Source organism: Stutzerimonas stutzeri SDM-LAC, from assembly GCF_000235745.1.
In the GTDB taxonomy this organism is placed as follows: domain Bacteria; phylum Pseudomonadota; class Gammaproteobacteria; order Pseudomonadales; family Pseudomonadaceae; genus Stutzerimonas; species Stutzerimonas stutzeri_H.
This window is the reverse complement of record NZ_AGSX01000030.1, coordinates 1-47,792: the sequence shown is the minus strand read 5'-3', so window position 1 is coordinate 47,792 and position 47,792 is coordinate 1. Positions and strand designations below refer to the sequence as shown.

Annotated in this window: 38 protein-coding genes and 1 pseudogene; 15 read left to right on the top strand and 24 right to left on the bottom strand. The window is 61.0% G+C overall.

The window, feature by feature from the left end:
- The first annotated feature begins 50 nt into the window (after positions 1-50).
- The 5 genes from PSTU_RS0103390 (at position 51) to PSTU_RS0103370 (ending at position 5,718) form a co-directional block, all read left to right on the top strand.
- Positions 51-446 carry a MerR family transcriptional regulator gene (locus PSTU_RS0103390; protein WP_019339634.1) on the top strand — a complete coding sequence of 132 codons (396 nt, stop codon included), beginning with the start codon at positions 51-53 and terminating at the stop codon, positions 444-446.
- A 405-nt stretch (positions 447-851) separates the two neighbouring features.
- On the top strand, positions 852-1,937 hold the full coding sequence (locus PSTU_RS0103385; RefSeq protein WP_019339633.1) for a TRAP transporter substrate-binding protein: 1,086 nt from the start codon (positions 852-854) through the stop codon (positions 1,935-1,937).
- 197 nt (positions 1,938-2,134) lie between these two features.
- Entirely contained in the window at positions 2,135-2,749 is a 615-nt protein-coding gene (locus PSTU_RS0103380; protein WP_029404596.1) for a TRAP transporter small permease subunit, read from the top strand.
- Between the two features lie 16 nt (positions 2,750-2,765).
- Positions 2,766-4,133, top strand: coding sequence for a TRAP transporter large permease (locus PSTU_RS0103375; RefSeq protein ID WP_019339631.1), 1,368 nt, complete (start codon positions 2,766-2,768; stop codon positions 4,131-4,133).
- A gap of 94 nt (positions 4,134-4,227) precedes the next feature.
- Entirely contained in the window at positions 4,228-5,718 is a 1,491-nt protein-coding gene (locus PSTU_RS0103370; protein ID WP_029404595.1) for a sigma-54 interaction domain-containing protein, read from the top strand.
- 214 nt (positions 5,719-5,932) lie between these two features.
- Here PSTU_RS0103370 and PSTU_RS0103365 read toward each other — a convergent pair whose 3' ends face one another.
- Complete coding sequence (locus PSTU_RS0103365) at positions 5,933-6,703, bottom strand: 3-hydroxybutyrate dehydrogenase (RefSeq protein WP_019339629.1); 771 nt, start codon at positions 6,701-6,703, stop codon at positions 5,933-5,935.
- Between the two features lie 693 nt (positions 6,704-7,396).
- Here PSTU_RS0103365 and PSTU_RS0103360 point away from each other — a divergent pair.
- Positions 7,397-8,005, top strand: coding sequence for a glutathione S-transferase N-terminal domain-containing protein (locus PSTU_RS0103360; RefSeq protein ID WP_019339628.1), 609 nt, complete (start codon positions 7,397-7,399; stop codon positions 8,003-8,005).
- A gap of 152 nt (positions 8,006-8,157) precedes the next feature.
- On the opposite strand, the gene PSTU_RS0103355 is transcribed toward PSTU_RS0103360, so the two are convergent.
- A complete protein-coding gene (locus PSTU_RS0103355; RefSeq protein ID WP_019339627.1) occupies positions 8,158-9,075 on the bottom strand; it encodes a LysR family transcriptional regulator in 918 nt (305 codons plus the stop codon).
- Positions 9,076-9,212: 137 nt separating this feature from the next.
- Between PSTU_RS0103355 and PSTU_RS0103350 the strand changes: the two genes are divergently transcribed.
- Entirely contained in the window at positions 9,213-9,617 is a 405-nt protein-coding gene (locus PSTU_RS0103350; RefSeq protein WP_019339626.1) for a RidA family protein, read from the top strand.
- A 63-nt stretch (positions 9,618-9,680) separates the two neighbouring features.
- Here the strand turns inward: PSTU_RS0103350 and pgm are convergent, their stop codons facing one another.
- The 3 genes and pseudogenes from pgm to PSTU_RS0103335 all read right to left on the bottom strand — a co-directional run bounded on the left by pgm (position 9,681) and on the right by PSTU_RS0103335 (position 13,115).
- The gene (gene pgm / locus PSTU_RS0103345; protein ID WP_019339625.1) at positions 9,681-11,345 is read right to left on the bottom strand and encodes a phosphoglucomutase (alpha-D-glucose-1,6-bisphosphate-dependent); all 1,665 of its coding nucleotides are present in this window, start codon (positions 11,343-11,345) and stop codon (positions 9,681-9,683) included.
- Positions 11,346-11,581: 236 nt separating this feature from the next.
- Positions 11,582-12,174, bottom strand: a pseudogene (locus PSTU_RS20395) (LysE family translocator).
- A 101-nt stretch (positions 12,175-12,275) separates the two neighbouring features.
- Positions 12,276-13,115 carry an AraC family transcriptional regulator gene (locus PSTU_RS0103335; RefSeq protein ID WP_019339622.1) on the bottom strand — a complete coding sequence of 280 codons (840 nt, stop codon included), beginning with the start codon at positions 13,113-13,115 and terminating at the stop codon, positions 12,276-12,278.
- A 212-nt stretch (positions 13,116-13,327) separates the two neighbouring features.
- Between PSTU_RS0103335 and PSTU_RS0103330 the strand changes: the two genes are divergently transcribed.
- Complete coding sequence (locus tag PSTU_RS0103330) at positions 13,328-15,934, top strand: EAL domain-containing protein (protein WP_019339621.1); 2,607 nt, start codon at positions 13,328-13,330, stop codon at positions 15,932-15,934.
- Here PSTU_RS0103330 and PSTU_RS0103325 read toward each other — a convergent pair.
- Positions 15,912-18,497, bottom strand: a complete 2,586-nt coding sequence (locus tag PSTU_RS0103325) for an EAL domain-containing protein (RefSeq protein ID WP_019339620.1) — start codon at positions 18,495-18,497, stop codon at positions 15,912-15,914. The two genes, PSTU_RS0103330 and PSTU_RS0103325, sit on opposite strands and share 23 nt — an antisense overlap.
- A 528-nt stretch (positions 18,498-19,025) precedes the next feature.
- On the opposite strand from PSTU_RS0103325, the gene PSTU_RS0103315 reads away from it, so the two are divergent.
- Both PSTU_RS0103315 and PSTU_RS0103310 read left to right on the top strand, forming a co-directional pair.
- A complete protein-coding gene (locus PSTU_RS0103315) occupies positions 19,026-19,451 on the top strand; it encodes a VOC family protein (protein WP_019339618.1) in 426 nt (141 codons plus the stop codon).
- A 232-nt stretch (positions 19,452-19,683) separates the two neighbouring features.
- Positions 19,684-20,100 carry a hypothetical protein gene (locus PSTU_RS0103310; protein WP_019339617.1) on the top strand — a complete coding sequence of 139 codons (417 nt, stop codon included), beginning with the start codon at positions 19,684-19,686 and terminating at the stop codon, positions 20,098-20,100.
- Here PSTU_RS0103310 and PSTU_RS0103305 read toward each other — a convergent pair.
- Positions 20,097-21,737, bottom strand: a complete 1,641-nt coding sequence (locus PSTU_RS0103305; protein WP_019339616.1) for a Na+/H+ antiporter — start codon at positions 21,735-21,737, stop codon at positions 20,097-20,099. The two genes, PSTU_RS0103310 and PSTU_RS0103305, sit on opposite strands and share 4 nt — an antisense overlap.
- 517 nt (positions 21,738-22,254) lie before the next feature.
- On the opposite strand from PSTU_RS0103305, the gene PSTU_RS0103300 reads away from it, so the two are divergent.
- Together PSTU_RS0103300 and PSTU_RS0103295 are read left to right on the top strand one after the other, a co-directional pair.
- On the top strand, positions 22,255-23,982 hold the full coding sequence (locus tag PSTU_RS0103300; RefSeq protein ID WP_019339615.1) for a tannase/feruloyl esterase family alpha/beta hydrolase: 1,728 nt from the start codon (positions 22,255-22,257) through the stop codon (positions 23,980-23,982).
- Between the two features lie 285 nt (positions 23,983-24,267).
- Positions 24,268-26,265, top strand: a complete 1,998-nt coding sequence (locus PSTU_RS0103295; RefSeq protein ID WP_019339614.1) for a methyl-accepting chemotaxis protein — start codon at positions 24,268-24,270, stop codon at positions 26,263-26,265.
- 61 nt (positions 26,266-26,326) lie between these two features.
- Here PSTU_RS0103295 and pcaD read toward each other — a convergent pair whose 3' ends face one another.
- The 17 genes from pcaD to PSTU_RS0103210 all read right to left on the bottom strand — a co-directional run bounded on the left by pcaD (position 26,327) and on the right by PSTU_RS0103210 (position 44,965).
- Positions 26,327-27,115: a 3-oxoadipate enol-lactonase gene (pcaD, locus tag PSTU_RS0103290; RefSeq protein ID WP_019339613.1), complete on the bottom strand. Its 789-nt coding sequence runs from the start codon at positions 27,113-27,115 to the stop codon at positions 26,327-26,329.
- 130 nt (positions 27,116-27,245) lie between these two features.
- Positions 27,246-28,451, bottom strand: coding sequence for a 3-oxoadipyl-CoA thiolase (pcaF, locus tag PSTU_RS0103285; RefSeq protein WP_019339612.1), 1,206 nt, complete (start codon positions 28,449-28,451; stop codon positions 27,246-27,248).
- Entirely contained in the window at positions 28,448-29,242 is a 795-nt protein-coding gene (locus PSTU_RS0103280; RefSeq protein ID WP_019339611.1) for a CoA-transferase subunit beta, read from the bottom strand. The genes pcaF and PSTU_RS0103280 overlap by 4 nt, the downstream gene beginning before the upstream one ends.
- Positions 29,242-30,099, bottom strand: a complete 858-nt coding sequence (locus PSTU_RS0103275; RefSeq protein WP_019339610.1) for a CoA transferase subunit A — start codon at positions 30,097-30,099, stop codon at positions 29,242-29,244. Before PSTU_RS0103275 ends, PSTU_RS0103280 begins: the two co-directional genes overlap by 1 nt.
- Positions 30,100-30,301: 202 nt before the next feature.
- A complete protein-coding gene (locus tag PSTU_RS0103270; RefSeq protein WP_019339609.1) occupies positions 30,302-31,144 on the bottom strand; it encodes an IclR family transcriptional regulator C-terminal domain-containing protein in 843 nt (280 codons plus the stop codon).
- Between the two features lie 145 nt (positions 31,145-31,289).
- Positions 31,290-32,516, bottom strand: coding sequence for a benzoate/H(+) symporter BenE family transporter (locus PSTU_RS0103265; protein WP_019339608.1), 1,227 nt, complete (start codon positions 32,514-32,516; stop codon positions 31,290-31,292).
- A 308-nt stretch (positions 32,517-32,824) separates the two neighbouring features.
- Positions 32,825-33,763, bottom strand: a complete 939-nt coding sequence (gene catA, locus PSTU_RS0103260; RefSeq protein ID WP_019339607.1) for a catechol 1,2-dioxygenase — start codon at positions 33,761-33,763, stop codon at positions 32,825-32,827.
- 71 nt (positions 33,764-33,834) lie between these two features.
- On the bottom strand, positions 33,835-34,125 hold the full coding sequence (gene catC, locus PSTU_RS0103255; protein ID WP_019339606.1) for a muconolactone Delta-isomerase: 291 nt from the start codon (positions 34,123-34,125) through the stop codon (positions 33,835-33,837).
- A 15-nt stretch (positions 34,126-34,140) separates the two neighbouring features.
- Positions 34,141-35,262, bottom strand: a complete 1,122-nt coding sequence (locus PSTU_RS0103250) for a muconate cycloisomerase family protein (protein WP_019339605.1) — start codon at positions 35,260-35,262, stop codon at positions 34,141-34,143.
- A 36-nt stretch (positions 35,263-35,298) separates the two neighbouring features.
- Complete coding sequence (locus PSTU_RS0103245) at positions 35,299-36,642, bottom strand: MFS transporter (RefSeq protein ID WP_019339604.1); 1,344 nt, start codon at positions 36,640-36,642, stop codon at positions 35,299-35,301.
- A gap of 121 nt (positions 36,643-36,763) precedes the next feature.
- Positions 36,764-37,540, bottom strand: coding sequence for a 1,6-dihydroxycyclohexa-2,4-diene-1-carboxylate dehydrogenase (locus PSTU_RS0103240; protein WP_019339603.1), 777 nt, complete (start codon positions 37,538-37,540; stop codon positions 36,764-36,766).
- Positions 37,541-37,659: 119 nt separating this feature from the next.
- The gene (benC, locus tag PSTU_RS0103235; protein ID WP_019339602.1) at positions 37,660-38,670 is read right to left on the bottom strand and encodes a benzoate 1,2-dioxygenase electron transfer component BenC; all 1,011 of its coding nucleotides are present in this window, start codon (positions 38,668-38,670) and stop codon (positions 37,660-37,662) included.
- 10 nt (positions 38,671-38,680) lie between these two features.
- Positions 38,681-39,169, bottom strand: a complete 489-nt coding sequence (gene benB, locus PSTU_RS0103230) for a benzoate 1,2-dioxygenase small subunit (protein ID WP_019339601.1) — start codon at positions 39,167-39,169, stop codon at positions 38,681-38,683.
- The gene (gene benA, locus PSTU_RS0103225; RefSeq protein WP_019339600.1) at positions 39,169-40,530 is read right to left on the bottom strand and encodes a benzoate 1,2-dioxygenase large subunit; all 1,362 of its coding nucleotides are present in this window, start codon (positions 40,528-40,530) and stop codon (positions 39,169-39,171) included. Before benA ends, benB begins: the two co-directional genes overlap by 1 nt.
- A 228-nt stretch (positions 40,531-40,758) precedes the next feature.
- Positions 40,759-42,687, bottom strand: a complete 1,929-nt coding sequence (locus PSTU_RS0103220) for a PAS domain-containing sensor histidine kinase (RefSeq protein ID WP_019339599.1) — start codon at positions 42,685-42,687, stop codon at positions 40,759-40,761.
- 194 nt (positions 42,688-42,881) lie between these two features.
- Positions 42,882-43,835, bottom strand: coding sequence for an AraC family transcriptional regulator (locus PSTU_RS0103215; RefSeq protein WP_019339598.1), 954 nt, complete (start codon positions 43,833-43,835; stop codon positions 42,882-42,884).
- Positions 43,836-44,065: 230 nt separating this feature from the next.
- Positions 44,066-44,965 carry a LysR family transcriptional regulator gene (locus PSTU_RS0103210; RefSeq protein ID WP_019339597.1) on the bottom strand — a complete coding sequence of 300 codons (900 nt, stop codon included), beginning with the start codon at positions 44,963-44,965 and terminating at the stop codon, positions 44,066-44,068.
- Between the two features lie 154 nt (positions 44,966-45,119).
- On the opposite strand from PSTU_RS0103210, the gene PSTU_RS0103205 reads away from it, so the two are divergent.
- The 3 genes from PSTU_RS0103205 (at position 45,120) to PSTU_RS0103195 (ending at position 47,761) form a co-directional block, all read left to right on the top strand.
- Positions 45,120-45,818: a CoA transferase subunit A gene (locus PSTU_RS0103205; protein ID WP_019339596.1), complete on the top strand. Its 699-nt coding sequence runs from the start codon at positions 45,120-45,122 to the stop codon at positions 45,816-45,818.
- A gap of 26 nt (positions 45,819-45,844) precedes the next feature.
- Positions 45,845-46,504: a CoA transferase subunit B gene (locus PSTU_RS0103200; RefSeq protein ID WP_019339595.1), complete on the top strand. Its 660-nt coding sequence runs from the start codon at positions 45,845-45,847 to the stop codon at positions 46,502-46,504.
- A 75-nt stretch (positions 46,505-46,579) separates the two neighbouring features.
- Entirely contained in the window at positions 46,580-47,761 is a 1,182-nt protein-coding gene (locus PSTU_RS0103195; protein ID WP_019339594.1) for an acetyl-CoA C-acetyltransferase, read from the top strand.
- The last annotated feature ends 31 nt before the right edge of the window (positions 47,762-47,792 follow it).

Sequence of the window (47,792 nt, the reverse complement as noted above, 5' to 3'; positions counted from 1 at the left end):
ACCCGGCTCGTCGCGAGCCGCGGGTGGACAGGCAGGACTGGATACCTTTCATGGCAAAGCAGACGTACAGCATTTCCGATCTGGCTAACGAGCTCGATATCACCACCCGCGCGATACGCTTCTACGAAGAACAAGGCATGCTCTCGCCGAAGCGGCGCGGTCAGGAGCGTATCTATACGCCCAAAGATCGTGTTGCCCTGAAGCTCATCCTGCGCGGCAAGCGCATCGGCTTTTCGCTCGCCGAGTGCAAAACCCTGATCGAGCTGTACGATCCCAAGGCCGGCAATCAGAAACAGCTGAACATCATGCTTGGCATGATTGCCGAACGTCGCCAGCAGCTCGCACAGCAGTTGCTCGATATTCAGCAGATGCAGCTGGAACTCGACACCGCCGAAGAACGCTGTTTCACGGCGCTGAAGGCGACGATGAACAAGGACGCGAGCTAACCAGCCAACGCATCCACCACCAGCCCTCTGTGGCAAACCACCGAACCGGCACCGGTTTGAAGAACGCATTGCAGCGCCAATAGCGTCGCGATTGCTGCTGGCTCATCGGTTGTCAGTCCAGATAAACAGACACTCGTCCAACAGACTGGACATCCTTTCGACAGCCTCCCATGAGTGTCCAGCCAGTTGGACACGCGCAGACCGAGCCAAACCCCGCGGAGCCTCTAGCGAGCGAGTTATCGGCCGATCCAGCAGTCAGGCACAGAACCTGCAAAGTGATATTCGCAAGACGCCAGAACACCTGGCGGGACGATAAAGCAGTGCTGCCTCGTCCCGCTTTCCGGCCTTACGGAACGCCGGCCTGCACCTCTGGTTACCAAAACAAAAAAAAGAAGGAAAGCTGCAATGTCGATAAGCAAAAAGCTGTCCCGTCTCGCCTGCGCCATCGGCGCTACCACTCTTCTCAGTGCCAGCCTGATCAGCGCTGACGCCATAGCCGCCGAGAAGATCCGCTGGCAAGTGCCGCTGGCCTTCCCCTCCCACTTGATCGGCCTGACCACACCCATCAAGCATCTGTCCGAGTCGCTCAAGGCCATTTCCGGCGGTGATATCCAGCTGCGCTACTACGAGCCCGGCGAACTGGTGCCACCCTTCGAGATCATGGATGCGGTCAGCAACGGCAAGTACCCGGCTGGCTATACCTGGATCGGCTACGATCAGGGCACCATCGCCTCGCTTCCCCTGTATTCCGGCGCGCCGTTCAACATGGAGCCCCCCGCCTATCTGGCCTGGTATTACGAGGGTGACGGCAAGAAGCTACTGGAAGAGATCTATGCCGAGCGCAACATCCACCCAATGCTCTGCAGCATCATCGGCCCGGAAGGTGCCGGCTGGTTTGCCAAACCAATCGAGAAGCTCGAAGACATCGATGGCCTGCGCATCCGCTTTGCCGGCATCGGCGGCAAGGTGCTGGAAAAACTCGGCGCCTCGGTCACCATGATCCCCGGCGGCGAGATCTATCAGGCGCTGGAGCGCAAGACCATCGACGCCACCGAGTTCTCACAGCCGGCGATCGACAAGATGTTGGGCCTGGATCAGATCATCAAGAACTACATCATGCCGGGCTGGCACCAGACGCTGACCACCTCACACCTGCTGGTCAACAAGGGCGTCTGGGACAAGTTGGAGCCGCAAAGCCGTGCCCTGATCGAGATGGGTTGCGAGTCGGCCACGCTCAAAGGTTTCGCCGAGAGCGAGTGGGCCCAGCCGACCGCCTTGCGCGAGTACGAAAAGCAGGGTGTGAAAGCCCAGGTGCTGCCTGAAGAAGTGCTGCGTGAACTGGAACGTGTGACCAACGAAGTGCTGGATGAAATCGCCGCCAAGGACGAAATGTTCAACCGCGTCCTGAGCAGTCAGCGCGACTTCATGAAGCATCACTCGATCTGGCACGGCAAAGGCTACTTGCCGCGCGATTACTACAAGTACGAGTGATCCACTCAGCAAAGCCTAGTACCCGTGTCATCTAGGTTTGGATCCTGCCGTGCTGAGGTCTCTGCGGTCGGTCGGCAACTGCCGAAGCGCAGTAACGAAGTCTTAGCACAGCAGGTGAAGAATCTTGCCGACCTGACAGGTCTCTAGCGCACGGTTCGCACCGTGCTTTCTCCTGGTTTCGGATCTCCGAGGTGACCGTGTCTGCTCATCCCGTTTCCCCTGATGACGCAGTGCCTGCCGCTCAATCGGATGCATTGCCTCACAACAAACTGTCCTGGCGGCTGGACAAGGCGCTGGTCGCCATAGGCGAAGCCAGCGCATGGATCTGGCTTTTGGTGCTGGCGGTGGTGTTGACCAACGTGTTCAGCCGCTTCGTTCTTGCCCGCGGCTCGATTGCGCTGGAAGAGTTGTCCTGGCACCTGTTCGGTGCCGCTTTGATGCTCGCGCTGGCCTATGCAGTGGTGCGTGACGACCATGTCCGCGTCGATGTGCTGCGTGAGAAATTCACGCTGCGCAGCCAGGCCATTATCGAGCTACTGGCGATTGTGTTCCTGGCGTTGCCAATCGTGCTGCTGATGGTCGACGCACTGGTGCCCTTCGCCTACCAGGCCTTCATCTATGACGAGCGCTCGCAGGCGCCTAGCGGCCTGCCGCACCGTTACATCTTCAAGAGCGTATTGCCCATCGGGCTGACGCTGGTGGCGCTGGCCTTGCTGTCACGGGCCACACGCTGCAGCACGCTGCTATTCAACTTTCCGCGGGCCTCTGTAGCCCCGACGCATGACCGCGACCGCGGCCATTCGCAGCCCTGATGGAGTAGCCGTAATCATGGGTCTGGAAGAAATTCTCGTCATCAGCATGTTCGCCACCTTTATGGGGCTGCTGCTGCTTGGCTTCCCGGTAGCCTGGTCACTGGCCGGCATCGGGCTGCTGTTCGCCGTGCTCGGCCATGTCATGGTCGAACACTTCGATGCCGATCTCTGGTTTACCTGGGACGGCACCATCGGCGTGCTCGATGCACGTATCTACGGCATCGTCGCTAACGAACTGATGGTCGCCCTGCCCCTGTTTATCTTCATGGGCCTCATGCTTGACCGCTCGGGCATTGCCGAACGGTTGATGCACAGCCTTGTTCGGGTGCTCGGTCCGTTACGCGGTGGTTACGCCGTCACCGTCGTGCTGGTCGGCATCCTGCTGGCCGCCTCCACCGGTATCGTCGGCGCCTCGGTGGCCCTGCTCGGTATGCTCTCGATCGGGCCGATGCTGCAGGCCAAATACAACAAGAGTCTAGCCGTCGGCACCGCCTGTTCGGTCGGCACACTGGGCATCCTGATCCCGCCCAGTATCATGCTGGTCTTGATGGCCGACCGACTCGGCACGTCCGAAGCCTCGGTGGGCAAGCTGTTCATGGGTGCGCTGATACCCGGAATGATGCTGGCACTGATGTACATCCTCTACATCGTTGTGGTGTCGTGGCTGAAGAAAGACTTTGCGCCTGCTCCGGCCAACCGCCAGAAGCTTGATGCAAAGGCGCTGATCGATGTGTTCTGGGCGGTGGTGCCACCCTTCGTCCTGATCCTGGCCGTACTGGGCTCGATCTTCTTCGGTATCGCTACGACGACGGAAGCTTCGGCGGTCGGTGCGTTTGGCGCTGTGCTGATGGCGGCCTTCAGCCGCAAGCTGAACATGGCGGTGCTGAAAGAAGCGCTCTACCAGACCAGCCGTACCTCGGCATTCATCTTTGGAATCTTCATCGGCGCCACGGTGTTCGCCGCGGTGCTGCGCGGCCTAGGCGGCGATGACGTGATCCGTGCGGCGCTCACCGGCTTGCCGTTCGGCCAGACTGGAGTATTGCTGACCGTACTGTTCATCACCTTCCTGCTCGGCTTCTTCCTCGACTGGGTCGAGATCACCCTGATCATCCTGCCGCTGGTTGCACCGGTGCTGTTTTCCATGGGCGTCGATCCACTGTGGTTCGCGATCCTCTTCGCGCTGTGCCTGCAGACCTCGTTTCTTACCCCGCCGGTGGGCTTTGCGCTGTTCTACATCAAGGGCGTCTGCCCTCCGGAAGTCACGACGCGGGACGTTTATCTCGGCGTCATGCCTTACATCCTGATTCAGTTGCTCGGCCTGGCCCTGGTGTTTCTCTTTGCCCCGTTGGCCACGTGGCTGCCCAACGAGGTGTATGCCCAGTAACTTCCTTCAGCCCTGTTGCGGCGTACCGGCTACCTTGCTCATGGCGGCCGGCGCCTTCCATAATCGGCCGAACCTCACCGGACAGCTCGAACCCATGGCAATCGCCCGCAACGACCTTGACCACAACGGCCTGACCATCGGCGTCTCACCCGAACGCTTCCGGGCGGTGGCCATGCCGCTGCTGTTCGACCATCTCAACGCTCAGTGCGAAGGCACCATCGCGGTCAATCGACAGGCGCGCATCGTCTGGATCAATGACAAGTACGCCGAAAAGATCGGCATCAGCGATCCACGCAGCGTACTGGGCAAGGAAATCGAAGAGGTGTTGCCCGCCAGCCGCTTGCGCGAGGTGATGGAAAGCGGCCAGCCGAGCATGCTCGACCTGATGGCCTTTGGTGGCGAACATTTCGTCGTCACCCGCATTCCGCTTCGCGACGAGGACGGCACCCTGGTTGGCGCACTGGGTTTCGTGCTGTTTGACCGGGCCCGGCACCTCAAGCCGCTGATGGCCAAGTTCACCACGCTGCAAACGCAGCTGGTAGCGACCCAGAACGAACTGGCCAAGGCCCGCCGGGCCCGTTACACCATCGCCGGCTTCATCGGCACCAGCCCAGCCGCCAGTGAAGTGAAGCGCCAGGCAAGGCGCGCCGCGCAGTTGGATGCCACGGTGCTGATTCGCGGCGAGACCGGCACCGGCAAGGAGTTGCTGGCCCAGGGCATCCATAATCTGTCACCGCGCGCCAATGGGCCTTTCGTTGCCGTCAACGTCGCGGCGATTCCAGAGACGCTGGTTGAAGCCGAGCTGTTTGGCACTGCGCCCGGCGCTTTTACCGGCGCTGATCGCAAAGCGCGCATCGGCAAGTTTGAGGTCGCCAATGGCGGCACGCTTTTTCTCGATGAAATCGGCGACTTGCCGTTGGCCCTGCAGGCCAAGTTGTTGCGCGTGCTGCAGGAGCAGGAAATCGAGCCGCTGGGCTCCAATCAGGTCAAGCCGCTTAACGTACGGGTGATCGCTGCCACGCATATCGATCTGGAAGCCAAGGTCGCGGCTGGCGAGTTTCGTGATGATCTTTACTATCGACTCAACGTGCTGGCGTTACAGGTGCCGCCATTGCGCGAGCGCGCTACTGACATACCGGCCGTGATCGAACATCTGCTCGATGACATCGCCAACCGCTCCGGACAAGCTCCGATGGAACTTGCACCAAGCGCCATTGCATTGCTCTGCAAGCAGCCCTGGCGCGGCAATGTACGCGAGTTGGGCAACCTGCTGGAACGCGCGCAGCTGAGTGCGGATGGAACATCGCTGGACGCGCGCCATTTCCTGCCGCTGTTGGACGCGAAAACTGCCGCCGCGCCGCAAACGGTCGTCACGCCCAGCGAGCCGATGCTTGCTGAGCCGACACCAGAATCCGGCGCCCCACTGCAACCCCTCGCCGAAAGCATCGCCCAGGCCGAACGCCGCGCCTTGCAGACGGCCCTGCTCGCCTGCAAAGGCAACCGCCGCCGCGCAGCAACGGAGCTGGGCATTTCCCGCGCCAGTTTGTATTCGAAGCTGCAGTTACATGGGCTGAGCGAGCGCTAGCACGCAAAAGCTTTCGAAGAAGGCATAGTTGCTTACAAATCAAGTGTGAGCGTTCGAGTCTCTCCGTCAGCAGAATGCTTAACAGGACAGATCCGACGCCACAGCCCGCAGGGTCGGCTTTAGCCCACCGGCCGCTGTTGATCGTCCGGCAAACACCCGGACCGATGCCTTCAATCATCATTGCCTTGGTGGGCCGAAGCCCACCCTGCTGTCTTTATTGAGCCAGCCAACCGCCGTCGACATTCCAGGCGACACCACGGACCTGGCGGGCCGCATCGCTGCACAGGAAGACGGCCAACTCACCCAGCTGTTCCGGCGTGACAAAGTCCAGCGATGGTTGTTTTTCCATCAGCAACTCACGGGTCGCCCGGCTCGGGTCACCATGGGCCTGAGCTTTGTTATCGATCTGCTGTTGCACCAGCGGTGTCAGCACCCAGCCGGGACAGAGCGCGTTGCAGGTAACGCCTGTGGTGGCCGTTTCCAACGCGACGGTCTTGGTCAGGCCGACAAGGCCGTGCTTGGCCGCCACGTACGCCGCCTTTTGCGCCGAGGCCACTAATCCATGAACCGAAGCGACATTGATGATCCGCCCCCAGTTGCGTTCCCGCATGCCCGGCAAAGCCAGGCGCATGGTGTGAAACGCCGAAGACAAGTTGATGGCGATGATGCTGTCCCAACGTTCGACCGGAAACGACTCGATGGGCGCGACATGCTGGATGCCTGCATTGTTGACCAGTACATCCACCGAACCGAGGTCGCGCTCCGTCCGGCTGACCAGATCGGTAATCTGAACCGCATCGGACACATCTGCAGCATGGTGCAGCACGCGTGTGCCATATGCCGAGACTTGCGCGATGGCGGCATCCACATCGCCAAAGCCATTGAGCATCACGTTCGCTCCCGCCTCGGCCAGCTTGCAAGCGATACCCAGGCCAATACCGCTGGTCGAGCCGGTGATTAGCGCGGTCTTGCCTTTCAGCATCATGACGGCCTCCGGTGGCTACGAAGCGCTACCAAGCCTGCGGTAGGGACCGCACCTGGCTGTTCTTCAGCATAGCGGCAGGTAAGACGGTTGACGGTCACTGAGGCGGCGAAAAGTGAAGGACGATGATTCGCGCTGGACCGATTGAACGGTTCGGGTAAGACAGTCATGCGGTTTTCCTTGTTGTTCTGATCACGCCCGGTTTAGGCAACCCCGTCTCGATGGACATGGAGCTAGCAAGCGAGACAGTTGACTCAGCGAAAGCCGTGCCAGACTCCAGCGAAACCCCGAACGCACAGCAAAACCGTCTCTCCACCACATCAGACCGCGCCCGCTGCAGTGAACCGCCCAACCTCGCATGTCTAGCTGACTGGACATGCCTGCCTGGCCACACATTCCAACGCATGGTTTGTCCCGCAGGCTGGACAGCACGCATTAGCATCGACAATCAGTGGCGGCCGCTTGCTCCGTTATCGAATGCCTCCTCCTCAAAGGGTAGCTCTAGACCGCACGCGCGCAGAGCAGCAAGTAATTTTGCGGGGGGAGGATCGTGTCGATCCGCATCAGAACCGGTCAGCGTTGCGCAAGCCAGGTAAACCAAGCGGCCCTATGCGGGTTTTTGTCTATGCTCAATGCCACCGCCGAGGTCGGTTCGCTGCCACCTCTCCCTCCGCCTCCCTACCCATCGAGCACACCATGCAACTGATCTACGCACCTACCTCGCCCTTTTCCCGCAAAGTCCGTGTGCTAGCCAGCGAAACCGGGCTGCTGCCTCGCCTGCAACTGATCGAAACCGCAGTGCTTCCAATCACCCTCAATGAGCGCGTAAATACACTCAACCCGTTGGGCAAAATCCCAGTGCTGATGCTCGATGGTGGCGAGGTGCTGTACGACAGTAGAGTGATCTGTGAATACCTAGACGGCCTGCACGATCGGCCGAAGCTGTTCCCTGTTGAGCCAACCGGGCGCTGGAAAACGCTGCGTCTCGCAGCGCTGGCCGATGGGGTGATGGAAGCGGCGGTGATCACCCGTTACGAGCGCGCTGCACGGCCGGTGGAGCGGCAGTGCAATGACTGGATCGATGGACAGATCGGCAAGGTTCGCCGTGGCCTCAGAGCGATGAACGACGACAGCGAAGCGCTACGAGGCCCGCTGGACATCGCTCAAATTGGGATTGCCTGCGCCCTGGGTTATCTGGATTTTCGCTTCCCCGAGCTGAACTGGCGAAACGAGTTTCCTGCCCTGGTGACCTTTCAGGACGCACTCCTACAACGCGAGTCAATGCAGCTCAGCGAGCCTGTTTAAACGGCTCTCGAGGCCGATGATGCCGGGGCCGCGTACCCACACCATCGTAGTGGGAGCGGTCTCGACTGCAGCCTTGGCCGCACACTTTCGCGGCCAAGGTCGCTCCCACGAAAGCCCAACCCCAGCGGCGCGCCAATCCTCAGATGACGGTGTCACCGCTTCGCGACCCGTGCTCGCTGAGCCATCAACTCGACGATCCAGTCGATGAATACCCGCAGCTTGGCGCTTACATGCCGGTTTGGTGGGAAGGCAACATACATGGGCATCGGTTCGAGCCGCCAATCCTCAAACAACGGCACCAGTTCGCCACTCTCCAGGTGAGCGTCGGACATGTAGTCCGGCAGCCATAGCACCCCCAAGCCCGCCAGGCCGGCTGCCAAATAAGCATTGCCGTCATCCACCGAAAGTACGTAACGACCCATGACGCTGACGCGTTCGCCGTGGCGATGCATTGCGTAGGGAAAAACCTTCCCGGTGCGCGCCCACAAAAAGCCCACGATGCGGTGATGCGTGTCCTCCAGCTCACGTGGATGGGACGGCGTTCCTGCTCGCTCGAGGTAGCTGGGTGCGGCATAGACCCCCAGCTGGAGGTCGCCAATGTGCCGCGCCATGAGAGACAGATCGGTCAGCTCGCCGCCACGCACCACGCAATCGATGTTCTCGTCGATCAGATCCACCATCCGGTCGCTGACACCCAGGTCCAGCTGAATTTCCGGATACCTCGCATGAAAGGTGGGAAGCGCCGGTATCAGAATGGACCGCGCAAACGGGCTGGGCACGTCCACCCTGAGGCGTCCACGCGGCGATGTCGACGCGTTGGACAGACTGGTTTCGGCATCGTCCAGATCCGCCAATAACCGCACCACCCGCTCGTAATACGCGGCGCCATCCGCCGTAACATTGACCTTGCGTGTCGTTCGGTTGAGCAACTTCACACGCAATCGCGCTTCGAGCTGTTGCACCAGCTGCGTCACGCTGGTTTTGCTCAGGTGCATGGTGTTGGCGGCTTTGGTGAAGCTGCCGGTTTCGACCACTCGGGCAAAGGCCTGCATTGCGACAAAGCGGTCCATGTCGGCTCCGGGTGCTGGGATTGTTTGGAATTTGAGAACAGTGCTGATCAGCCTTGCGAGTTTATCCCTCCAACGGGCAGCCCTACAGTCTCTTCGTCAATTACCTACTCGATAACGACTGACGCAAGAGGCGCCTTATGAACACACGTGACGTGGTTTTCCCTGCTGGGCGACGAGCACTTTATGAACGGAACCGCTACTCGCCGGCCGTTCGAGCCAATGGGATGCTGTTCGTATCCGGACAGGTCGGCAGCCGCGCAGACGGATCGCCGGAGCCTGAGCTCGAAGCTCAGGTGAGGCTCGCCTTCGAGAATCTGAACGCGGTGCTCAAGGCTGCGGAATGTACCTTCGATGACGTAATCGACGTGACCGTTTTCATGGTCGATCCGCAGAGCAACTTCGAGCGAGTCTGGAGCGTCGTGCAGGAATACTGGGGCAGCGCACCGCACCCTACTGTGACGGCTGTTGGCGTGACCTGGCTGTATGGGTTCCAGTTCGAGATCAAAGTGATCGCAAAACTGCGCGGACCATCGGCCAACTGACCCCGCCGTTGCGCACCCAAAGCCGCCCCGATATCCCGTGGCGGCTTGTCCCTGTGCCGCGCGTCAGCTATTCAACACGCCATCGACCAGCGCCTTGGCCTCTTCCTGGATGCGCGTGAGGTGCGCCTCGCCCTCGAAGCTTTCCGCGTAGATCTTGTAGACGTCTTCGGTACCGGACGGGCGCGCGGCGAACCAACCATTGTCGGTCACGACCTTCAGCCCGCCGATTGCAGCACCGTTGCCTGGCGCCTCGGTAAGAATCTGGGTGATGGGCTGACCCGCCAGTTCGCCAGCCGTGACCTGGGACGCCGAGAGCTTGCCGAGCTTGGCTTTCTGCTCACGGTTGGCCGGGGCATCGATACGCTGATAGACCGGCGCGCCGAAACGCTCGGTCAGCGCCTGGTAGCGCTCGCCCGGGTCCTTGCCGGTCACGGCGGTAATTTCCGCGGCCAGCAGGCCCAGAATCAGGCCATCCTTGTCGGTCGACCAGGCACCGCCGTGCTTGCGCAGGAAAGAAGCTCCCGCAGACTCTTCACCGCCGAAGCCGAGGCTGCCGTCCATCAGTCCATCGACGAACCATTTGAAGCCCACCGGCACCTCCACGACCTTGCGATCAATGCCCTTGGCGACGCGATCGATCATAGAGGACGACACCAGCGTCTTGCCGATGCCTGCATGCGCGCTCCACTCAGGCCGGTGGGTGAACAGGTATTCGATGGCCACGGCCAGGTAGTGATTGGGGTTCAGCAGACCCACCGAGCGCGCGACGATGCCATGTCGGTCGTGGTCGGTGTCACAGGCAAAGGAGACGTCGAAGCGGTCCTTGTTCTCGATCAGGCCCGCCATGGCGTGCGGCGAACTGCAATCCATACGGATCTTGCCGTCCCAGTCCAGACGCATGAAGCGGAAGGTTGGATCGACGCGGGTGGAAAGCACGTCAAGCGGCAGGCCGTAGCGCTCGGCGATGCGCGTCCAGTAATGCACGCCAGCGCCGCCCAGCGGGTCGACGCCGAACTTCAGGCCGGAGTTGCGGATCGCCTGGAGATCGATCACCTGCTCCAGGCCGCCAACATAGCTGTCGATGAAATCGAAGCGCTGGGTAGTCGAAGCCTTGAGCGCCTGAGTGTAATCCATTCGCTGGACGCCCTTGAGCCCGGCATTCAGCAGCGCATTGGCGCGCTCCTGAATCCACTTGGTCACACCCGTATCAGCCGGGCCGCCATTGGTGGGGTTGTACTTGAACCCGCCATCGGCGGGTGGATTGTGCGACGGCGTAATGACGATGCCGTCCGCCAGGCCGCTGTTGCGGCCTGCGTTGTATTCGAGGATGGCGTTGGAGATCGCAGGCGTCGGCGTATAGCCCGGCTCGCCATTGGTTTCGCTGCAGCCAGCGTCAATCCGTGTCTCGATGCCATTGGCCGCGAGCACTTCCAGAGCTGAAACGAATGCCGGCTCGGACAACGCATGGGTGTCCATGCCAACGAAGATTGGCCCGTCGATGCCCTGCTCGCGACGGTAGTCGCAGATCGCCTGGGTAGTCGCCAGGATGTGCCACTCGTTGAAGCTGTTTTTCAGTGACGAGCCACGGTGGCCGGAGGTGCCGAACGCCACTTGCTGCGCCGGATCGGATGGATCAGGGCGCTCGCTGTAATACCGCGAAATCAGACGCGGAATGTTGGTCAGGGTGTGTTCATCAGGGAGGCGTCCTGCGTTGAGGTCGAGGCTCATCAGTCGTTCCTTTGGAGGGTCAGGAGGGCTATTCAGGCAGAACCTTGGGTTCCGCCGAGGCTGTCGAAAGCGAAATCAGGCGGCGATCGGCATTTATCTACGCGCTTCGACCATGCACCCTCGGGCTTTGGTTCCCCACGAAAGCGCATCCGCAGCAATCGCGCATGATAGAGCCCGCCGATGCTTCCGCGAAGAGGCAGCGATGATGCCGCATTGATACTTGCAACCAACCGAGATCAGATCAGCAAGCTGGTCCAGGCAGAGGCCAGCAACAGCAGAGCCATGCACTGGTTGAAACGCTTGAGCGATTGCGCGGACTTCAGCAGCCATGCCGCACCCTGCCCCAATGCCGCCCACGCACACAGACAGGGAACTGCAACGAGAAAGAACAGCAATGCGTAGATTCCGTAATGCGACCAACTGGCATCGGCGCCCGCAAACACGCTGACCACCGCAAGCGCCATCATCCAGGTTTTCGGATTGACCAACTGCAGCCCGGCACCGCCCCATGCGCCGACCCGATCCTGCTGGTCATGCGTATCAATTTCAGCCGCCGCACTGCGAAACAGCTGCCAGGCGAGCAGGCTGATCCAGCCCACGCCCAGCCACGCCATGGCCTGTTGCAACCGGGGTAACTCCAGCACCAGTTCGCCAAGCCCAGGCCAACCAGAAACACAATGGTTGCCGCCGCAACGCACGCGCCGAATACGATCAATAGCGCTGCTCGCCAGCCATACCGTGTGCTGCTACTGAGCACGAGGATGTTGGTTGGCCCAGGCGTGATCGATGCGACGAAGGCAAACAGGATATACGGCAGGAACTGGCTCATCGGCAAAGCTCCCGGCATGGGCGCCCTGCTTCGCAGTAAACAAACATGATCATGGCGGATACTCCAATCAGGAATTTCCACCCATGTTCAGGCCAGCCGTTTCAGTAATCTGGAAGGTTCGTGCAGCGTTTGCGGTAGGCGGCCGGGCTGAGGCCATAGGCACGACGAAACCAGCGTCCAAGATGGCTCTGATCGGCAAAGCCCAACTCCACCGCGACGCTTGCCGGCATCAACCCCTGGCGCAGCAGTTTGCGCGCCAGGCTCAGCCGTAGCTGAACCAGATACGCATGCGGCGCGAGGCCGAACGAGGCTTTGAATGCGCGCGAAAGCCTGAAGCGATCGGCGCCAGCCGCACGCGCCAGCTCATCAAGCCCGATGTCCTGGTCCAGATTCGCATGCAGATAATCCCTGGCCCTGATCGCAACAGCCGGCAACCGCGGATTGGTTTCCAGGCGCTGACGCCAACGCATTCGACCAGACAGCTTTTCCAAAAGCCCATCGAGCGCCGCGTGACGGACGATGCGCAACTCCTCGCCATGCAGTGCGCGGAACGCATAAGCGATGTGACTCACCAGATCGGGCTCATCGGCCAGCGTCTCGGCAAAACTCGGCAGACAGCTTTCGGGTACGTTATCGAACAGCTCGTGCAGCTGGGCTTCGAGCCAATGCGGCTGCAGGTAGAGCATGGAATAGGTAAAGCCGCCCGGTGTCGGCGCATGGCCGTCATGGATTTCACCGGGTTCGAGCAGGAAAGCCTGCCCTGCCACGCTGCTGTGCAACGTCTTGCGGCAGTTGAATTGCTGCACGCCCTGTTCGGTAAACCCGACGAGGTAACTGTCATGCCAATGCGGGTCGTAGGCGTGCCCCTCGAAGTGCGCACGAATGATCTCGATGCCGGTTTCTGCATCCAGCTTCAGGTCGACCCAACTGCCATCATTCATGTCGCCCTCCGCTTTTGCTCAATTGCCTATCCGACCAGCATTATCGATTCACCGGTGCCCAGACGGGCTAGAACGTTTGTGCAGCGACCACTAACAGTACCGCACGCCGCCTGTCGGATCCCGCCAAGCAAAACAGTATCAATGCCAGCTTCAGCCGATACACAGCGTGCAAGCAATCACTTAGTGCAATCTGTCGAGCCTGGCCTTATCCGATGACCTCTACCCTCGCATCCAGCATCCCCGACAAAGCGGCTGGCTACACCGCCATGGCCCGTAGGGCGTCACTGGGCTTCATCTGTGTCGTCGCTGCACTGTTCATCACGGTCGCCCTGGCGCTGGTCTATCTGTGCATCGCGCTGGACGAACAACATGTGCGGCACAGCGAAACAGACGCAGCCAAGGCAATGGATAGTCGGCGAGACAAGATTGGCACGGCGCTGGCCGACTACGCTTTCTGGAACGATGCCTACAAGCACATGAATGGCAAGGTCGATGCTGCCTGGGCCTTCGACGGCGACAACATCGGTCCTTCACTGTTTGCGACGTATGGCCTTGATGGGGTGTTCGTTCTGGGTCCAGACGCGTCGACCCGCTACGCCATCATCGATGGCGAGTTGAGCAACATGGACGCCAGCGACTGGATAGACGGTGACCTGCCTGCCCTTCTGGCCAGTGCACGCAGCAAGTCTGCAGAAGACGCCGTCACGCAGGTCTATTTCTCCGTCATGGGTCTGCCCGCTGTGGTGTCGGCGGCGGTGATACGTCCGGACAACTCCTACGATGACTTCGAAAACCTGTCCTATCTGGTCTACATCGATGTGCTGACCGCGCCGAAGCTGAAGGTGCTGGAAGAAGCATTCGATCTGATCGGGCTCACCGCTACCGTCAGCTCCGTTGCCGACGGCCCGAGGCCAAAGCTGACAATCCAGGAGGAGATCGGTGTTGCCATCAGCTTGCAATGGCAGAGCGAGGCGCATGGCCGGTCGTTGCTGAAGACAATCCTGCCGATGCTGGCCCTGCTCGGCGCACTCGTCGCTGCACTGGTGTTTTGGTTGCGCAGGCGCGTCATTCACGCAGCAGACATGATCGATGCAGCTCAGCAGGCGCTGCGGGTGAGCGAGCAGCGCTTCAAGAACATTTCGGAGGCCTCGTCGGACTGGATCTGGGAAACCGATTCAGAGCAAAGGCTGACCTACCTGTCCGAGCGCTTTACCCAGATAACGGGCTTGCCTTGCAACGCCTGGATCGGGCGTCCGCTCACCGACCTGCTGACCTATGACAAACGGCTGATGGCTGCCATCGCCAGCGGCGACAACGTTGCCGGGCGTAAACCGATTCCCTGCGAAATGCGCGACGACCACGCGCGCCTGCGTTATTGCCAGCTTTCAGCCCGTGCTGTGGGAATTGCTGACCATTTACAGGGCTATCAGGGCACCGTCTGCGATATCACCGAGGAGATCGAGGCCAAGGCCCGCATCGAGCACATCAGCCAGCACGATGCGCTGACCGGGCTGGCTAATCGTCACCGCTTGAACCATTTCCTCAATAGACGCCTCAGCGAAGGCCTGAGCGGTGACAATCCGGTGTTTCTCCTGGCGCTGGACCTGGATCGCTTCAAGCCCATTAACGATACCTTTGGTCACGCTGCGGGCGATGTAGTGCTACGCGAGGTGGCCAATGCGCTCACCGGTGGCACACGAGAGACGGATCTCGTAGCAAGGCTTGGCGGCGACGAATTCATCGTTGTGGCAACGGACTGTCGAACCCACGAACAGGCGGAACGGCTGTGCCAACGCCTGATCGAACAGATCAACCAACCCATTCGAATCGGTGCAAATGAGGTCAACGTGGGTGCCAGCATCGGTATCGTCTCGGCGCCCTATGACGGGCTGACTGCAGAGGACCTGCTGCGCTACGCAGACATTGCGCTCTACGAGGCCAAATCCAGCGGGCGTAACCTGTTCCGGTTCTATGAGCCGTCGATGAACGAGCGAATCATGGAGCGCAGGCAACTCGAAATGGACATGCGTCAGGCCCTGCGTCGGCATGAGTTTCGTCTCGATTTCCAGCCACGCTACGATGCCTCTTCGCAAACCATCGTCGGCGCCGAGGCGCTGGTGCGTTGGCAGCATCCGCTCCGTGACTTGCTCAGCCCCGCCAGTTTCATACCACTGGCAGAGGAAACCGGTCTGATCGTGGAGCTCAGCGACTGGGTAGTGCGCGAGGCCTGTCTGAACGCGCTGAGCTGGGGCAATGAGCTGATGGTGTCGGTGAACCTGTCACCGATCGAGTTCCAGCGCAGCGATCTGGTCGACCGTATCGCCAAGGTGCTTCAGGACACCGGCATCGCGCCGCAACGCCTGGAACTGGAGATTACCGAAAGCGTCATGCTCGAAGATGCCGCTGCGGCTCTGACGACCATGAACGCGCTCAAGGCGCTAGGGGTCCGCCTCTCCATGGATGACTTCGGCACGGGTTACTCTTCGCTGAGCTACCTTCGCAGCTATCCGTTCGACGGAATCAAGATCGACCGCAGCTTCGTCTCGGAGCTCGATCAGTCAGAAAGTAGTGAAGCTATCGTGAATGCCATCGTCAGCATGGGCCACGCCCTCTCGCTGACCGTGACCGCCGAAGGCATCGAGACCGCCGCCCAGCTTGGGAAGCTGACCGAGCTCGCTTGTGATCAGGCTCAGGGTTTCTACCTCGGCCGGCCCATGTCACCACTGCGGTTCCAGCAGCTCCTGGCGGATGCGCCGGAGGAGCCTGTCCTCGTGACCAGTTCAAACGGCGAGAAGCTCAACTCGCGCGGCGGTCGATGATGAAGTCACCCAGCCTGTCCAACGGCATAGGCTTAGCGAACAGATAGCCCTGCGCTTCATCGCACGTTGACCGCATCAACTGCCTCAGCATGTCGGCATCCTCCACGCCTTCGGCCACGACGCGCATGCCAAGCGAGTGGCACATTTCGGTCACCGCCTTGATGAAATCAAGACAGTTATCGCTTTTGGCGGTCGGGCAAAGGAAGGTCCGATCAAGCTTCACCACGTCGATCGGATATTGGCGCAAGTAGGCGATGCCGGCGTACCCCGTGCCGAAGTCATCAATTGCAAGCCTCACGCCGATGGCGCCGAGGCTTCTCAAGAGCTGATGCGAAGTGTCGGTGTCTTCGATCAGGCCGGACTCGGTCAGCTCCAGTTCGAGACGGTGCGTATCCAACCCGGCCGCCTGCAGTGCCCGGCTGACTTCGCTGCACAGCATTGGGGACTTCAGCTGCACCGGTGACACGTTCACCGACAGTGTCAGTTCGGTGCCGATGCGTGCGGTCAATCGCTGGATGTCCTGGCACGCCTGGTGCAGCACCCAGTTACCGATCTTGCAGATCAGCCCGGTGGCTTCGGCGATGGGTATGAATTCCGCTGGTGACACCAGCCCCTTGGTTGGGTGGTTCCAGCGAATCAGCGCCTCCACACCGCACGGGATGTCATCGTCCAGACAGATGCGCGGCTGGTAATGCAGCACAAATTCATCACGTTCCAGTGCTTCGCGCAGATCGAGTTCGAGGGCCATGCGGTTCTTGCTCTCGATGCTCATCTCAGCCGAGAAGAACTGCATTCCGGTGCCGCCCGCGTACTTGGCGCGGTACATGGCGATATCGGCATGCTGCAGCAGCTCATCAATGCTGGTATCGGGGTCCGGATACAGACACATGCCCATCGACGCCGAAGGGTAATAGCGTGTGCCGAGCACATCGCAGGGCACCTGGATCGCCCGCAGCAGATCGCTAGCCAGCCGCTCGGCCGAGCGCACCCCATCAGGCAGATGGGCCACCACGACAAACTCGTCTCCGCCCAGGCGTGCCACCAGATCACCGGATGGCAGCGCCTCGCGCAGGCGATGAGCGATCTGCACCAGGAGCACGTCACCATAGCCATGGCCCATCGAATCGTTCACTTCCTTGAAGCGATCGAGGTCGATGAGCATGATCATCAACTGCTGGTTTTCCGGAATGAAATTGACCAGTTCGCGCAGGTGCTCGTTGAGATAGGTTCGGTTCGGCAGCCCCGTCAACGAGTCATGCGTGGCCATATGGTGCAGTCGGTGCTCGACCTGCTTGCGGTCGGTAATATCGGTCAACCCGCCGGACCACTCTTGCATGTTGCCGTCGTCATCGAAGATGGGCACCGCGTGACCTGACATATGCCGGTACTGGCCGTCAGCCTGACGGACGCGGTACTCGGCGCGCCTGTTTACAAAGACCGAACGCATTTCCTCGACGAGAGTTTCCAGTTCAGGGCGATCTTCGGGATGCACAGCTTCGAGCCAGCCCTTGCCGCGCGATTGCTCGAACGTCTGGCCGGTGAACTCGATCCAGTCCGGCTGCGGCTCGACGATATCCACCTGCGGGCTGGTCGACCAGACGAGGCTGTTGGTGGCCTTTACCAGCCCCTTGAAGCGACGCTCGTCGGCCACCATTTTCTGCTCGACCTTGACCCGTGCCCGGTTGGCACGATCGCGCTGCACCACCAGCGCCGCCGTATTGGCGAGCAGCGTGATGCCTTCCTGTTCCAGAGATGACGGCGCTGCGCACACGCTGCTGTAACAGGCAATGGTGCCCATCACTTCACCGCTGTCCGAAAGAATTGGCGTGGACCAGCAGGCGCGCAAGCCATGCTCGAGCGCCTTGTCTCGGTGCCCGGCCCAGGTCGGATCGCGACCGATATCCACGGCAACGCTTGGCTTGCGCGTCCGTACCGCCACGCTGCAGCTCGTTTCATCGGCGCGAACAATCATCTCATCGAGCGCCGCGACGAAATCTGGCGGGAGACTGGAGGCTTCGACGAATCGCAGCTTGCCATCCTCATCCAGGCGCATGATCGCTGCGCTAATAGTCCCAGCCGACTGCTTTTGGGCCGAGCGGGTCAGTTCGACCAGTACCTTCGTCAAGGGCGCGCCGGCCACCGCCAGCTCGAGTGCGCGCATCTGCCCTTCGGCAATCGCCTCGGAACGACGGCAGTCGGTCACGTCCTGACTGATGAAGTGCAGCGCTCGCAGCTCAGGGTGGGCGGTGGAACGACCGGTCACGCTGACCATCTGCACACCGCTCTCGCCTACCAGCACGCGGCATTCGAAGCGCACCTCGTCGCCGGTCGAGAGCGCGATAGCAACGTGCTCGGCGACCGAATCGCGGTCGTCCGGGTGGACATGCTCCAGAAATTCGGTGAGCGAGATACTGCCCAATGCACAGGCATCGAGCGCATGGGTGACGGCCTCGACGGTTGCCTGGGCATCGCTCAGCGAATCGTCCAGTTCGACGTACCACTCCAGCAATCCAGCCGATTGCAGCGTGAAAGCAAGTCGGGAATGCAGATCTGGTTGGGCCATGCAGATATCCACACGTGGTATGGCGGGTTCAGGTTGGACTCGTAGAGTCGGCGACCGTTCTGAGCTCAATTCAGCTACGCAACTATCCGTGTGCTCCTTGCACTGATAAGCGTAGTGCAAGAGCCGAAAATGCCGCGGTAGAGCCTTCCGTAGCCGACGTTTGGTGTGGCTGCTGCGATCTATCTCACCGCCTCGCTAAGCCGTTGCCGGACGTTGATGTTCCGCCAGGACGTCCCGCACACAACGGCGAAACAGCTGCTGCAGCGGCAACTGTTGGGCGCTGTGCCGGCCGATCAATACCAGGTCCCGATAGAACGTCGCGCCACCCAGTAGCAGAACACGAACCGTCGGCGTGCGTTCGAGCCATGACCCGGCCTACGAGTACCAGCGAGACACCCAGGCAATAGGCGATCATCTTCGCAATGGCATCCAGCTCGTCGAGCGCCAGACCAGAACGTACGTCCAGGTGATGTTTGCGCTACAAATCGGCAAGATGGCAATCGCGACCCACAACAACAGGAAGCCTTGATGAGCCTTTCCCCGTTTCACCTTGCGATTCCGGTATACGACTTACCCGCCGCGCGCCGTTTCTATGGCGAAGTCTTCGGTCTGACCGAAGGCCGCTCCTCCGAGCACTGGGTTGATTACGATTTCTATGGCCATCAACTGGTCATCCATGAACATCCGCAGACGCCGTCGCAGGAAGCCGCACACACCAATGCCGTAGACGGCCACGACGTTCCGGTACCGCATTTCGGCATCATCCTCAGCTGGCCCGAGTGGGAGGCATTGGCCGAGCGCCTGCGCGCCCGCGACACCCGGTTCGTGATCGAACCTTATGTGCGCTTCCAGGGCCAGGTCGGTGAACAGGCGACCATGTTTCTCTTCGACCCCTGCGGTAATGCGTTGGAATTCAAGGCATTCAAAGACATGGGTCAGCTGTTCGCCAAGTGAGCCGAGCCCCTGCCCTGTCAGGACCGAGTGGCTTGACGTTGTTCACCGGTAAAGCGGAACTGTAATCCCGACATTTGCCCGCTAAACAAAAGCGACGATCTACCGATAACCCGGTATGCCAGACGCGACACCCTCCGGTGTCGCGCAGGGTATCTGTCAGCCGGTTTATGCACCTCGTTGGTTGCAGCGAGTGCCGAGGCCGGTATCGTCCATCTACAAGCGGAGCCCCACCGTGCAACTCATCGATAACCGAGCGCTGATCAACGATGCCTTGAGCCAGTCTGCGGAGCTGACAGGGGGGCGCTTCGATCATCGCTACTGGTTGAGCAAAGTAGCAGACGTAAAGCTGCTGATCATCTCCAAGCCCGAAGTGCTTTTCGACCTTTCGGTGAAGGTGTACATCCCTTTGCCAACAGGGCAGCAAACGCCGCTGACCTACGGCGACGGCTGGTTCAATTGGCACTTTCTCGGCAGCAAGAGCGCGGTCGTCACCATTGCTCGCGAGATCCTGTCGATTACGATGCGCAACCAGAAGGTGCAGTCGCCGGTGCTCCAGGCCTGGCTGACACAGCTGGTGTCCTTCAAGCACAGCGACCACACCATCGCTGTACTTGAACCCGAACAACAACAGGACCTTGTAGGCCGTTAGGCGGTGTCACCGGCCCCCAGCGCGGCCTCTTCATAATCGAGTTCGCGTAGCAGGGTCTGCAGCATCTGCTCGTCTATCTCGTGCCGTTTCCTCATCCGATACATTTCCTTGCGCTGCACTCGGATGGCGTTGAGGCGGATATCGCGCTCCAGAGCCATGGTTTCACGCGCCTGGCTTGCCCGACCCTGGTGGTCCATCAAGGCTTCAATGTCCTTGCGGTAGGATTCGGTCACCCGTGCTGTCACCTCGCTACGTAGCAGCATCTGGTCCGGATCGTCGACCGGGTTGGCCTGCTTCCAGTTTTCCAGCCAGCTGACCGCCGCCTGGGCCGCGTTCCGGCGGGCCTTTTTCAGTTCTTCACGATGCTCTTCAAAATCGTTGTTGGGCAGCTGCTTGAGGAAATACGGAATGCCCAGCGCACCGATCAGCAGCGACAGGATGATCACCGCGGCAGCGAGGAAGATCATCAGATCGCGGCCCGGAAACGGCGTATCGCCAATCATCAGCGGAATCGAGAGCACACCCGCCAGCGTGATCGCCCCGCGAACGCCGGCTACGGCGCTTAGGGCAGAGAACAAGCGAAGCGGTTTGGGTTGGACCGTCTTGCCGAGCAGGCGGCGCACCCTAGCCTCGCCCCAGTGATAGGCAAACACGAACCCGAAGCGCACTACCAGCAGCAGCGCCATGATCGCCAGTGCACTGAACACCAGCATCGGCATGCTGTAGGTCCCTTGCCCGGCGGCTTCCCAGACGCGCTCGACAATCCGCGGGAACTGCAGACCCAGCAGCAGGAACACCAGCCCATTGAAGCTGAAATCGAGCATTTCCCAGATGCTGCGATTGAGGATGCGGGTGCTGGTCTTGACCGGAAGCATGTCGATCCGGCTCTGCACCATGCCTGCCGCCACCGCCGAAAGAATACCGGACATACCGGCATGCTCAGCCAGGAAGAAGGCAGCAAAAGGCAGCAGCAGGATCATCACCACGTAGGTCGACGGATCGAATAGATCGCGCGCCGTCATCCACTGTTTGCCCTTACCCACCAACCAGCTAAGCCCTGCCCCGATCAGTAACCCCCCAAGCGCAATGATGAAGAATTCGCCGGTCACCGTGACCAGCGAAAAACTACCCGTGATGGCCGCAGCCAAGGCGAACTTGAACGAGACCAGGCCGGTGGCGTCGTTCATCATCGCCTCACCTTCCAACTGGTGAGACATGTGTCGCGGCAGACGGCCCTGGGCAATGGCGATCACCGCCAGCGCGTCGGTCGGCGAAAGGATCGCCGCCAGCGCAAAACTTGCGCCCAGCGGAATGGCGGGTAGCAGCCAGTGAATGAAATAACCCACCACCACCAGAATGATCAGCACAAGCACCAGCGACATGGCGGTCATTTCCGCGCCGTGCTCGGTAAATTCGCGCTTGGGTATCTTCCAACCGTCGTAGAACAACAGCGGTGGAATGAACAACAGCATGAAAATCTCGGGCCGCAGCTCCACACCCATGCCAAAGGGCGGCAACGCCAGCACGCTGCCCATGATGATCTGCATGATCGGCAGTGGTAGCGGAACGACATTAGCCAGGACGCGGCTTGCACCTACTGCGAGCAGCAGCAGGAAGATGAGGTAAAGCGTTTCCATGGGGCGGGCTGATCTCTACAAAAAATAGGCGGGGCATGCGACGTTTGCGCGCATGCGACAAAAGTATAGTCGGGAGGTTTTGGAATATCCGCTTCGCGGATCAGATCCGCCCGGACTAGCCCGCAGCAACCGCGACGCCTCGTGCGCTGCAAGCACAGACGTCATGGCCCAGGCGTCCCGTCACGCCTGAAGCCCGCTTTTCTGCGACAAGGACCGTACCGCCTGTCGAAAAATCCGAGTCGCCGTACAGAGTGTCCAGCTGGGATGACATTGCGCCGATCAATGTCCGACGTTCTGGACAAATTCCTCCGCGCTGCAGCAGCCCGGCCAACCTGTCGCTCGTCGTGTTAGAGCGGTCCGGCTGCGATTTCGTGACCGATCATCGGCGGCTGCGCCTTCTTGCGTTCCGCTGGCACAGCTTTGGCTCACCCAACATGCCCGGTTGCAGCGCAGTCTTCTCGGGTACCCACCCCGTCGCGCAGCGGCGGGGCATGACAACAATAACAAGGAAACCCCGATGAAAGCATCCCGTGCACCCCGCTTTCGCTACGCATTACCCCAGCGTCTGCGGCTGGCCTTCCCCACCCTGGTCGCATTGGTGGTCGCCCAGCCCACCCTCGCGGCCAGTTGCACAGAGCTGGTCGGTACGCAGATTCCTGCCACTGCGATTGCCCTGCCAACTTCCGGTGCCAGGGTCACCGCTGCGACGCCGGTGCCCGGCGGTGGCAGCGCACCGCAGACGTTCGGCCCACACTGCGATCTGAGCGTGGAAATCGCACCGGCCGACCCAAGCGCGCCCAGCATCAAGATGCGCATCGTTCTGCCTGAACAGTGGAACAGCAAGGCGATGATGTATGGCGGTGGTGGCTATAACGGCACCGTGCCGAACGTGGCCGGCAACGTTCCGGCGGGGCCGATCGACCAACCGACGCCGCTGGGCCGTGGTTATGCGGTGTTCGCCAGCGACTCGGGCCACGTTGCCAACCCGGTGCATCCGGGTGATTTCGCGTGGAACGAAGAGGCCTTGGCCAACTACGGTCACGATGCCTTGAAGAAGACCCGTGATGCGGCGATGTACCTGATCGAGCAACGCTACGGCCAGCCGCCGATCCGCAGCTACTTTGCCGGTGGCTCCACGGGTGGTCGAGAGGCACTTGCGGTCGTGCAGCAATGGCCGAAGGATTTTCACGGTGCCATCGTCCTTTATCCGGCTTACAACGCTGCCGCACTCGATTTGCAGTTCGGCCGCATTACCCGCGCGCTGGCCGCGCCGGGCGCCTATCCCAACCTGGAAAAGCGTGCCGCTCTGCTGGAAGCCTCGATGCAGGCTTGTGACGGGCTCGATGGCGTGCGTGACCGGGTGATCAGCCATCAAGCGGCGTGCAATGCCCAATTCGATCCGGCAACCGCCAAGCTCAACGGTCGCCCTCTGCGCTGCCGTGACGGCGCTGATACGGGAAGCAACTGCCTGTCCGATGCACAGATCAGCGCGCTCAAGGTGTTCGACACGCCGATCCGTTTCGGCCAGCCTTTGGCCAGCGGTGAACGCGGCTATCCCGGTTTCAATACCTGGGGCACCGATCTGGGCCGGCCGGGCGAAGGCTTGCAACTGGTGGTCAATCGGCTGGGGCTCAACACCCTGCAACCTGACTACCCCATGCCCGTGCACGGCACCGGCTTTGCCGAAGGCGCGCCCTATCACTCAGGGTTCTGGGACGAGTGGGTGCGCTACTTCGTGACCCGAAATCCGGCGTTCAATTCGCTGACGCTGGACCCGGCCAACCTAGGGCCGTGGCAGGCACGCGTCGACGTGCTGTCGTTGCGTCAGGACGTCAACCAGACCGATTTATCGGCGTTCGTTGCCAACGGTGGCAAGATCCTAATGGCTCACGGCACCTCGGATCAGCTGGTCAGCACCCGCGCCACGGCTGAGTATTACCGGCGCGTACAACAGGACATGGGCATTGGGCAGACCCGTCGGTTCATGCGCTATTACGAAATCCCCGGCTACGCCCACGCCGCCAGCACGGTGTTCAATGCCGCCTGGGATTCACTGACAGCGCTGGAGAACTGGGTCGAGCGCGGTGTCGCACCCAGGCGGCAGATTGTCACTGACACCGTCGCGGTGCCGGGTCGCACCCGGCCACTCTGCGAATACCCTGGCTGGCCGATGTACAAGAGACGCGGTGATGTGAACGACGCCTCCAGCTTTGTCTGCGTGAGAAGTCGCATTCATCGGAAGTAGGCAATACCGGGCGGAGCGCCTCGGTCTTTCGGCCGTGCGCTCCGGTCCGCCTGCGCAAAACCGCAGGGTGATCTGAACGCGGTTTTAAGCGCTGATCGCCACGCTCGAACGTCGTTTCAATGGCGGTCCTTATCGCATCTGGCGAAGCTTTGACCCGATGTTCGCAGCGGCAGCCGCGATCACGACCGCTTATCCGCAAGATCTCAAGCTCCTCGAGGCAGAGCCGATAGCTCCGTCTTGCCGCGTCCTCATTCGACGGCCGGCTGGACGAGAGGTTGCTCATTCATGTTTTCGCTTCAAACCATCAAGGCTCGCTATACGGTTGCATTCGTCGGCTTTGTGCTCGTGGTCGTTCTGTTTACCGTTCTGGGTATCAAGCGCTTCGTCACACCCCAGCTGATTGAGACCGGAGAGTCCATCGTGCTCTCTAAGGTCAACGAAATCGGTCAGAGCATCTCGATTCAACTGGCGCAGGTCGCGGCTCAGGCAAGGAGCATCACGCAGACCGTTCCCATGCTCGACAGCGATGAGATCGACCGCGTCCTGCCGGGGCTGGTTGACCAGTATGGTGACGTGAAGGTCTTTGGCGGCGGCATCTGGCCCCTTCCCGAAAAGCGCACACCCGGACGTGCCAAGCACAGCACCTTCTATCACCGCGACCCGTCCGGAAAGCTGGTGGTGAACACCCACTGGAACTCCCCCGAATCGCTGAATTATTTCGAGCAGCCCTGGCACCGCGGCGGCTTGCAGGCACCGCGTGGCCAGTGCGTATGGGCTGCCGCGTACAAGGACGATGCCAGCGCCGAACCGCGCACCAACTGCGCCATGACCATCTACAAGGACGGCGCGGCTTGGGGCGTGTCAACGATCGACCTGACCCTGGGCTTCTTCAACCGCCTGGTGGCGGAAAAGCAGGACGAGATCAGTGGCGAAGTCATGATCGTCGAGGCCGACGGCAAGATTCTCAGTAACCAGCCGCAGCTGAGTGGCGACATGGTGCTGCGCAACGTGTCCGAACTGTCCAGCCAGTCGCCTTTCATCGCCACCATCCAGAAGGTGCTGGCAGGCAATTCACAACAGCTTCAGCGGGAAACCTACAGCAGCAAAACCGGAGAGGAGTTCAGCTTCTTCCTGACACCGATCGAGGGAACGCCCTGGCTGTTGGCCGCAGCATTGCCCACCGCCCATCTCGAGGCGAAGAGCGACGCGATGCTCAAGGCACTGGCGTCTCTACAGATCCCCATGGTGCTGATCCTCATGGTGCTGATGATCGTTGCGCTGAACCAACTGATGAAACGCCTCAACGTGCTGCGCTCGAATATCGATGCGCTGTCGGCTGGCGATGCTGATCTGACCAAGCGAATCGATATCAAAGGCAAGGACGAGGTCGATCAGGTCGGGCGCTCGGTCAATGGCTTCATTGGTTATCTGCAGAACATGATGATCGATGTGAGCGACGCGACGACCCAGATCCACACTGAAATCGGGCAGCTCAAACAGCTGTCACGCACGACCAACGATGCGCTGGCCCGGCATGCATCAGAAACCGATCAGGCGGTCACCGCGATCAATGAAATGAGTTCGACGGCCGAGTCCGTCGCGCAAAGCGCCAGCGATACCGCCGCCTACACGCAAACTGCCAACCACAACGCGCTGTCGTCGAAACTGGTCGTGGACGACGCCTCCACCAGCGTGCGCGCACTGGTCAGCGAAGTCGAAAGTGCCACCGCCAAAGTGCAGGCGATGGAAGCCGACGCCAAGCGCATCAACGACGTGCTAGGCGTCATCGGCGACATCGCCGGGCAGACCAATCTGCTCGCATTGAACGCTGCAATCGAAGCCGCACGTGCTGGTGAGCAAGGTCGGGGCTTCGCAGTGGTCGCCGACGAGGTTCGCGCCCTGGCGGCACGCACCCAGCAGAGCACGTCCGAGATCAACGAGATGCTGCACCGCTTGCAGCAGGCAGTCGGTTCCGCCGTACAAGCCATGGAGCAGACCAAGGTCAGTTGCCAGACGACTGCCGACAAGACCGCGCAGGTCACGGTCGGCCTCGATGAGATGACCAACTCGGTCGTTCACATCAACGATCTGAGCACCCAGATCGCCACTGCCGCCGAAGAACAAAGCGCAGTGGCCGAGGAGATCAATCGGAATATGGTTGCCGTCCGCCACGTGGTCGACGAACTGGTGGAAAGCGGTGTGAGTGTGGACCGCAGCACCGAGTCGCTACTCAACACCAACGGACGCCTTACCGCCGTGGTGAATCGATTCAAAGTGCGCTAACGCGAGGCACCGGTAAAAAGAAAAGGCCCTACGGGGCCTTGTTCTCTTGCATCGCCCAATCTCAGCCGCGAAGAAAATCCAGTACAGGACGGGTGAAACCCTCGCCCGCTTCGACGTTGGACAGGTGCGCAGCGTGGAGCTCTACAAGCTCGGCGGTGGCGACCCGTTGCTCAATGAAACGGCCATGTTCGGTCGTGGTCACCGGGTCCTCGCTGCCGCAGACGACCAGCGTCGGCACCTTGATCGCCCCGAGCTGCTCACGGTAGTCGGCATCGCGCACGGCGGCGCAGTTGGCGGCGTAGCCGGCCGGCGAGGTGCTGGCGATCATCTGGGTGACGCGGTTGACCTGCTCGGGTTGCTGCGCGGCGAAGGTTGGCGTGAACCAGCGTGATACGGACGCATCGCGCATGTCACGCATCGCCTGTTCGCCCCCTTTGAGCACGGTGTCGATGCGCTCGTTCCACACCTCTTCGGTGCCGATCTTCGCGGCGGTATTGCAGATCACCAGCCGCGTCAATCGCTCACCGGCGTTGATCCCCAGCCATTGGCCGATCAGGCCGCCCATGGACAGGCCACAGAACGCAAAACGATCGATTCCCAGCGCGTCCACCAGACCCAGCACATCGCATCCGAGTTGTTCGATGCTGTACGGACCGGGTGGAACGGAGGAACCACCGTGGCCGCGCGTGTCGTACCGCAGCACGTGGAAATGCTCGCTCAAGGCGGGGATCTGCGGGTCCCACATTTCAAGCGTGGTCCCGAGCGAGTTGGAAAGCACCAGTACCGGCGCATCGACCGGGCCATCAAAACGGTGATTCAGCTCAGCATCGGCGAGTTTGACGGAGGGCATGGGAAACTCTCTTGAAGATTGATTAAAAGGTCGTCGTAAAGGCAAGAAAAAGGGCTTGCGGTGTGGCATGTCCCGCGTTACGGCGGGCTTCAGCCCGCCCTCTTTCGCCCACCATTTATCCCGCCAAGGCTCAGACCCGCTCGACCGCCAGCGCCAGGCCCTGGCCAACGCCGACACACATGGTCGCCAGGCCGAGCTTGCCACCCGATTTTTCCAGCGCATGCACGGTCGTGAGCACCAGACGCGCGCCGCTCATGCCCAGCGGATGGCCAAGGGCGATCGCGCCGCCTTGCGGATTGACCTTGGCGCTGTCGTCTTCCAGACCTAGATCACGAGTCACCGCCAGCGCTTGAGCAGCGAAGGCTTCGTTCAGTTCGATCACGTCGAAGTCGCTGACGGCGACGTTCAGCCGTTCACACAATTTGCGTACCGCTGGTACCGGCCCATAACCCATGACCCGCGGCGCAACGCCGGCGCTGGCCATGCCGAGTACCTTGGCGCGCGGTTTGAGACCGTACTTCTGTACCGCTTCGGCGCTGGCGAGAATCATCGCCGCCGCACCGTCGTTGACACCCGAGGCATTGCCCGCGGTGACTGTCTTGTCCGGGCCGTTGATCGGCTTGAGTTTAGCCAAGGCCTCAAGGGTGGTGTCCGCTCGTGGGTGCTCATCGGTATCCACTACGGTGTCGCCCTTGCGACCCCTGATCACCACCGGAACGATCTCCTCGGCGAAGAACCCGGCTGCCTGCGCCTTGCCAGTACGTTGCTGGCTGCGCAAGGCAAAGGCGTCTTGGTCCTCGCGACTGATCTGGTGTTCTTCTGCAACGTTGTCGGCGGTCTGCGGCATGGCATCAACGCCGTACATGTCCTTCATCTTCGGGTTGATGAAGCGCCAGCCGATGGTGGTGTCCTCGATCTTTTGTGTGCGACCGAACGCCATATCGGCTTTACCCATCACATAAGGCGCACGGGTCATGGACTCCACGCCGCCAGCGATGGCCAGTTCCATCTCGCCGCAGGCGATGGCCCGAAAGGCGCTGCCCACTGCGTCCATGCCCGACGCACAGAGGCGATTGAGCGTCACGCCCGGTACGGTTTCCGGCAGCCCGGCCAGCAATGCGGCCATGCGCGCCACGTTGCGGTTATCTTCGCCGGCCTGATTCGCACTGCCCATGAACACCTCTTCAATGGCCGCCGGATCGAGCTTAGGGTTGCGCTCCAGCAGCGCCTTGATCGGGGTTGCAGCCAGATCGTCGGCACGCACCGCGGCCAGGGCGCCGCCAAAGCGGCCGATAGGCGTACGTACGGCGTCGCAGATAAAGACTTCGCGTGTCACTCGTCACCTCCAGATTGTCCATGGGCTGCGGCCGTACGGGCCTCCAGGGCGCGCAGAGCCTCCAGTTCGTTCTCGGTCGGTGCTGCAGTCTCGCTCAACTCATCAGCGAAACGAATCGCCCAGCCGGTGTTCTCGATCACCTGCTCGCGAGTCACACCCGGATGCAGCGAGGTCACCACGAATTCGTTGGACCCCGCTTCGGGCTCCATGATGCACAGGTCGGTGATGATTCCCACCGGCCCATTGCCTGGCAGACCGAGCTGCTTGCGATGCTCCCCGCCTTCACCAAAACCGACCGACGTGATGAACGCCAGCTTGTCGACGAACGTGCGATGCGATTGCTTGAGGATAATCAGCACCTGTTTGGCCGACCCGGCAATTTCGGGCGCACCGCCCGCTCCTGGCAAGCGGACTTTCGGTTGGTGATAGTCACCAATCACCGTGGTGTTGATGTTGCCGTATTTGTCCACCTGCGCAGCACCAAGGAAACCAACATCAATACGGCCACCCTGTAGCCAGTAGCGGAAGATCTCGCCAGTCGGCACGACCGTGTCGGCGGTCTCGGCCAGTTCGCCATCACCAATGGACAGCGGCAGCACCGACGGCTTCGCGCCAATCGGGCCGGATTCATAGATCAGCACGACTTCCGGTGCGTGGGTCAGGCGTGCCAGGTTGGCCGCCTTGGACGGCAGGCCTATGCCGACAAAGCAGACGCTGCCATTGCCCAGCCGACGGGAGGCAGCGACGGTCATCATTTCATTGGTGCTGTAGTTATTGGCGTGAGCGCTCATCACTTGGCCTCCTGCTGCGCGGCCAGTTTGGCCTGAAACGCACTGAAATCGGGGGTGTCGCGGATGAAATCATCAATCCACGCGGTGAAGCTTTCACGGTCGCGGGCAATCGGATCCCACTGCTGATAGAACCGGTTGTCGCGCTCGTAATAGCCATGGGCATAGGACGGATGCGCGCCGCCCGGCACCAGGCAGACGGCGCTCAGCGCCCAGGTCGGCAGGACGCAGGCATTCATGGGCGCCTGCAGGTCGTCGACGATTTCCTCAACGGTGACAATGCAGCGTTTGGCGGCCAACGCGGCTTCCTTCTGGACGCCTAGAATCCCCGCAATCAATACGTTTCCCTTGCGGTCGGCCTTCTGCGCGTGGATCACGGTAACGTCCGGGCGCACGCTGGGAACAGCCGCCAGCGTTTCGCCGGTGAAGGGGCAATCGATGAACTTGATCATCGGGTTGACCTTCGGCAGATCGGAACCGAGATAGGCACGTAGCACGGCGAACGGCAGACCTGACGCACCGGCGACATAGGCATTGGCCAGGTCGGCATGGCTGTGTTCTTCGATTTCCAGCGGCTGCGGCCACTGTTTTTCCACGGCGTCACGCAGGCGGTGCAGCGAGCCGACACCGGGATTGCCGCCCCAGGAGAAGATCAACTTCTTCGCGCAACCGGCACCGATCAGCAGGTCGTAGACCAGATCAGGCGTCATGCGCACCAGTGTCAGGTCTTTCTTGTCCTGACGGATGATTTCGTGAGCGGCAGCGGTGGGTATCAGATGGGTGAAGCCTTCAAGAGCGACGGTGTCGCCGTTGCTGACGAAGCGATCAATTGCCTCGTTTAGAGAAAGAAGCTCGGCCATAGGTCATGTCTCGTGTTGGTGTCCGGGTGCGCGAACAAACTCGCGCTTGAGACAAACACTAAACATCATGCCGTGGCAGAACAATCCGATAATCGAATCATCGTGCGATTATCGAACACAACCTCGAATTACCTACGGGGTGCGCTGCCCCACCTTTACGTTGATCACCTCGCCGTCAACACCGTTGTTTCCAGGCCTGCAATCAATGGAACAGGCGAGTGCTCAGCTCCTTGCTGGCCTCCAGCAACACCGGCAAAAAGCGCGTTTCCAGCTCCTGCTTGGTCACCCGGCTGGCATGGGTGCCGACGTTGAGGGCAGCCAATACCTGGCCGGCGGAATCTTTCAGCGGTACGGCTAGCGATCGCAGCCCAACCTCAAGCTCTTGATCGATGATCACCCAGCCCTGCTGGCGAATTTCCGCAATCGAAGCACGAATGGCCTCCGGCGTATGCAGGGTACGGCTGGTCTTTATCTGCAGCTCGGCGTGTGCCAGATAATCGTCCAATGCAGCATCATCCAGCGCCGCCAGCAGGATCCGCCCCATGGAAGTGCAATACGCCGGCAATCGGCTGCCGACGCTCAGATCGACCGAAATCAACCGTTGTGGCGTAGCCGAGCGAGCGACGTAGAGCACCTCGTCACCTTCCAGTGTGGCCATGGAACAGGCTTCGTGGAGCTGGTCGCTGAGGCGATCGAGGATCGGCTGCGCGGTGACCGCCAGCGGAGTCGATGATAGATAAGCGTGGCCGAGGGTCAGCACCTTCGGCAGCAGCGAATAAGTGCGCCCATCGGTGGTGGCGTAACCAAGTTTGATCAGCGTGTGCAGGCAGCGGCGCACCGCCGCCCGCGGAATCTCGGTGCGGTGGCTGATTTGCGCGATGGTCAGATGACGCTTGCGCTCTTGAAACGCATGAATCACTGCCAGGCCGCGTGCCAGTGAAGTCATGAAGTTCGGATCGCCCGTCAACGCCTCGATGCGTTTGGCTGGCGAGGCGATGATGGCCGGCGCCATCGGAGCAGTACGGGAACGGGACTCGTCGTTCATGGCAGACAGCCTTGTCGGAATGCGATGTGCGATTATCGTGCTGCTGCCCGATAATCGCAAAGCTCCAGTTGGGAACGACGCTCCGCCGCAACGAGCCGGCAGGAACGACGAAAGGCTTGCGAAAATGAACCGCTGCCGCGAGGAATCAGCCGGCGGGTTGCTCCTCTTCCAAGCGTGGGGGCGGACTGGCGGGCAAGGGTGCCGGCGCCCGTTTCAGCGTCAGCAGCAGGTGCGCGGCGATACCGAAGATCAGTCCCCAGAAGGCTGCGGACAAACTGAGAAACGACATTCCCGAAGCGGTGACGAGAAAGGTGATCAGTGCCGCTTCACGGTCTTCCGGCACCGACATGGCCGCGCTCAGCGCACCACCGATGGCCGCCAACAGCGCCAGGCCAGCCAGCGCCGCGATGAGCGCGGCGGGAAAAGCCGTGAAAATGGAAACCAGCGTGGCGCCAAATACCCCCAGCAGCAGGTAGAACACCCCACCGGAAACACCGGCGACATAACGTTTGCTGGGGTCCTCGTGGGATTCCTTGCCGGTGCAGATCGCCGCGGTGATGGCTGCCAGGTTCAACCCATGGCAACCGAAGGGTGCGAGCAGCAAGGTACCCAGCGCGCTACTGCTGATCAGCGGGCTCGCCGGGGTCTGGTAGCCGTCGTTGCGCAGCACGGCCATGCCAGGCACGAACTGCCCGGTCAGTGCCACCATCACCAGTGGAAACGCCACGCCGAGGATGACCTGCCAGCTGAACTCAGGCGTTATCCACACCGGCATGGCTAGGCCGACTACCAATGCCTCGCTGCGCAGTTCGCCACTGCCAATGGCAATCGCAACGCCGACTACCAACACCGCCATTACCGCGTAACGCGGCATCAGCCGCTTGAACAGCAGATAGGTGCCGAACATCGCCAGCACCAGCCAGGGTTGCTCCTTCACCGAAACGAACAGGCCAGTGCCGAAGCGAAACAGGATGCCGGCCAGCATCCCGGCGGAAATCGCTGCGGGCAACTTTCGGATGATCATGTCAAACGCGCCGGATAGGCCCACTAGCAGGATGATCAGACTGGATACCAGATAGGCACCAACCGCCTGATTCATGCTGATGTCCGGCAACATGGTCACCAGCAATGCCGATCCCGGTGCGGACCAGGCAATGATGATCGGTACCTTGTAGCGAAGACTAAGGACGATACCGAGTACGCCGCTGCCGATGGAAATGGTCCAGACCCAGGATGAGAGCACGTCGTGTGGCAAGCCGCCCGCTTTCGCCGCCTGAAAGATGATTACCAACGGGCCGGCGTAGGAAATCACCGTCGCGATGAAACCTGCAACCACAGCGGAGAGGGAGACATCTCTTAGTAGCGTATTCATGAAGCCTCGCAAGTCAGGCCCGGCTATCCGTGACAGAGTCCGGATCGCTCCTGTTGTGGGTCGTAGCGTTTGAATCGTAAGCGTAGGGTGGATGACGCTTCATCCATCCACCACCGGCGCTCCGCAGAAAGCCGGTGGATGAAAAGAGCGTCATCCACCCTACGTTGGTTTGACCGTGAAGGTTTCGGCCCGCGCGGCTGACGTAGGGTGGATGGCGCTTCACCCATCCACCACCGGCGCCCCGCAAAAAGCGGCTGGATGAAAAGAGCATCATCCACCCTGCGCCAACGACCGGCAATTCGCGCCGATCAGGCTTTCTGCAAAGCTCGCGGACGGTTGCTACGCTGCTCTGCCTGCGGTGCCGGTGCTTGCTGCAGCTGGAAGTCGAACTCGACATCGGCGAACCGTCCTTGCACGCCGCGAGCATGTGCCGCTTCCGGATCGGCGTTGAAGTGGATGTCACCGACCAGGCCATCACGAGTCGCGTAGGCGAAGTCGTCCCACAGGTACTTGTCACCGGACAGGTTGATCTGGGTGGTCAGGTGACGATGACCTGGCGCCGAGAGGAAGAAATGGATGTGTGCCGGGCGCTGACCATGCCGGCCCAACTGGTTCAGCACTTCCTGGGTCGGGCCATCTGGCGAGCAGCCGTAGCCAGACGGCACGATGCTGCGGGCACGGTAACGACCCTCGGCATCGGTGACGATGCGACGACGCAGGTTGTAGTCCGACTGGCTCTTGTCGAAATACGAGTAGTTGCCCTGGGTGTTGGCATGCCACACGTCCACGGTGGCGCCTGCCAAAGGTTTGCCATCCGGGCCGGTAACCTGGCCGTGAAGGAACATCACGGTGGCGACGCCGTCCTCGCTGCCGTCGTCCATCCGCGCGTCGCCTTCAGTGATCGGCGCGCCGGCCACATAGAGCGGACCTTCGATGGTACGCGGCGTACCGCCGGTCAAGCCGACCTCAGCGTCCTTGGCGTCTTCGAGCAAGTCAAGAAAATGCTCCAGGCCAAGCCCGGCCACCAGCAGGCCCGCTTCATTGCGCCCACCGAGGCGGTTGATGTAGTCGACGGCTTTCCAGAACTCGTCCTGGGTAATTTCCAGGTCTTCGATGATCTTCGCCGCGTCGATCAGGATGCGATTGGTCACAGTCTTCATCCGGGTGCTGCCCTGGTCGTTCTGAAAGCCGCTGGCTTCCTTGAAGAATTGCTGAATTTCCGGGGAGTGGGAGATTTTCACAGTCATGGCTCAGGCCTCATCTTGTAGTTGTGGTGACGCGGGTTAACTTGCCGGCACACCGGCCTCTTGAAAGTCGATCAGCTGTCGTTGTCACGAATCGAGGACGGATGCCGGCACAGCGGGTTGACCTCGATCTCCATGTAAGGGAACAGCGGCAGCTGCATCAGGGTGTCGTGCAGCTCCTGCACGCTGGCCACATCGAACACGCTGTAGTTGGCGTACTGGCCGGCGATGCGCCACAGGTGGCGCCACTTGCCCTCGCGCATCAGCCGCTGGGCCAGATCCTTCTCGTCGGCCTTGAGCTTGAAGGCGTTGGCAGGGTCCATGTCCACCGGCAGTTTTACGATCATCTTTACGTGGAACAGCATCTTTTCAGCCTCCGGTTACTTGCGACTGAAGAACGCCAGGCGCTCTTCATCCAGGGTCAGGCCGAGACCCGGCGTGCGCGGCACTTCCAGTTGGAAGTCGCGGTAGACAGGCGCCTCGGTGACGATTTCTTCGGTGAGCAGCAGCGGGCCGAACAGCTCGGTTGCCCAGGTGAGCTTGTTGATGGTGACGAACGCATGCGCCGAGGCCAGGGTGCCGATGGCGCCTTCGAGCATGGTGCCGCCATACAGCGCAATGCCCGCAGCCTCGGCGATCTGCCCGGTGCGTAGTACGGCACGCGGACCGCCGTTCTTGGCGATCTTCAGGGCGAAGATGCTGGCCGCGCCGTCGGCCGCCAAGCTGAAGGCGTCCTCGACGCTTTCGATGGACTCGTCAGCCATGATTGGCGCGGGGCTGCGCTGGTTGAGACGGATCTGTCCACCACGGTTGATCCGCGAGATCGGCTGTTCGATCAGGTCGATGCCGTTGTCGCCGAGAATCTGGCAGGCGCGGATGGCCTGGGATTCGTTCCAGTACTGGTTCACATCGACCCGCACGCTGGCGCGCTCGCCCAAGGCCCGCTTGATGGCGATGACGTGCTTGAGATCGGCGTTCACCTCATTGGCGCCGATCTTCAGCTTGAATATGCGATGGCGACGGATGTCGAGCATGTGCTCGGCTTCCTCGATGTCCTTGGCGGTATTACCACTGGCCAGGGTCCAGGCCACTTCCAGGCTATCGCGAACGCGGCCACCGAGCAGCTCGCTGACCGGTAATTCGAGGCGCTTGCCCTGGGCGTCGAGCAGCGCGCTTTCCAGACCGGACTTGGCGAAGGTATTGCCCTTCGCCGCCTTGTCCAGGCGCAGCATGGCTGCGTTGATATTCGCCGCATCCTGACCCACCAGCAGCGGGCCGAGATGGCTGTCGATGTTCTGCTTGATGCTTTCCGGGCTCTCGTTGCCGTAGGCCAGCCCACCGATGGTGGTGGATTCGCCGATACCTTCGATACCGTCGCTGCAGCGGACACGGATCACCACAAGCGTCTGCTTCTGCATGGTGTGCATGGCCAGCTTGTGCGGGCGAATGGTCGGCAGGTCGACGACGATCGCCTGGATGCTTTCAATCAGGATGGGGCTCATATCGGTTTCCGATTTTCAGTTTTTCGAGATCAAGGATCAGGCCTTGGCCGCCGACATCATCACCGGTGCGGCCGCACTGCTGCGCCTGCCGGAAATGGCGAAGACAGTCATGGCCAGGGCCGCGATGACACCTGGTACGGCGAACGCCATGAAGTTCAGCTGCAACGGCAGGTTGATACCCAACAGCGCACCACCTAGCAGCGGACCGACGATCGCGCCGTTGCGGCCGATGCCCGATGCCCAGCCAAGACCGGTGGAGCGGATCGACAGGCCGTAGAACTGCGCAGCGGCTGCGTACAGCAGAATTTGGGTGCCGATTACGGTGGCGCCGGCGATGAAAATCAGGGTGTAGAGCACCGGCATGGGTGTCTTGAAGCCCAGCAGACTGATGGAAACCACGGACACCGCGAAGAACGCCACCACCACTTTGGACAGATTGAAGCGATCACCCAACCAGCCGCCAAAAATCGCGCCGGCCATGCCGCCAAAGTTCAGTGCAAGCAGGAAGGACAGGCTCGAACCCAGGCTGTAACCGGCATTGGCCATCAGCTTCGGCAGCCAGGAACCCAGCGCGTAGACCATCAGCAGACAGCAGAAGAACGCCACCCAGATCGATACCGTTCGCACGCCACGGCCATCGCGAAACAGCGCCAACACCGAGGCGCTCTTGCCCTTGACGTCTGCCATCACCAGTTCGTCGGCCGCGGTCAGTTGGCGACTCGGATCGACCTTGTTGAGCAGCGCGCGCGCCTGATCGGTACGCCCCTGACGAACCAGGAAGCCTACGGATTCCGGCAGGCGCCAGATGATCACCGGCAACAGCAGCAGCGGCACCGCCGCGGCGAAGAACATGGCTTCCCAGCCGAAACGCGGCAGCATGTAGATACCCAGTCCCGCGGAGAGCATCCCGCCCAACGAATAGCCACTGAACATCACCGCCACCAGGGTGCTACGCAGTTTCTTTGGCGCGTACTCGTTCATCAGCGCGACGACATTGGGCATCAAGCCACCGCAGCCGAGACCAGCGAGGAAGCGAAAGATGCCGAACTCGGTTGGCGTACTGGCGAAGCCATTGAGCACCGTCGCGCCGCTGAACAGCACGAAGCAGATGGCGATGCCCATCCGGCGACCGATGCGGTCGGCCAGGGTGCCGAATACCAGGGCGCCGAACATCATGCCGAACAGCGCGTAGCTGCCCAGAGCGCCGGCTTCCAGCGGCGTCAGCCCCCACTCTTTCATGATCATCGGCAGTACCACGCCATAGATGAACAGGTCATAGCCGTCGAATATCAACAGCAATGCGCATAGGCTCACGACCAACCAGTGAAACCCGCTGAAACGGGCGTTATCGATGACTTCGTGTACGTCTATCTTTCGCATGGCATGACTCTCTATTGTTTTTGTTGTGGAAAAGCTGGTTGAAGCAGCTAGCGGTGCGATTTGTAGCGGCGATGCTTCGGCTGATCGCGAGCAAGCTCGCTCCTACAAAAGCAATGACTGGCTAGCCCAGATCGCCGCCACCGACCGGCAGCGTCACGCCGGTGATGTAAGAGGCGTCATCGGAGGCGAGGAAGAGGATCGCGCCAGCCTGCTCATCGATGGTTCCGTAGCGTTTCATCAGGGTTGAATCGACGGTCTGGTCGACGATCTGCTGGTACCAGACTTTTTCGTCCGCACTCTGCTCGGCGCTGTTGCGCGGGATGCGTCGTGGCGGCGCTTCGGTACCGCCCGGTGCGGTGGCGTTAACGCGAATACCGCGCTGGGCGTTCTCGAAGGCGAGGCAGGCCGTCAGTGCGTTCACGCCGCCCTTGGCCGCGCCATAAGGCACGCGGTTCACGCTGCGGGTAGCGATGGAGGAAACGTTGACGATGGCGCCGGCGCCCTGCGCCAGCATGTGCGGCAAGGCGGCGTGACAGCACCACAGCGTCGGGAACAGCGAGCGGCGGACTTCCGCTTCGATCTCGTGCTCCTGGTAATGCTCGAACGGCTTGGCCCAGATGGTGCCGCCAACATTGTTGATCAGGATGTCGAGGCGTCCGAAACGCTCTTTAGCCGCATCCATCACGCGATGGCAGTCGGCGAACTGCTCGAGGTCGGCGGTCAGGGTCAGCACCTCGGCACCCTGCCCCAACTGGTCGACGAGTTCGTGCACCAGCTCGGAGCGATCCACTGCCACCAACCGTCCGCCTTCAGCGACGAAGCGCTCGGCCACGCGGCGGCCGATGCCTTGGGCGGCGCCAGTGATGACCGCAACTTTGTTTTCGAAACGCCTGTTCATCTTCCCAACCTCATGGAGTGGGTGGAGGTTCGTGCCCATTCGCCGCGAGGGCGCGCCTCCCACAGGTGTCGTGTGCACCTGCTGCTCTTGTGGGAGTCCCGCCCTCGGGACGAAGCTTTTCAGGCGCTGGCCGCGAATTTCTCGTAGTAGAAGTTCGCCGGTTGCAGGCCCTGTTCACGAATGAACTGGCTGACTGCCTCGACCATCGGCGGCGGGCCGCAGAGGTAGATGTCCACCTCGCCATCGTTGAGGTGTTGGGGCTCGATGTGCTGAGTCACATAGCCTTTTTGCGGGTAGGCACTCTCTGGGCTGGCGACGCAGGCGCTGTAGGTGAAATTGGGTATGCGCGCGGCGAAGGCCTCGAGCTTGTCCATTTCCACCAGGTCGTGGTCGTGGGTGACGCCGTAGATCAGATGCAGCGGGTGGTCACTGCCCTGCTCGGCAATCTTCTCCAGCATCGCGGTGAATGGCGCGAGGCCCGTGCCGCCAGCCAGCAGCAACAGCGGTCGCTTGATCTCGCGCAGGTAGAAAGCGCCCAATGGCCCGGCCAGATTGACGCTGTCACCCGCCTTGGCAAGCCCGGTCAGGAAACTGCTCATCAGCCCACCCGGTACGTTGCGGATAAGGAAGCTGACCTCGCCGTCCTTCTGCAGCGAGCTGAAGGAGTAGGCGCGGGTCTGGTCACTGCCCGGCACCTGCAGATTGACGTACTGCCCCGGCAGGAACGCCAGCTGATTCAGCGACTCGCCCCGGATGGACAGCGCGATGGTACTTTCGGATAGCTGGCGCACATTGCTGATCGAGGCTTCGTAGCTGGCCTGCTGGGTCTTGCAGATATCCGAGGCGGCCGGCACGCGAATCACACAGTCGCTCTCGGCACGCATCTGGCAGGTCAGTACGTAGCCCTGTTCGGCTTCGTCTTCGCTCAGCGCATCCTCGATGTATTCCTCACCAAGGTCGTAGCTGCCGCTTTCAGCGAAGCACTTGCAGGCGCCGCACGCGCCGTCACGGCAGTCCAGCGGCACATTGATGCCCTGACGATAAGCCGCATCAGCTACGGTTTCGCCGATATTGGCGTCGATGAAACGAGTGACGCCGTCTTCGAAGTTCAATGCAATCTTGTGGGTCATAGCGGCGCCCTCAGAGGTGGTACACGTCGATCATCTGGCGGATGTAGTCATTCTTCAGCACGACCTTCTTGGCCTTGATCAGCGGGTTCTCGCCGCGTGTATCGAGGGTGTAGAAGCTGGTGCCGTAGAAGTGATCTACGGTCTTGTAGCGAAAGCTCATCGTGTGCCAGTTGAAGCGCAGCTTGCAGACGCCGTCGGCCTGCTCGAGCAGCTCGAGGTTGCTGATGTTGTGGTTGGTGCGAGTGTCCGGAATGGTCGCGCTGGAGCGCTCGGTGCGGATGCGGAACACGCGGTCTTCCAGGCCGCTGCGGTTGCCGTACCAGATCAGCGAGATTTCACTCATCGGGTCCTGGGTCAGCTGGTCGCGGTCATCCCAGGCCGGCATCCAGAAGGTGGCGTCCGGCGCGTAGAGTTCCAGCCAGGCATCCCACTCCTTGTCATCCAGGTAGCGCGCTTCGCGGTAGAGGAGGTCACGCGCGGCTTCGTAGGAAAGCGTCATCACGCGCCCTCCACGTGGATCAATTGGTCCTGCTCTTCCTTGAGCCCCTTGATCATCTGCTGCTGCCAGTACTGATGCTGCAGCACGAACAGGCCTTCATCCTCCGTGCGCATGCCGCTCATCTGCGGGTGCAGGTCGATCTCCTGCGCACCTTCATCGGCGCCGTCGATCCAGTGCTTGGCCCCGCGGGACATGTCGTTCCATTCCATCGCCCGGCCGGCGAAGCCCTGCTGGCAAGCGCGGAATTCTTCCAGGTCATCCGGCGTGGCCATGCCGCTGACGTTGAAGAAGTCTTCGTACTGGCGAATGCGGCGGGCACGCGCCTCGGCGCTCTCGCCCTTGGGCGCGATGCAGTAGATGGTGACTTCGGTCTTGTCTACGGAGATTGGCTTGGCGATGCGCAGCTGCGAGCCGAACTGGTCCATCAGGTACAGATTCGGGTAGAGGCAGAGGTTGCGGGAGTTCTCGATCATCCAGTCGGTCCGCGCCTGGCCGACCTCGGCGATCATCTCGTCGCGGCGGGCGTACAGCGGACGGTCTTCGGGATTGTCCCAGCGAGTCCAGAGCAACAGATGGCCGTTCTCGAACGAGTAGAAACCACCGCCTTTCTTGCCCCAGCCGCCAGCACTCATGGCGCGGATATCGTCGCCCGCTTCCTTGAGCTTGCGCTGCTGTTGGGTGGCCGCGTAGTTCCAGTGCACCGCGGTAACGTGATAGCCGTCGGCGCCGTTCTCGGCCTGCAGCTTCCAATTGCCTTCGTAGACGTAGGTGGACGACCCACGCAGGACTTCGATGCCTTCGGGCGACTGGTCGACGACCATGTCGATGATCTTCTTCGACTCGCCGAGAAAATCCTCCAGCAGCGCCACGTCTTCACGCAGGCTGCCGAAGAGGAAGCCGCGGTAGGACTCGAAACGGGCGATCTTCTTCAGATCATGAGAGCCGTCGCAGTTGAAGCTGTCCGGGTAGCCGGCTTCCTTCGGATCCTTGACCTTCAGCAGCTTGCCCGAGTTATTGAACGTCCAGCCATGGAATGGACAGGTATAGGTCGCCTTGTTGCCGCTCTTGAAACGGCACAGCATGGCGCCACGATGGCTGCAGGCGTTGATGAAGGCGTTGAGTTCGCCTTCCTTGTTGCGTGCAATGAAGATCGGCTGACGACCCATCTGGGTGGTGTAGTAGTCGTTCTTTTCGGGAATCTGGCTCTCGTGAGCGAGATACAGCCAGTTGCCCTCGAAGATGTGTTTCATCTCCAGTTCGAACAACCGAGGGTCGGTGAACATCTCGCGCTTGCAGCGAAAGATGCCCTTCTCTTTGTCGTCTTCAACAAGCGAATCAAGGTAGTCGAATCCCAGGGACATGGCCGGGGCCTCCATTGTTATTGTGTCTACGTGATGAAGGCTACGGCGCGGGAGACGGCATCAATATCCGTTTCCTGCAGCACCTTTATCCGTTTTCTGCAAAACAATGTGCGAGGTGGCCCTGCGCCCTCGGTGGGCCTTGCAGGCGCAGCACCGACGATGAAGCCGGGCGCCCGGAAATTGCGTCAGCTGTGGGTTGTGATCAGGATTCGCCAGATGTGCTAGCCGTCAGGCCTGGCTCATGACCGCGATGATTTTTTCGGCCAAGGCGTTCATATCAAAAGGCTTGCCAAGCCTGGGAAGACTGCCGGCCTGTCCACCAAGCTTATCGGCGTAGCCGGTGGCGAGAATAACCGGCAGTTGTGGATAGCGGCTTCGAATGCAGTCAGCGAGTTGCGCACCGGTCATATGCGGCATGGCCTGGTCGGTCACCACCAGATCGACCGGGTGTTGCGTTAGCGCCTTCAAGGCCTGCTCGCCAGAGCCTGCCTCGATCACCTCGCAGCCCAGCTCTTCGAGCATCGCAGCGGTCGTCATCAGCACCAGCGGGTCATCGTCCACCGCCAGTACCTTCAAGGCCATGAGGCATTGCGGTTGAGGCAGCTGGGTGCTTTCAGCTTCTGTCGGCGCAGGCACATCTACCGCAAGGGGCAGCCAAAGCTCGGCAGTCGTGCCATGCCCCTTCGTGCTCTTGAGCAGCAGTCGCCCGCCTGACTGCGCGGCCAGACCGTGAACCATCGAGAGCCCAAGGCCGGTGCCCTTGCCAACACCCTTGGTGGTGAAGAACGGTTCCATGGCTTGTGCAAGCGTCGCCTCGTCCATCCCCAAGCCATCATCGGTCAGCGCCAGGCACACATAGTCGCCCGGCTCAAAAAGCCCATCATCCTTATCGAACCGATGTTCACGTGCCGAGATGGTGACGGTGCCGCCGTTGGGCATTGCGTCCCGTGCATTGACCGCCAGATTCAGTAGCGCCAGCTCGACCTGATTGGCGTCCGCCAGGACAGGCTTGAGCGAAAGCGGAAAGCGTGTGTCGATTTCGATCCTTGGGCCAAGCGACTGCCGGAGCAGATCCGCCATGCCGCGCACCAGCGCCGAGAGATCAACCAGCTCGAGGTGCAGCTCCTGCCGCCGCGCGTAGGCCAGCATGCGCTGAGACAGCGATATGCCGCGCTGCGCTCCCTGGATGGCGTTATCCAGCAAAGGGACGACTCTTGGGTCATCGTCCACACGCCGGCGCACGATCTCCAGCCCGCCCACCACCGCCATCAGCAAATTGTTGAAGTCGTGAGCGATACCGCCAGTCAGTCGGCCGAGCGATTCCATTTTCTGGGCCTGGAACAACGCTTCACGCGCTTTCTCCAGTGCACGCTGCGCCTCGATACTTTCGGTGATGTCGCGAGTGACCTTGGCGAATCCGACTAACGCGCCGGTGTCGCTGCGGATCGGGTCGACCACCACGTTCGCCCAGAATCGCGAACCATCCTTGCGGATTCGCCAACCCTGGCTTTCGAACCGACCATCGCGCAATGCCGTGGCGAGGCCGCGTTGCGGCGTGCCGTTCTGGCGGTCCTCCTCGCTGAAGAACAACGAATAATGCTGACCGATGATCTCCTCTGGCCGATAACCCTTGATGCGTTGCGCGCCGGCGTTCCAATTGGTGACGATGCCGGTCGGGTCCAGCATGTAGATGGCGTAATCAGTGACGCTCTGCACCAGCAGGCGAAACTGCTGCTCGCTCTGTTTCAGCGATTCCTCGGCCAGCTTGCGCTCGGTGAGGTCGCGAGTGATCTTGGCAAAACCAATCAGCTTGCCTTCCGGCGAGCGGATCGGGTCGACCACCACATGACACCAGAAGCGCGAACCGTCCTTGCGCACCCGCCAGCCCTCGCCTTCGAATCGTCCACCGGCTGCCTGGTCCAGGGTCCGCTGCGGCATGCCGGCTGCGCGGTCTTCAGCGGTGTAAAAACGGGAGAAGTGCTCGCCGATGATTTCAGCTTCTTCGTAACCCTTGAAACGCTTGGCGCCGGCGTTCCAACTGGCGATGCGGCCATCGACATCGAGCATGTAGATCGCATAATCGGTCACCGCATCAATCAGCAGGCGATATCGATCATCGACTCCCAGCGGTGCGTTCGATGAGGCCATCCCCGGCATGCAGTATCTCTCTGAGTGGTTTGGTCGGGATTATGACCAGCCCTGGCCGCAAAATGAACTGTGCGGCTGGCCGACACCCCACCAGCATAGGCACTCAGGCAACGCGAGAGTTCGGCAGCACACCGTGAAATCAAATCGCCTGGCAGGCGTTGTGCTACGGCTCATAGCGCAACCTCATTGGGGCGAACGGCAGTTCAGTGATGCTTACGCAGCGTGTCCGACGGCAGTTCGCCAAAGGTGGTCTTGTAGCTTTCGGAGAATCGCCCGAGATGCAGAAAGCCATAGTCCATGGCGATCTCGGTGATGTTGCGGACCTTGGCTGAGGGGTCGCTCAGGCGGCCATGGATCTGCTCCAGCTTGCGCTGGCGAATATAGGATTTCGGTGTTGTACCGATCTTGCGATCGAACAGCATGTACAGCGAGCGCGCACTCATGTTCGCCAACTGGGCCAGCTGTTCGATGGAGATGTCTTTCTTCAGGTGCTCATCGATGTAATCGGTGATGCGCCCGAACGAGGGACAGCTTTCGCTCAGTGGCTCGCGGTAGATGTTGTTGGCCAGGGTGCACAACAGCTTCGAGGCGATGATACGGCTGTACTGCTCCTGCAGCTGCGGCACGCAGTGTTCGGCTTCGGCTTCCTGGCAGATTAGCCCGAGCAGGGCTTCGATCCCTTCGAGCTGCTTGAGATCGTAGCGGCTGGCGGTGAACCGGATGCCCTCGCCCGGCGCACGCCACTGGTTCTCGGCGCAGGCTTTTTCCAGAAACGAGGCGGGCAGTTTGACGATGAACTTCTCGCAGTCATCCGAATAGGTTAGGTCGACCGGATCGTCCGGGTTGATCAGCAGCAACTCACCAGGGGTGAAATAGTGCTCCTGGCCACGACCGCGCCAGAGGCAGTGGCCGCGCTGTAACAGCTGCAAGTGATAGATGGTTTCCAGCGCTGGCGAGGTGACATGCACGCTGCCGCCGTAGCTCAGCTTGCACAGGTCGAGCTTGCCGAAGGTGCAGTGGCTCAGGCTGGCTTGCGGGTGGCCCGTGCGCGGCAGCTGAATGCAATGCGCACCCACATGCTGATTGACGTACTCCGACACGACATGCGGGTCAGCACGATCAAAAATCCTGCTTTTAGCATCCAGCAGACTGTCCATCGCAAGGCACTCTTGTCTTTCTTATAGTGGGGGCTGAAACCGCAACGAGGCGGTCGCGAGCCTGTCGTCAACACGGTCCAGGGCCATGGCCACTTGCGGTGCTGCGAAGCATAAAGCTGAGCCTGAGCATAGGAGATACAACGTCCGTAAAACATCGTCGGCGTTCGGTAACCGCACGCTTTCGCTCCGGCGCTGACCAGTGGGGTCCGCGTTGTAGTAGCGCGGGCCGTCTAGCCTGCTTCGTGCGGGTAATCCGTCCCAGCTCGCAACGCATCGGCGATTGCCTGCGCCGCAACCGACAATTCGTGACCCGGCTTGGTCAGAATGCCCACCGGTCGTTCGATTATCGGATCGCTCAGGCCGACACACTGAGCGCCGACTTCCAGCATTTGTACACGGCACAACGCCGGCACAGCACTGACCCCGAGCCCACACGCGACCATGCGGCCAACGGTCGCCAACTGATGGGTTTCAAGCTGCACCGGCAGGTTGCGACCGCGCATGCGCAGATGGTCTTCGAGCATGAAGCGCACCGTGGAGGGGCGTTGCAATGTGATGAATGGCTGCTCGAGCAGCTCATCCCAGACCAGCTCCTTGCGCGCAGCCAAGGGCGAGTCGGCCGGCACAACGGCAACGAAGCGATCCATGTAGAGCGGAGTGAAACTCAAGGGTGTGGTCGGTTCGGGCTCGAAGGCGATACCGAGTTCCACATGCCGGTCGCGCACCATTTCCATCACTTGCTCGTTAATCACGTCATGCACGGTCACGCTGATCGACGGATACCGCTGCCGAAACGTGCGCAGCACCGATGGCAACAGATTGCCAGCGAAGGACGGCATCGACGCCAGCGCTACCCTGCCCTGTTTCAGCGTGAAGCGCTGGCGCAACTCGTCTTCCGCATTATCCCAGTCCGCCAACAACCGACGCGCCAACGGCAATAGCGCCTCGCCTTCTGGTGTCAGGCTCACGGCGCGGGTTGTACGGCTGAACAAGCGGCCACCCAAACCTTCCTCCAACGCCTTAATGGTCAGGCTAAGCGCCGACTGGGACAGGTGCAGCCGCTCGCAGGCCTGGGCAAAGCTCAGGGTCTGGGCCACGGCAAGAAAGGCGCGGAGTTGTTTGGCTGTCATGGATTCCGGGCAACGTTTCGGTACGTATTGTTTGGCTTTATCAATCAATAGCGCTTAAAAATCAACTTAACAAATTCAATCATCACAGGAACACTCGAGCCAGCATCGTCGCCCGTAGGGCGACCAAGTCTCCAACAACAAAAAGGAAAACTTTATGGCTGGTTTCGACAAGCGCGTGAATTCCTACGCCGAGGCGCTCGACGGACTCGAGGATGGCATGACCGTTCTGGCGGGCGGCTTCGGGTTGTGCGGCATCCCCGAAAACCTGATCGCCGAGATCAAGCGCAAGGGCACGCGCGATCTGACCGTCGTGTCCAACAACTGCGGCGTCGATGGCTTCGGCCTTGGCCTGCTGCTGGAAGACCGGCAGATCTGCAAGATGATCGCCTCGTATGTAGGTGAAAACGCGCTGTTCGAAAAGCAGCTGCTCGACGGCGAGCTGGAAGTCGAGCTGACGCCACAGGGCACCCTGGCTGAAAAAATGCGCGCCGGCGGTGCCGGTATCCCGGCCTTCTACACCGCGACCGGCTACGGCACGCCCATCGCCGAAGGCAAGGATGTCCGCGAGTTCAACGGTCGTCCGCACATCCTCGAACACGCCATTACCGGCGACTTCGCCATCGTCAAAGGCTGGAAGGCCGATCGCTACGGCAACGTGATCTACCGCCACACCGCGCAGAACTTCAATCCGCTGGCGGCAGCGGCTGGAAAGATCACCGTGGTGGAGGTCGAGGAGATCGTCGAGCCCGGCGAGATCGACCCCACGCAGATCCACACGCCGGGAATCTACGTCGACCGCATCATCTGCGGCACCTTCGAAAAGCGCATCGAAAAGCGCACCGTCCGCGGCTAATCAAAAGAACAAGAGAGGTAAAGACGATGGCACTTTCTCGCGAACAAATGGCCCAGCGTGTCGCCCGTGAACTGCAGGACGGCTACTACGTGAACCTCGGCATTGGCATCCCCACGCTGGTTGCCAACTATGTGCCGGAAGGCATGGAAGTGATGCTGCAATCGGAGAACGGCCTGCTCGGCATGGGCACCTTTCCCACCGAGGCAGAGCTCGACGCTGACATGATCAACGCCGGCAAGCAGACCGTCACCGCACGCGTCGGCGCGTCCATTTTCAACTCGGCGGAATCCTTCGCGATGATTCGCGGCGGCCACATCGACCTCACCGTGCTGGGCGCTTTCGAAGTCGACGTACAGGGCAACATCGCCTCCTGGATGATCCCCGGCAAGCTGGTCAAGGGGATGGGCGGCGCCATGGATCTGGTGGCCGGCGCCGAGAACATCATCGTGCTGATGACGCACGCTTCAAAGGACGGCGAGTCCAAGTTGCTGCCCAAATGCAGCCTGCCGCTGACTGGTGCCGGTTGCATCAAGCGCGTGCTGACCGATCTGGCTTACCTGGAAATCGAGAACGGCGCTTTTGTTCTCAAGGAGCGCGCGCCGGGCGTCAGCGTCGAGGAGATTGTCGCCAAGACTGCCGGTGAGCTGGTGGTCCCGGATCACGTGCCGGAAATGCAGTTCGCCTGATCGGCGTCGTTTCAAGACCTCGTGGTGCGCACAGCGCATGCGGGGCTTTTCCCGTTTCGGATTGGAGAATCTTTCATGCAAGACGTCGTTATCGTAGCCGCCACCCGCACTGCCATTGGCGCCTTTCAAGGCAGCCTGGCGAACATCGCCGCGCCTGATCTGGGTGCTGCGGTGATCAAGCGCCTGCTCGAGCAGACGGGGCTCAACCCTGCCGAAGTCGATGAAGTCATCCTCGGCCAGGTCCTGACCGCGGGTTCCGGCCAGAACCCCGCTCGCCAAGCCTCGATCAAGGCCGGCCTGCCCCATGCGGTGCCGTCTTTCACGCTGAACAAGGTCTGTGGTTCGGGCCTCAAGGCGTTGCACCTGGCGACCCAAGCCATTCGCTGCGGCGATGCCGAGGTGATCATCGCCGGTGGTCAGGAGAACATGAGCGTTGCACCCTACGTGCTACCGAAGGCGCGCACCGGGCTGCGCATGGGCCATGCAGAACTGGTCGACAGCATGATCACCGACGGCCTGTGGGATGCCTTCAATGATTTCCATATGGGCATCACGGCCGAAAATCTGGTGGACAAATACGCGATCAGCCGTGAAGCGCAGGACGCGTTTTCTGCGTCATCGCAGCAGAAGGCCGTTGCAGCCATCGAGGCCGGGCGTTTCAAGGACGAGATCACGCCCATCGAAATCCCTCAGCGCAAAGGTGATCCGCTGCGTTTCGACACCGACGAGCAACCGCGTGCCGGTACCACAGCCGAGTCACTGGCCAAACTCCGGCCAGCATTCAAGAAAGACGGTTCGGTCACCGCTGGCAACGCCTCCAGTCTCAACGACGGTGCCGCCGCGGTGCTGCTGATGAGCGCAGACAAGGCCAAAGCCCTCGGCTTGCCAGTGCTGGCGACGATCAAGGCGTACGCCAATGCGGGTGTCGACCCAGCGATCATGGGCATTGCGCCGGTTTCAGCCACCCGCCGCTGCCTGGACAAGGCCGGCTGGGCGCTCGACGAGCTGGACCTGATCGAAGCCAACGAGGCGTTCGCCGCCCAAGCACTGTCGGTCGGCCAGGAACTGGGCTGGGATGCGAGCAAGGTCAACGTCAACGGCGGCGCCATCGCCCTCGGCCATCCTATCGGCGCTTCCGGCTGCCGTGTGCTGGTCACACTGCTCCACGAAATGATCCGCCGCGACGCGAAAAAAGGCCTAGCCACGCTGTGCATCGGCGGTGGTCAGGGCGTTGCGCTGGCCATCGAACGCAACTGAAAGACACCGGCCATTCGTAAGGGAGATCGAT

Excerpts from the sequence above, each read along its gene's own strand:
- PSTU_RS0103390 (WP_019339634.1), top strand. The coding sequence starts at position 51 with ATGGCAAAGCAGACGTACAGCATTTCCGATCTGGCTAACGAGCTCGAT.
- PSTU_RS0103385 (WP_019339633.1), top strand. The coding sequence starts at position 852 with ATGTCGATAAGCAAAAAGCTGTCCCGTCTCGCCTGCGCCATCGGCGCT.
- PSTU_RS0103375 (WP_019339631.1), top strand. The coding sequence starts at position 2,766 with ATGGGTCTGGAAGAAATTCTCGTCATCAGCATGTTCGCCACCTTTATG.
- PSTU_RS0103370 (WP_029404595.1), top strand. The coding sequence starts at position 4,228 with ATGGCAATCGCCCGCAACGACCTTGACCACAACGGCCTGACCATCGGC.
- PSTU_RS0103365 (WP_019339629.1), bottom strand. The coding sequence starts at position 6,703 with ATGATGCTGAAAGGCAAGACCGCGCTAATCACCGGCTCGACCAGCGGT.
- PSTU_RS0103360 (WP_019339628.1), top strand. The coding sequence starts at position 7,397 with ATGCAACTGATCTACGCACCTACCTCGCCCTTTTCCCGCAAAGTCCGT.
- PSTU_RS0103355 (WP_019339627.1), bottom strand. The coding sequence starts at position 9,075 with ATGGACCGCTTTGTCGCAATGCAGGCCTTTGCCCGAGTGGTCGAAACC.
- PSTU_RS0103350 (WP_019339626.1), top strand. The coding sequence starts at position 9,213 with ATGAACACACGTGACGTGGTTTTCCCTGCTGGGCGACGAGCACTTTAT.
- pgm (WP_019339625.1), bottom strand. The coding sequence starts at position 11,345 with ATGAGCCTCGACCTCAACGCAGGACGCCTCCCTGATGAACACACCCTG.
- PSTU_RS0103335 (WP_019339622.1), bottom strand. The coding sequence starts at position 13,115 with ATGAATGATGGCAGTTGGGTCGACCTGAAGCTGGATGCAGAAACCGGC.
- PSTU_RS0103330 (WP_019339621.1), top strand. The coding sequence starts at position 13,328 with ATGACCTCTACCCTCGCATCCAGCATCCCCGACAAAGCGGCTGGCTAC.
- PSTU_RS0103325 (WP_019339620.1), bottom strand. The coding sequence starts at position 18,497 with ATGGCCCAACCAGATCTGCATTCCCGACTTGCTTTCACGCTGCAATCG.
- PSTU_RS0103315 (WP_019339618.1), top strand. The coding sequence starts at position 19,026 with ATGAGCCTTTCCCCGTTTCACCTTGCGATTCCGGTATACGACTTACCC.
- PSTU_RS0103305 (WP_019339616.1), bottom strand. The coding sequence starts at position 21,737 with ATGGAAACGCTTTACCTCATCTTCCTGCTGCTGCTCGCAGTAGGTGCA.
- PSTU_RS0103300 (WP_019339615.1), top strand. The coding sequence starts at position 22,255 with ATGAAAGCATCCCGTGCACCCCGCTTTCGCTACGCATTACCCCAGCGT.
- PSTU_RS0103295 (WP_019339614.1), top strand. The coding sequence starts at position 24,268 with ATGTTTTCGCTTCAAACCATCAAGGCTCGCTATACGGTTGCATTCGTC.
- pcaD (WP_019339613.1), bottom strand. The coding sequence starts at position 27,115 with ATGCCCTCCGTCAAACTCGCCGATGCTGAGCTGAATCACCGTTTTGAT.
- PSTU_RS0103280 (WP_019339611.1), bottom strand. The coding sequence starts at position 29,242 with ATGAGCGCTCACGCCAATAACTACAGCACCAATGAAATGATGACCGTC.
- PSTU_RS0103275 (WP_019339610.1), bottom strand. The coding sequence starts at position 30,099 with ATGGCCGAGCTTCTTTCTCTAAACGAGGCAATTGATCGCTTCGTCAGC.
- PSTU_RS0103270 (WP_019339609.1), bottom strand. The coding sequence starts at position 31,144 with ATGAACGACGAGTCCCGTTCCCGTACTGCTCCGATGGCGCCGGCCATC.
- PSTU_RS0103265 (WP_019339608.1), bottom strand. The coding sequence starts at position 32,516 with ATGAATACGCTACTAAGAGATGTCTCCCTCTCCGCTGTGGTTGCAGGT.
- catA (WP_019339607.1), bottom strand. The coding sequence starts at position 33,763 with ATGACTGTGAAAATCTCCCACTCCCCGGAAATTCAGCAATTCTTCAAG.
- catC (WP_019339606.1), bottom strand. The coding sequence starts at position 34,125 with ATGCTGTTCCACGTAAAGATGATCGTAAAACTGCCGGTGGACATGGAC.
- PSTU_RS0103250 (WP_019339605.1), bottom strand. The coding sequence starts at position 35,262 with ATGAGCCCCATCCTGATTGAAAGCATCCAGGCGATCGTCGTCGACCTG.
- PSTU_RS0103245 (WP_019339604.1), bottom strand. The coding sequence starts at position 36,642 with ATGCGAAAGATAGACGTACACGAAGTCATCGATAACGCCCGTTTCAGC.
- PSTU_RS0103240 (WP_019339603.1), bottom strand. The coding sequence starts at position 37,540 with ATGAACAGGCGTTTCGAAAACAAAGTTGCGGTCATCACTGGCGCCGCC.
- benC (WP_019339602.1), bottom strand. The coding sequence starts at position 38,670 with ATGACCCACAAGATTGCATTGAACTTCGAAGACGGCGTCACTCGTTTC.
- benB (WP_019339601.1), bottom strand. The coding sequence starts at position 39,169 with ATGACGCTTTCCTACGAAGCCGCGCGTGACCTCCTCTACCGCGAAGCG.
- benA (WP_019339600.1), bottom strand. The coding sequence starts at position 40,530 with ATGTCCCTGGGATTCGACTACCTTGATTCGCTTGTTGAAGACGACAAA.
- PSTU_RS0103220 (WP_019339599.1), bottom strand. The coding sequence starts at position 42,687 with ATGCCGGGGATGGCCTCATCGAACGCACCGCTGGGAGTCGATGATCGA.
- PSTU_RS0103215 (WP_019339598.1), bottom strand. The coding sequence starts at position 43,835 with ATGGACAGTCTGCTGGATGCTAAAAGCAGGATTTTTGATCGTGCTGAC.
- PSTU_RS0103210 (WP_019339597.1), bottom strand. The coding sequence starts at position 44,965 with ATGACAGCCAAACAACTCCGCGCCTTTCTTGCCGTGGCCCAGACCCTG.
- PSTU_RS0103205 (WP_019339596.1), top strand. The coding sequence starts at position 45,120 with ATGGCTGGTTTCGACAAGCGCGTGAATTCCTACGCCGAGGCGCTCGAC.
- PSTU_RS0103200 (WP_019339595.1), top strand. The coding sequence starts at position 45,845 with ATGGCACTTTCTCGCGAACAAATGGCCCAGCGTGTCGCCCGTGAACTG.
- PSTU_RS0103195 (WP_019339594.1), top strand. The coding sequence starts at position 46,580 with ATGCAAGACGTCGTTATCGTAGCCGCCACCCGCACTGCCATTGGCGCC.